General features: G+C 62.2%; 56 protein-coding genes (1 of these 56 only partly in view). 37 read left to right on the top strand and 19 right to left on the bottom strand.

The window, feature by feature from the left end; genetic code table 11:
* From RT582_RS14535 to RT582_RS14515, 5 genes are all read left to right on the top strand, one after another.
* On the top strand, positions 1 to 143 hold the 3' end of the coding sequence (locus RT582_RS14535) for an acyl-CoA dehydrogenase (protein WP_046618037.1). The gene continues 766 nt to the left of window position 1, outside the view; only the last 143 of its 909 coding nucleotides appear in the window; its start codon lies off the left edge, out of view; its stop codon occupies positions 141 to 143.
* 298 nt (positions 144 to 441) lie between these two features.
* A complete protein-coding gene (locus RT582_RS14530; RefSeq protein WP_046618045.1) occupies positions 442 to 1,599 on the top strand; it encodes a phospholipase D-like domain-containing protein in 1,158 nt (385 codons plus the stop codon).
* Between the two features lie 52 nt (positions 1,600 to 1,651).
* Positions 1,652 to 2,233: a DJ-1/PfpI family protein gene (locus RT582_RS14525; protein WP_046618038.1), complete on the top strand. Its 582-nt coding sequence runs from the start codon at positions 1,652 to 1,654 to the stop codon at positions 2,231 to 2,233.
* Positions 2,234 to 2,322: 89 nt separating this feature from the next.
* Positions 2,323 to 2,544 (top strand): VF530 family protein, encoded by a 222-nt coding sequence (locus tag RT582_RS14520; RefSeq protein ID WP_036992249.1) that lies wholly within the window; start codon positions 2,323 to 2,325, stop codon positions 2,542 to 2,544.
* 156 nt (positions 2,545 to 2,700) lie between these two features.
* Entirely contained in the window at positions 2,701 to 4,266 is a 1,566-nt protein-coding gene (locus tag RT582_RS14515; RefSeq protein ID WP_313478107.1) for a methyl-accepting chemotaxis protein, read from the top strand.
* A gap of 54 nt (positions 4,267 to 4,320) precedes the next feature.
* Here the strand turns inward: RT582_RS14515 and RT582_RS14510 are convergent, their stop codons facing one another.
* A complete protein-coding gene (locus RT582_RS14510; protein ID WP_044315535.1) occupies positions 4,321 to 5,844 on the bottom strand; it encodes a fumarate hydratase in 1,524 nt (507 codons plus the stop codon).
* A gap of 193 nt (positions 5,845 to 6,037) precedes the next feature.
* Between RT582_RS14510 and RT582_RS14505 the strand changes: the two genes are divergently transcribed.
* Together RT582_RS14505 and RT582_RS14500 are read left to right on the top strand one after the other, a co-directional pair.
* Positions 6,038 to 7,168: a GGDEF domain-containing protein gene (locus RT582_RS14505; protein ID WP_046622382.1), complete on the top strand. Its 1,131-nt coding sequence runs from the start codon at positions 6,038 to 6,040 to the stop codon at positions 7,166 to 7,168.
* Positions 7,161 to 8,102 carry an iron-sulfur-binding ferredoxin reductase gene (locus tag RT582_RS14500; RefSeq protein WP_313478104.1) on the top strand — a complete coding sequence of 314 codons (942 nt, stop codon included), beginning with the start codon at positions 7,161 to 7,163 and terminating at the stop codon, positions 8,100 to 8,102. The genes RT582_RS14505 and RT582_RS14500 overlap by 8 nt, the downstream gene beginning before the upstream one ends.
* 74 nt (positions 8,103 to 8,176) lie before the next feature.
* Here the strand turns inward: RT582_RS14500 and pyk are convergent, their stop codons facing one another.
* Complete coding sequence (gene pyk, locus RT582_RS14495; protein WP_101274362.1) at positions 8,177 to 9,625, bottom strand: pyruvate kinase; 1,449 nt, start codon at positions 9,623 to 9,625, stop codon at positions 8,177 to 8,179.
* Between the two features lie 148 nt (positions 9,626 to 9,773).
* Between pyk and RT582_RS14490 the strand changes: the two genes are divergently transcribed.
* The 3 genes from RT582_RS14490 to RT582_RS14480 are packed head-to-tail and all read left to right on the top strand — an operon-like array spanning position 9,774 to position 11,075.
* Complete coding sequence (locus tag RT582_RS14490; protein ID WP_041014774.1) at positions 9,774 to 10,151, top strand: tetratricopeptide repeat protein; 378 nt, start codon at positions 9,774 to 9,776, stop codon at positions 10,149 to 10,151.
* A gap of 25 nt (positions 10,152 to 10,176) precedes the next feature.
* Positions 10,177 to 10,599, top strand: coding sequence for a DUF4124 domain-containing protein (locus RT582_RS14485; protein ID WP_313478099.1), 423 nt, complete (start codon positions 10,177 to 10,179; stop codon positions 10,597 to 10,599).
* Between the two features lie 47 nt (positions 10,600 to 10,646).
* The gene (locus RT582_RS14480) at positions 10,647 to 11,075 is read left to right on the top strand and encodes a PilZ domain-containing protein (protein ID WP_313478097.1); all 429 of its coding nucleotides are present in this window, start codon (positions 10,647 to 10,649) and stop codon (positions 11,073 to 11,075) included.
* A 7-nt stretch (positions 11,076 to 11,082) separates the two neighbouring features.
* On the opposite strand, the gene RT582_RS14475 is transcribed toward RT582_RS14480, so the two are convergent.
* From RT582_RS14475 to RT582_RS14450, 6 genes are read right to left on the bottom strand one after another with little or no spacing between them, the layout of a single operon-like run.
* On the bottom strand, positions 11,083 to 12,411 hold the full coding sequence (locus RT582_RS14475; RefSeq protein WP_313478096.1) for a DUF58 domain-containing protein: 1,329 nt from the start codon (positions 12,409 to 12,411) through the stop codon (positions 11,083 to 11,085).
* Positions 12,408 to 13,421, bottom strand: coding sequence for an AAA family ATPase (locus tag RT582_RS14470; protein ID WP_014821274.1), 1,014 nt, complete (start codon positions 13,419 to 13,421; stop codon positions 12,408 to 12,410). Before RT582_RS14470 ends, RT582_RS14475 begins: the two co-directional genes overlap by 4 nt.
* Positions 13,418 to 14,590: a DUF4350 domain-containing protein gene (locus tag RT582_RS14465; protein ID WP_313478093.1), complete on the bottom strand. Its 1,173-nt coding sequence runs from the start codon at positions 14,588 to 14,590 to the stop codon at positions 13,418 to 13,420. Before RT582_RS14465 ends, RT582_RS14470 begins: the two co-directional genes overlap by 4 nt.
* Positions 14,587 to 16,137 carry a DUF4129 domain-containing protein gene (locus RT582_RS14460; protein ID WP_102831948.1) on the bottom strand — a complete coding sequence of 517 codons (1,551 nt, stop codon included), beginning with the start codon at positions 16,135 to 16,137 and terminating at the stop codon, positions 14,587 to 14,589. Before RT582_RS14460 ends, RT582_RS14465 begins: the two co-directional genes overlap by 4 nt.
* The gene (locus RT582_RS14455) at positions 16,124 to 17,104 is read right to left on the bottom strand and encodes a stage II sporulation protein M (protein WP_313478090.1); all 981 of its coding nucleotides are present in this window, start codon (positions 17,102 to 17,104) and stop codon (positions 16,124 to 16,126) included. Before RT582_RS14455 ends, RT582_RS14460 begins: the two co-directional genes overlap by 14 nt.
* Entirely contained in the window at positions 17,101 to 17,808 is a 708-nt protein-coding gene (locus RT582_RS14450) for an RDD family protein (RefSeq protein WP_313478089.1), read from the bottom strand. The genes RT582_RS14455 and RT582_RS14450 overlap by 4 nt, the downstream gene beginning before the upstream one ends.
* Positions 17,809 to 18,045: 237 nt before the next feature.
* On the opposite strand from RT582_RS14450, the gene sbcB reads away from it, so the two are divergent.
* Positions 18,046 to 19,482, top strand: coding sequence for an exodeoxyribonuclease I (gene sbcB, locus RT582_RS14445; protein WP_313478085.1), 1,437 nt, complete (start codon positions 18,046 to 18,048; stop codon positions 19,480 to 19,482).
* A 136-nt stretch (positions 19,483 to 19,618) separates the two neighbouring features.
* Here sbcB and mvaT read toward each other — a convergent pair whose 3' ends face one another.
* The gene (gene mvaT / locus RT582_RS14440; protein WP_003303488.1) at positions 19,619 to 19,999 is read right to left on the bottom strand and encodes a histone-like nucleoid-structuring protein MvaT; all 381 of its coding nucleotides are present in this window, start codon (positions 19,997 to 19,999) and stop codon (positions 19,619 to 19,621) included.
* 354 nt (positions 20,000 to 20,353) lie between these two features.
* Between mvaT and purU the strand changes: the two genes are divergently transcribed.
* Genes purU through RT582_RS14425 form a run of 3 tightly spaced genes read left to right on the top strand, consistent with a single transcriptional unit; the run spans position 20,354 to position 22,935 of the window.
* Entirely contained in the window at positions 20,354 to 21,205 is an 852-nt protein-coding gene (purU, locus tag RT582_RS14435) for a formyltetrahydrofolate deformylase (protein ID WP_023446811.1), read from the top strand.
* A gap of 15 nt (positions 21,206 to 21,220) precedes the next feature.
* Positions 21,221 to 21,460, top strand: a complete 240-nt coding sequence (locus tag RT582_RS14430; protein WP_278447430.1) for a hypothetical protein — start codon at positions 21,221 to 21,223, stop codon at positions 21,458 to 21,460.
* Positions 21,460 to 22,935, top strand: a complete 1,476-nt coding sequence (locus RT582_RS14425) for a helicase HerA-like domain-containing protein (protein ID WP_313478081.1) — start codon at positions 21,460 to 21,462, stop codon at positions 22,933 to 22,935. The genes RT582_RS14430 and RT582_RS14425 overlap by 1 nt, the downstream gene beginning before the upstream one ends.
* 80 nt (positions 22,936 to 23,015) lie before the next feature.
* Here RT582_RS14425 and RT582_RS14420 read toward each other — a convergent pair whose 3' ends face one another.
* From RT582_RS14420 to yaaA, 3 genes are all read right to left on the bottom strand, one after another.
* Positions 23,016 to 23,237 (bottom strand): hypothetical protein, encoded by a 222-nt coding sequence (locus tag RT582_RS14420; RefSeq protein WP_014821265.1) that lies wholly within the window; start codon positions 23,235 to 23,237, stop codon positions 23,016 to 23,018.
* A gap of 330 nt (positions 23,238 to 23,567) precedes the next feature.
* Positions 23,568 to 25,013, bottom strand: a complete 1,446-nt coding sequence (locus RT582_RS14415) for a mannose-1-phosphate guanylyltransferase/mannose-6-phosphate isomerase (protein WP_042928557.1) — start codon at positions 25,011 to 25,013, stop codon at positions 23,568 to 23,570.
* Positions 25,014 to 25,797: 784 nt separating this feature from the next.
* Positions 25,798 to 26,577 (bottom strand): peroxide stress protein YaaA, encoded by a 780-nt coding sequence (yaaA, locus tag RT582_RS14410; RefSeq protein WP_179484671.1) that lies wholly within the window; start codon positions 26,575 to 26,577, stop codon positions 25,798 to 25,800.
* Positions 26,578 to 26,711: 134 nt separating this feature from the next.
* On the opposite strand from yaaA, the gene dmeF reads away from it, so the two are divergent.
* The 5 genes from dmeF (at position 26,712) to moaE (ending at position 30,628) form a co-directional block, all read left to right on the top strand.
* On the top strand, positions 26,712 to 27,704 hold the full coding sequence (gene dmeF, locus RT582_RS14405) for a CDF family Co(II)/Ni(II) efflux transporter DmeF (protein ID WP_313478078.1): 993 nt from the start codon (positions 26,712 to 26,714) through the stop codon (positions 27,702 to 27,704).
* Between the two features lie 259 nt (positions 27,705 to 27,963).
* The gene (locus tag RT582_RS14400; protein WP_179484669.1) at positions 27,964 to 29,352 is read left to right on the top strand and encodes a PhoH family protein; all 1,389 of its coding nucleotides are present in this window, start codon (positions 27,964 to 27,966) and stop codon (positions 29,350 to 29,352) included.
* Between the two features lie 99 nt (positions 29,353 to 29,451).
* On the top strand, positions 29,452 to 29,922 hold the full coding sequence (moaC, locus tag RT582_RS14395) for a cyclic pyranopterin monophosphate synthase MoaC (protein ID WP_014821260.1): 471 nt from the start codon (positions 29,452 to 29,454) through the stop codon (positions 29,920 to 29,922).
* Positions 29,919 to 30,167 carry a MoaD/ThiS family protein gene (locus RT582_RS14390; RefSeq protein ID WP_014821259.1) on the top strand — a complete coding sequence of 83 codons (249 nt, stop codon included), beginning with the start codon at positions 29,919 to 29,921 and terminating at the stop codon, positions 30,165 to 30,167. Before moaC ends, RT582_RS14390 begins: the two co-directional genes overlap by 4 nt.
* A 2-nt stretch (positions 30,168 to 30,169) precedes the next feature.
* A complete protein-coding gene (gene moaE, locus RT582_RS14385; protein WP_014821258.1) occupies positions 30,170 to 30,628 on the top strand; it encodes a molybdopterin synthase catalytic subunit MoaE in 459 nt (152 codons plus the stop codon).
* Positions 30,629 to 30,632: 4 nt separating this feature from the next.
* On the opposite strand, the gene RT582_RS14380 is transcribed toward moaE, so the two are convergent.
* The 3 genes from RT582_RS14380 to RT582_RS14370 form a co-directional block, all read right to left on the bottom strand.
* On the bottom strand, positions 30,633 to 30,797 hold the full coding sequence (locus RT582_RS14380) for a hypothetical protein (protein ID WP_162836514.1): 165 nt from the start codon (positions 30,795 to 30,797) through the stop codon (positions 30,633 to 30,635).
* A 130-nt stretch (positions 30,798 to 30,927) separates the two neighbouring features.
* A complete protein-coding gene (gene rhlB, locus RT582_RS14375) occupies positions 30,928 to 32,355 on the bottom strand; it encodes an ATP-dependent RNA helicase RhlB (RefSeq protein WP_313478075.1) in 1,428 nt (475 codons plus the stop codon).
* Between the two features lie 286 nt (positions 32,356 to 32,641).
* Positions 32,642 to 33,313, bottom strand: coding sequence for an alpha/beta hydrolase (locus tag RT582_RS14370; protein WP_090519177.1), 672 nt, complete (start codon positions 33,311 to 33,313; stop codon positions 32,642 to 32,644).
* A 340-nt stretch (positions 33,314 to 33,653) separates the two neighbouring features.
* Between RT582_RS14370 and RT582_RS14365 the strand changes: the two genes are divergently transcribed.
* The 6 genes from RT582_RS14365 to RT582_RS14340 all read left to right on the top strand — a co-directional run bounded on the left by RT582_RS14365 (position 33,654) and on the right by RT582_RS14340 (position 42,382).
* Positions 33,654 to 34,682 (top strand): amino acid ABC transporter substrate-binding protein, encoded by a 1,029-nt coding sequence (locus tag RT582_RS14365; RefSeq protein WP_045666765.1) that lies wholly within the window; start codon positions 33,654 to 33,656, stop codon positions 34,680 to 34,682.
* Positions 34,683 to 34,775: 93 nt separating this feature from the next.
* Positions 34,776 to 35,960: an amino acid ABC transporter permease gene (locus RT582_RS14360; RefSeq protein ID WP_313478071.1), complete on the top strand. Its 1,185-nt coding sequence runs from the start codon at positions 34,776 to 34,778 to the stop codon at positions 35,958 to 35,960.
* A gap of 4 nt (positions 35,961 to 35,964) precedes the next feature.
* Positions 35,965 to 37,062: an amino acid ABC transporter permease gene (locus tag RT582_RS14355; RefSeq protein ID WP_278412444.1), complete on the top strand. Its 1,098-nt coding sequence runs from the start codon at positions 35,965 to 35,967 to the stop codon at positions 37,060 to 37,062.
* Between the two features lie 9 nt (positions 37,063 to 37,071).
* A complete protein-coding gene (locus RT582_RS14350; RefSeq protein ID WP_313478068.1) occupies positions 37,072 to 37,839 on the top strand; it encodes an amino acid ABC transporter ATP-binding protein in 768 nt (255 codons plus the stop codon).
* Positions 37,840 to 37,964: 125 nt separating this feature from the next.
* Positions 37,965 to 41,861: a phosphoribosylformylglycinamidine synthase gene (purL, locus tag RT582_RS14345; protein ID WP_313478066.1), complete on the top strand. Its 3,897-nt coding sequence runs from the start codon at positions 37,965 to 37,967 to the stop codon at positions 41,859 to 41,861.
* Between the two features lie 203 nt (positions 41,862 to 42,064).
* Entirely contained in the window at positions 42,065 to 42,382 is a 318-nt protein-coding gene (locus RT582_RS14340; RefSeq protein WP_014821250.1) for a Nif3-like dinuclear metal center hexameric protein, read from the top strand.
* Positions 42,383 to 42,438: 56 nt separating this feature from the next.
* On the opposite strand, the gene RT582_RS14335 is transcribed toward RT582_RS14340, so the two are convergent.
* Complete coding sequence (locus tag RT582_RS14335) at positions 42,439 to 42,942, bottom strand: L,D-transpeptidase family protein (RefSeq protein ID WP_045665999.1); 504 nt, start codon at positions 42,940 to 42,942, stop codon at positions 42,439 to 42,441.
* A gap of 58 nt (positions 42,943 to 43,000) precedes the next feature.
* Positions 43,001 to 43,567: an NUDIX hydrolase gene (locus tag RT582_RS14330; RefSeq protein WP_014821248.1), complete on the bottom strand. Its 567-nt coding sequence runs from the start codon at positions 43,565 to 43,567 to the stop codon at positions 43,001 to 43,003.
* Positions 43,568 to 43,785: 218 nt separating this feature from the next.
* Here RT582_RS14330 and RT582_RS14325 point away from each other — a divergent pair, with 218 nt between their 5' ends.
* The 4 genes from RT582_RS14325 to purT all read left to right on the top strand — a co-directional run bounded on the left by RT582_RS14325 (position 43,786) and on the right by purT (position 46,406).
* Complete coding sequence (locus RT582_RS14325) at positions 43,786 to 44,403, top strand: CoA pyrophosphatase (protein WP_014821247.1); 618 nt, start codon at positions 43,786 to 43,788, stop codon at positions 44,401 to 44,403.
* A gap of 67 nt (positions 44,404 to 44,470) precedes the next feature.
* Positions 44,471 to 44,992 carry a gamma carbonic anhydrase family protein gene (locus RT582_RS14320; protein ID WP_312944078.1) on the top strand — a complete coding sequence of 174 codons (522 nt, stop codon included), beginning with the start codon at positions 44,471 to 44,473 and terminating at the stop codon, positions 44,990 to 44,992.
* The gene (locus tag RT582_RS14315) at positions 44,989 to 45,180 is read left to right on the top strand and encodes a DUF1289 domain-containing protein (protein ID WP_312944076.1); all 192 of its coding nucleotides are present in this window, start codon (positions 44,989 to 44,991) and stop codon (positions 45,178 to 45,180) included. The genes RT582_RS14320 and RT582_RS14315 overlap by 4 nt, the downstream gene beginning before the upstream one ends.
* A gap of 44 nt (positions 45,181 to 45,224) precedes the next feature.
* Positions 45,225 to 46,406 carry a formate-dependent phosphoribosylglycinamide formyltransferase gene (purT, locus tag RT582_RS14310; RefSeq protein ID WP_313478060.1) on the top strand — a complete coding sequence of 394 codons (1,182 nt, stop codon included), beginning with the start codon at positions 45,225 to 45,227 and terminating at the stop codon, positions 46,404 to 46,406.
* A 30-nt stretch (positions 46,407 to 46,436) separates the two neighbouring features.
* Here the strand turns inward: purT and RT582_RS14305 are convergent, their stop codons facing one another.
* Positions 46,437 to 47,723, bottom strand: a complete 1,287-nt coding sequence (locus RT582_RS14305; protein ID WP_313478057.1) for an HlyC/CorC family transporter — start codon at positions 47,721 to 47,723, stop codon at positions 46,437 to 46,439.
* A 17-nt stretch (positions 47,724 to 47,740) separates the two neighbouring features.
* Positions 47,741 to 48,541 (bottom strand): cytochrome C assembly family protein, encoded by an 801-nt coding sequence (locus tag RT582_RS14300; RefSeq protein ID WP_014821242.1) that lies wholly within the window; start codon positions 48,539 to 48,541, stop codon positions 47,741 to 47,743.
* Between the two features lie 246 nt (positions 48,542 to 48,787).
* On the opposite strand from RT582_RS14300, the gene ffh reads away from it, so the two are divergent.
* The 8 genes from ffh (at position 48,788) to RT582_RS14260 (ending at position 54,870) form a co-directional block, all read left to right on the top strand.
* A complete protein-coding gene (gene ffh, locus RT582_RS14295) occupies positions 48,788 to 50,164 on the top strand; it encodes a signal recognition particle protein (protein WP_313478053.1) in 1,377 nt (458 codons plus the stop codon).
* Between the two features lie 202 nt (positions 50,165 to 50,366).
* Positions 50,367 to 50,618, top strand: a complete 252-nt coding sequence (rpsP, locus tag RT582_RS14290; RefSeq protein ID WP_003293628.1) for a 30S ribosomal protein S16 — start codon at positions 50,367 to 50,369, stop codon at positions 50,616 to 50,618.
* A 5-nt stretch (positions 50,619 to 50,623) separates the two neighbouring features.
* Positions 50,624 to 51,160, top strand: a complete 537-nt coding sequence (gene rimM / locus RT582_RS14285) for a ribosome maturation factor RimM (protein WP_014821240.1) — start codon at positions 50,624 to 50,626, stop codon at positions 51,158 to 51,160.
* A gap of 5 nt (positions 51,161 to 51,165) precedes the next feature.
* Positions 51,166 to 51,918: a tRNA (guanosine(37)-N1)-methyltransferase TrmD gene (gene trmD / locus RT582_RS14280; protein WP_014821239.1), complete on the top strand. Its 753-nt coding sequence runs from the start codon at positions 51,166 to 51,168 to the stop codon at positions 51,916 to 51,918.
* A 42-nt stretch (positions 51,919 to 51,960) separates the two neighbouring features.
* Positions 51,961 to 52,311, top strand: a complete 351-nt coding sequence (gene rplS / locus RT582_RS14275) for a 50S ribosomal protein L19 (RefSeq protein ID WP_003303444.1) — start codon at positions 51,961 to 51,963, stop codon at positions 52,309 to 52,311.
* A gap of 190 nt (positions 52,312 to 52,501) precedes the next feature.
* On the top strand, positions 52,502 to 53,398 hold the full coding sequence (gene xerD / locus RT582_RS14270) for a site-specific tyrosine recombinase XerD (protein ID WP_090519169.1): 897 nt from the start codon (positions 52,502 to 52,504) through the stop codon (positions 53,396 to 53,398).
* 123 nt (positions 53,399 to 53,521) lie between these two features.
* Positions 53,522 to 54,247: a thioredoxin fold domain-containing protein gene (locus RT582_RS14265; protein WP_041014746.1), complete on the top strand. Its 726-nt coding sequence runs from the start codon at positions 53,522 to 53,524 to the stop codon at positions 54,245 to 54,247.
* 104 nt (positions 54,248 to 54,351) lie between these two features.
* Positions 54,352 to 54,870, top strand: coding sequence for a GFA family protein (locus tag RT582_RS14260; protein ID WP_313478050.1), 519 nt, complete (start codon positions 54,352 to 54,354; stop codon positions 54,868 to 54,870).
* Positions 54,871 to 55,029 lie beyond the last annotated feature (159 nt).

The raw sequence follows: 55,029 nt of genomic DNA, 5'->3' as shown, positions 1-55,029 counted from the left end.
GGGCGTTGGCGGATTCGCAGGGGCCCCGGGGCGCATTGTGGCGGCGTGATCGCGCAGTGCTGGGCTTGGCGCGCGATGCCCAGGCGCGCCGTCTGGAACAGGCGCTTGCCGCGCTCGGGCTCGAATCTTCAGTAGGCAGTTGAAAGGCAGGGCGCGCGCCGGCGAACAGCTGGGAACTCTGCCCAGGCGAGTCGGGCCTATAGAGGATCGTATTTCACGGCGGCACTTCCGCTGCGGCGGTCTGACCTGCTGCCTTGCCTTGCTCGAACGCCCGGGTAAGCTAGCCAACTGCTCGTTCAGCACCGCCAGTGCAGAGGGGCGGTATCGAGGCCGCAGCCCCTGGATGCCGTCCGGAAAAAGGGATTTCATGTCATTTCGTTGCTCATCCGCTTCGTCGCTGTGCCTGACGTCATCTGGCTTTACGCGGGGTGCCGCCCTGTGATGCTGGCTGGAGCGGTGTTCCCCTGGCGCAGCGACAATCAGTTCCGCCTCCTGATAGACGGGCCGGGGTTCTTTCCGCCCATGCTCGACGCCATCGAGCGCGCCGAGCGCCGGGTCGATCTCGAACTCTATCTGGTGGAGGACGGCGCTTGTCTCGACCGCCTGCTGGAGCCGCTGCTGCGTGCGGCGGCACGCGGCGTTCGGGTGCGCTGCCTGTTCGATGGTTTCGGCTGCCTGAAGATGAGCCAGGCCAATCGTGACCGGATGACCGCCGCCGGCGTCGAGCTGCGTCTCTATAACCCGCTTTCGCTCCGCCTGAGGCTGCGCAATCTGCATCGTGACCACCGCAAGCTGCTGCTGGTCGACGGCTGCATCGGTTACGTCGGCGGCACCGGTGTCACCGACGAATTCTGGCGTCCTGATCAGCCCGACGTGCATTGGCATGAGGTGATGGTCGAGATGACCGGCCCGCTGCTGCAGGACTGGCAGGACCTGTTCGACACCCAGTGGGTGCATTGCCTGAAGCGGCGCATCTGGCAGCTGCCCCTGCCCAGCGGTGCGCCGCGCATTCCAGTGCTGCCCAGTGGCTCGGGGCTAGGGCGCGTCGCCTATGCGGCGGCGCGTCAGCACCGCGACATACTGCACAGCCTGTTGCGCAACCTGCGGCGCGCGCAGACGCGCATCTGGCTGGCGACACCGTATTTCCTGCCTACCGGCAAGGTGCGCCGGGCACTGATCCGGGCGGCGCGTCGCGGGGTGGACGTACGCCTGCTGCTGACCAGTCGCAATACCGATCACCCGCCGGTGCGCTACGCCGGGCAGCGTTTCTATCCACGGCTGCTGCGTGCCGGCGTGCGAATCCATGAATATCAGCCACACTTTTCCCACCTGAAAATGGTGCTGGTGGACGACTGGGTCAGCGTCGGCTCTTGCAACTTCGATCACTGGAACCTGCGCTGGAATCTGGAAGCCAATCTTGAGGCCATCGACGCTGCGTTGAGTGCCCAGGTGCAGGCATGCTTCGAGCGCGATTTTCAGGACAGTATCGAAATCGACATTAAAAGCTGGTACGCCAGACCGCTGCACCTGCGCCTCTACCAGCGCATGTGGGGCTGGATGGACCGGCTGCTGGTTAACATCTTCAACCGCGGTGGCTGAAGCCGCCGCGTCACGGAGCAATGCTCCAAACCCGCGCGAAGAGGACGATCCAATGGCGGCGAAGAACATTTTGATGCTGGTGGGTGATTACGCCGAAGACTACGAAACCATGGTGCCTTTCCAGGCCCTGCAGATGGTTGGTCATCGCGTGCATGCCGTGTGCCCGGACAAGAAGGCCGGCGACAGCGTGCGCACCGCGATTCACGATTTCGAGGGCGACCAGACCTATAGCGAGAAGCCGGGGCACAACTTTGCGCTGAACTTCGACTTCGCCGACGTGCGGGCCGAAGACTACGATGCCCTGGTCATTCCCGGTGGCCGGGCGCCGGAATATCTGCGCCTGAACGAGCAGGTGCTGGCGCTGGTGCGTGCGTTCGATGAGGCCAAGAAGCCAATCGCCGCCGTTTGTCACGGCGCCCAGCTGCTGGCCGCCGCGGGCGTGCTCAAGGGGCGTGCCTGCAGTGCCTATCCCGCCTGTGCACCCGAGGTGAAGCTGGCCGGTGGCGAGTACGTGGACATTGCCGTGGATCAGGCGCATACCGATGGCAACCTGGTCAGCGCTCCGGCATGGCCCGCCCATCCGGCGTGGCTGGCGGCATTCCTCGAGGTGCTCGGAACTCGCATCAGCCTGTAAGATGCAGACCGTCACCCAAGCCCGCCCCGCATACCGCGCGGCGGGTTTTTTCATCCGTGAGGCTATGCCCTCGTGTTCGTGAGTGCCCCATGACTCAAGCAAAAGACCCCCTTCATGGCGTGACGCTGGAGGCCATCCTGGTCCAGCTGCATGCTCGCTTCGGCTGGGACGGCCTTGCCGAGCGCGTCGATGTCCGCTGTTTCAGCAATGAGCCGAGCATCAAGTCCAGCCTGAAATTCCTGCGCAAGACGCCCTGGGCCAGGGCGAAAGTCGAAGCGCTGTACATCGAAGAACAGAGCGCCGGTCGCTAGTCCGCTCACGAGCGGCGCCACCTGGTCATGCCGTTCGGCAAATACTTACCGTCCCCGCTCAAGTTCGCTTTGCGCTGTCCGACTCTTGTAACAGATTGATTCGTCGTGACTGATGAGTCGCTTTTTTCAGCAGGTCGCTGGCAGGGAGTTCAGGCGATGAGAAACAACGGGCCGGTAAGCAACACCGAACGAACCTTTCCGGCGCATCAGCGGCTGATTTCGGCAACGGATACCCAGGGCAAGATCCTTTATTGCAACGACGAATTCGTCGCCATCAGTGGCTACTCACGAGCCGAGCTGATCGGCAGCGACCACAACCTGGTCCGCCACCCGGACATGCCGCCGGCCGTGTTCGAGGTGATGTGGCGCTACTTGAAGGCCGGCAAAAGCTGGATGGGGGTGGTCAAGAACCGCTGCAAGAACGGCGATTCCTACTGGGTCAGCGCCTACGTCACGCCTGTTTTCGACGATGGCAAGCTGACCGGCTTCGAGTCGGTGCGGGTCAAGCCGACAGCCGAGCAGGTCGCCCAGGCGACGGCGCTGTACGAGCGTCTGCGTACCGGCCGGCCGGCGGTTTCGTTGAGCCGGCGCGCGCAGGGTTGGGCGCGTGCACTGGCGATGCCGATGGGCGCCGCGGTGCTGGCGGCCGGTGGAATCTTCTGGCTGCCGCCGGCAGTGGAAGCGCTCGTCGTGCTCGGTCTGTTCTTCGTGCTCGGGCTCAGCTGTCACTTCGCTGCGGAACGCCAGTTGCTGAGCATCCTGCAGCGCGTACCCGAAGCCTTCACCGATCCGGTGGTCGCCCTGACCTACACCCGGCGGCATGGCAATGCGGCGCGGCTGGAGATGGCCCTGGTCAGTGAAGACGCGCGATTGCGTACGGCGTTGACGCGTCTGTCCGATCTGGCCGTGCAGCTCGCCGGTGCATCGGCGGAAACCTATTCGCTGGCCAGCCAGACCGAAAACGAGCTGCGCCAGCAGCGCGGCGAGACGGACATGACGGCCACCGCGGTGACGCAGATGACCGCATCGATCAGTGAGGTCGCCGGGCACGTGCAGCACACGGCAGAGGAGGCGAGGACGGCGAACGCGCTGGCAGACGACGGTGATCGGGTCGCAGCGAGTTCCCGCGAGGCGATGGAAATGCTGGCGGCGACCGTCACCAACATCGGCAACGTGGTCAACGAGCTGGCTGTCGAAACCCAGCAGATCGTATCCGCTGCCGGCATGATCCAGAGCATCGCCGACCAGACCAACCTGCTGGCGCTGAATGCTGCCATCGAGGCCGCACGTGCTGGCGAGCAGGGCAGGGGCTTTGCCGTGGTCGCCGACGAGGTGCGTGCGTTGGCGAGCAAGACGCGGGAGTCGACGCAGCAGATCCAGGCCATCATCCAGTCGCTCACCAGCAAGGCGGATGAGGCCGTGACAATCGCACAGCTGGGTGACAAGGAGGCGGCCCAGGGGTTGGCCCAGGTCGTCGAGGCGCAGCAGGCGTTGCAGGGCATTCGCGATGCGGTCGGGCGTATTGCCGGGATGAGCCAGCAGATGGCTGCCGCTGCCGAGGAGCAGGCGCATGTGGCCGAAGACATTGCTCGTCAGGTCACCCGTATTGCCGTCACGACTGACAGCAATGTCAGCAAGGCCGACCTGACCATGCAGCGCGGTCGCGACCTGGAATGCGCAGCGCACGGGCTGCGGGCACTGGTCGAACGCTTCAACCGCTGATTGCCGGGCAATAAAAAGCCCGGCATCGAGCTGGGCTTTTTATTGGCGTGTCGCTTATTGCACCTCGACCGCCAGGCTGTCGGCGATCTTCTGCTGCCAGATCGCCGGGCCGGTGATGTGCACCGACTCGCCGTTGGTGTCGACGGCGACGGTGACCGGCATGTCCTTCACTTCGAACTCGTAGATCGCTTCCATGCCCAGCTCGGCGAAGGCCAGCACCTTGGACTTCTTGATCGCCTGGGCGACCAGGTAAGCCGCGCCGCCAACCGCCATCAGGTAGACGGCCTTGTTGTCCTTGATCGCTTCGATGGCGATCGGGCCACGCTCGGACTTGCCGATCATGCCCAGCAGACCAGTGCTCTCGAGAATCTGACGGGTGAACTTGTCCATGCGCGTCGCGGTGGTCGGGCCAGCCGGGCCAACCACTTCGTCACCGACTGGATCGACGGGGCCTACGTAGTAGATGAAACGGCCCTTGAGGTCGACCGGCAGCTCTTCGCCCTTGTTCAGCATGTCGACCATGCGCTTGTGCGCGGCGTCGCGGCCGGTGAGCATCTTGCCGTTGAGCAGGACGGTCTCGCCCGGCTTCCAGCTCTGCACTTCTTCAGGGGTGATGGTGTCGAGGTTGACGCGGCGCGCGCTCGGGCCGGCTTCCCAGACGATTTCCGGGTAGGCATCCAGCGGCGGCGGGGTCAGTTCGGCCGGGCCGGAGCCGTCGAGCACGAAGTGTGCGTGGCGGGTGGCGGCGCAGTTGGGGATCATGCAAACCGGCAGCGAGGCGGCGTGGGTCGGGTAATCCATGATCTTCACGTCGAGCACGGTGGTCAGGCCGCCGAGGCCCTGGGCGCCGATGCCCAGCTGGTTGACCTTCTCGAACAGCTCAAGACGCAGCTCTTCGATGCGGTTCTGCGGGCCACGGGCCTTCAGCTCATGGATGTCGATGGATTCCATCAGGACTTCCTTGGCCATCACCGCGGCTTTCTCGGCGGTGCCGCCGATGCCGATGCCGAGCATGCCCGGCGGGCACCAGCCGGCGCCCATGGTCGGCACGGTCTTCAGTACCCAGTCGACGATCGAGTCGGAGGGGTTGAGCATGGCCATCTTCGACTTGTTTTCCGAGCCACCGCCTTTGGCGGCCACATCCACCTCGACTTTGTCACCTGGGACGATGGAGTAATGAATGACAGCTGGCGTATTGTCCTTAGTGTTCTTGCGGGAACCTGCCGGGTCGGCCAGGATCGAAGCACGCAGGACGTTTTCCGGCAGGTTGTAGGCGCGGCGCACACCCTCATTGATCATGTCGTCCAGGCTCATGGTCGCGCCGTCCCAGCGCACGTCCATACCGACGCGGATGAACACGGTGACGATACCGGTGTCCTGACAGATCGGGCGATGACCGGTGGCGCACATGCGCGAGTTGATCAGGATCTGCGCCATGGAGTCGCGGGCAGCCGGAGATTCTTCACGCAGGTAGGCTTCGTGCATCGCCTGGATGAAATCCACGGGGTGGTAGTAAGAAATGAACTGCAAAGCGTCAGCGACGCTTTGAATCAGGTCGTCTTGCTTGATCACGGTCATGCAGCGCGTCCTCATACGGGGCGATAAGAGGCGCGTCGGGGTGGCAGTCGACGCGCCGCGAAAAAATGCGGCGCAGTATAACGCGTCAGGCTGCGCGGTACACGGATGGACCAGGAGCGATGGGAATGCTGGCTAGGATTTTGTTTTCGGTAAGCGTAGAGTGCGGCAAATTGCCACAGCGGGAAGGATCCCTATGAGTGCGATGCGTGACGAGACCGATCTGCGTACATTGCAGCAATTGGTTACGCGGCGATTCGCACTGGCCTCCGTGACCTACGGTCTGGGCCTGGTGCTGACCTGGGTGGCGGTGGCGGGGGGCTTCTATCAGGCCTCGGTGGCCAGCGCCGTGGCGCAGTCAGCATTGATTGTGGTGAGTCAGCTGCTGTTCTTCTGGCTGTTTCACCGAGGCGTCAACCTGCGCTCGAAGGATCCCAGCCTGACTGAGCCGCAGGTCCTGGTGGGGCTGCTGTGGCTGACGACCTTTCTGTTCAACCTCGGCAGCGCTCGTGGCTCGCTGCTGGTGCTCTATCTGCTGGTGCTGATGTTTGCTGTCTTCCTGCCGCCGAAGGTGTTCATTCGCTACGCCGCACTGGCCTTCGTCAGCTTCGTCAGCATGGCTGCGCTGGATTACTACCTGCAGCGGCCGATCGAGACCGATGTGTTCCTGCTGCAGGCCAGCGTGCTGCTGGTGACGTTGATCTGGATGTGTCTGTTCGCCGGCCACGTGTATCGCTTGCGCCAGCGCATGCGCCAGCGGCGTTTCGCGTTGCAGGCACATCAGGACACCCTGCGCGGAATGATGCGTCAACTGGAGGATCTGGCTTCTACCGACGAGTTGACGGGCCTATACAACCGGCGGCGCTTCCTGCGCATCGCCGAGGGCGACCTGAACCGCCTGCGCAAGGGGCATCAATCGGGGCTGGCGCTCATCGATCTGGACCACTTCAAACGCATCAACGATATCCACGGCCATGCCACCGGAGACCGCGTGCTGCAGGCCTTTGCCAGCGTGGCGCGGTCCTGTCTGCGTGATGACGACGTGCTGGCCCGTTATGGCGGCGAGGAGTTCGTGTTACTGCTGCCCAATACCGACGCCGAGCAGTTCACCGCGTGCTGTGAGCGCCTGCGAGAGGCTTTCGCCAACGCCGAGCCGGAAGACGCCAATATCGAAGCCGGACATCTCAGCCTGTCGATCGGCCTGACCCTGCTGAACGCCGGAGATGATCTGGATGCAGCGCTACAGCGTGCCGACGAAGCGCTTTATCGAGCCAAGCGCGGTGGTCGCAATCGTTGCGAACCCGCCTGGGTCACCGCCGATGCCTGAGTTGCATTGCGCCGGCAAGCGCTGGTCGGTCGCGCCCGCTACCAACCTGCTCGATGCCCTGATCGCTGCCGGCTTGCCCGTACCCTACAGTTGCCGCGCCGGCAGCTGCCACGCCTGCCTGGTGCGCTGTGTCGACGGAGCACCGCGCGATCTGCAACCCGACTTGCTGCGGCCCGAGCAGCATGCGGCCGGCTGGCGACTGGCCTGTCAGTGCCGTGTCGAGGAGGATTTCGGTGTAGAAGTCTTCGATCCCCGCCGCGACGGACTGCCCGCTCAGCTGCAAAGCGCCGAGTGGCTGAGCGGCAGCGTGCTGCGCCTGCGTCTGCTGCCGGAGCGGCCGCTGCGCTATCGTGCAGGTCAGCACCTGTTGCTGTGGACCGGTGCCGGCATCGCTAGGCCGTATTCGCTGGCCAGCCTTCCCGGCGACGATTCCTGGCTGGAGTTTCATCTCGATTGCTCCAGGCCGGGGGCGTTCTGCGATGCCGCGCGGCAGCTGCGCGCGGGCGACACGCTGCGGCTGGGCGACCTGCACGGTGGTGCATTGCATTACGAGCCGGAGTGGTCCGAGCGCTCTTTATTGCTGCTGGCTTCGGGAACCGGGTTGGCCCCTTTGTTCAGCCTGTTGCGCGAGAGCCTGCGCCAGGGCCATGCCGGGACGATCAGGCTGGTGCACTTTTGCCGTGACGAGCACTACCTGCGCGGGCCGTTGCAGGAGTTGGCGGACAGGCACGAGAACCTGGAGCTGCAATGGGTCGATGCGCAACAGCGTGACAGCATGCTTTCGACGCTACGACCAACGTCGCGGCGGGACATCGCGCTGCTCTGCGGCGGTTCGGCGTTCGTCGACGCCTGCGCCAGGCGCCTGTTTCTCGCGGGCCTGCCGCGTGGACAGATATTCAGCGACGCTTTCGTCAGCGCGCCTCAGCCGCGGTAGTTGGCTCCCCGTTCGATCTCGCAGACAGCACGAGGCCGGCTAAAGAGCCGGCCTCGTGTGATTCCCTGCCAGCCTTACTGATCGCCGACGCGCAGGATCTTCATCGTGTTGGTACCGCCTGTGCTGTCGTGGTAGCTGTCGCCCTTGGTCAGGATCACCCAGTCGCCGGGCTGCACGATGTTGCGCTTGAGCAGCTCCTCGACTGCCATCTGGCTGACCTTTTCTGCAGGTAGCGCAGCCGGATCGAACGGGATGGTCTGCACGCCGCGGAACAGCGCGACCCGTGCCTGGGTTTCGCGGTGCGGCGAGAAGGCGAAGATCGGTACCGAAGACCGGATGCGCGACATGATCAGCGGTGTGTAGCCGCTTTCGGTCAGGGCGATGATGGCCTTGACCCCCGGGAAGTGGTTGGCGGTGTACATCGCAGCCAGCGCGGCACTCTCGTCGCAGCGCTCGAACTGCTGGCCGAGGCGGTGTCCGGACTTGGTGCTGGTCGGGTGCTTCTCCGCGCCGCAGCACACACGGGCCATGGCCTTGATCGCTTCGATCGGGTATTCGCCGGCGGCGCTTTCGGCCGAGAGCATCACCGCATCGGTGTAGTCCAGCACGGCGTTGGCTACATCGGATACCTCGGCGCGGGTCGGCATCGGGCTGTGGATCATCGACTCCATCATCTGCGTCGCGGTGATTACCACCTTGTTGTGGCGACGTGCGTGCAGAATGATCTTCTTCTGGATGCCGACCAGCTCGGCATCGCCAACTTCCACCCCGAGGTCGCCGCGCGCCACCATCACGCCGTCGCTGGCGCGGATCAGGCCGTCCAGTGCCTCATCGTCGGCGACCGCTTCGGCCCGCTCGATCTTGGCGATCAGCCAGGCGTCGGAGCCGGCTTCGTCGCGCAGGCGGCGGGCCAGGTCCATGTCAGCGGCATCACGCGGGAAGGAGACTGCCAGGTAGTCCAGCTCGAGATCCGCGGCCAGCTTGATGTCGGCCTTGTCCTTGTTGGTCAGCGCCGGCGCCGTCAGGCCGCCGCCACGGCGGTTGATGCCCTTGTTGTCCGACAGCGGGCCACCGATCAGCACGGTGCAGTGCAGTTCGTCCGCGGTGGCGTTGTCGACGCGCATCACCACGCGGCCGTCGTCGAGCAGAAGCTCATCGCCGATGCCGCAATCCTTGACCAGGTCCGGGTAATCGATGCCGACCACTTCCTGATTACCGGCGTCGCGCGGATGGGTCACGGAGAAGCGGAACTGGTCTCCTTCCTTCAGCTCAATGCGCTTGTCGGTGAACTTGGCAATCCGGATCTTCGGTCCCTGCAGGTCTCCGAGCAGCGCGACGAAGCGGCCGTGGCGCGCGGCGATTTCACGCACCAGCTCGGCCCGGGCACGATGCTCGTCGGGGCTGCCGTGGGAGAAATTCAGGCGGGCTACATCCAGCCCGGCGACGATCATCTTTTCCAACACCTCCGGCGAGCTGCTTGCTGGGCCCAGGGTGGCGACGATCTTGGTGCGACGCGGAATCATTCAATTGCTCCTTTTTCTGGCTGGCCCCGAGGCTACTATGCTCGCCGGTTGTAGTCATCGCTCGGCGACCACTACTCTTTGCGTCCGGCTGACGGGCTGTCTGCAGCTTTTTCCAGCTCGGTCGATACAGGGGCATACGGAGGAACCCATGCGCACCCTGATCATCGTTTTCCTGAGTCTTCTGACCGTCGGCTGCAGCAGTCGCCATGCTTTCGATCGCCACCTGGATGCGGCTTACCAGTACTACGAGGCCGACAACTGCGAGCGGGTGATGCAATCACTGTCGCAGGCAGAACGCCGCAGCAAGCCGCGTAGCCAGGTCCAGCCGGAGATTTCACTGTTGCGCGGCCAGTGTCTTGAGCGCCAGGGCCTGTTCGTCGACGCTGGCGAAACCTATCGTTTCATCGTCGAGCGATACCCTGCCAGCGAGTACGCCTATCGCGCTCGTGCGCGCCTGGAGACGCTGAGGCAGCTGGGCCACTATCATGTCGAGGCACCGCCGGTGGTTCAGCCGGCCAAACGTTGATTTCATGAAAGCCATGTGAGGGATCATGCGAGCTTTGCTGATGACCGCCATGCTGCTGCCTGCACTGGCAACCGCGCAGATCTACCGCTGGACCGATGCCAACGGACAGGTTCACTTCGGCCAGCGCCCGGCAGCCGGAGCCGAGCAGGTCGAGGTTCGGCCCCAGGTCGTCGAACGCGACGACCAGACCCGTGAGCGTGAGGCGCGCAGCGAACGATTCTTCGATGCGCGGCGGCAGGAGCAGCAGGCAGCGAGGGAGCAGGCCAGCAAGGCGCGGGCTGCACGAGAGCAGGAATGCCAGGGCTTGCGCAGCCAGTTGTCGCGACTGCAGCTTGGCGGACGTTTTTTTCGTAACGATGCAGCCGGAGAGCGCGTCTACTACAGTGAAAGTGAAGTAGAGGCGGCTCGACAGCGCCTGGTGATGCGTATCAGCCAGGAATGCAGTTGAGCCGACAGGACTCGAATTGCAGGGTTAAGGCTGAAGGCTCCGACGACATGAACATGGCGAACCAGCGTCGTATCCAGCGGCATCAGTTGCCGTACTACCTCAACGTATTCAATCGGTTCACCGAGAAGCCGCTGGGCTTCATCGGCAACCTGTCCGAGGGCGGGCTGATGCTGATCAGCCCCTATCCGATGATGCTTGGTGTTCGCTTCGAGATGCGCCTGAAGATTCCGGGCCAGAGCGGTCAACTGCGGCAAGTGGATTTCAGCGCGTTTAGTCTGTGGTCAAGCGAGGATGTGACACCGGGCAGCTACGATACCGGCTTTTCCCTGATCGACCCGCCCGGCGAAATCCGCGAGATGATCGCCGCCCTGCATCACTACTTCAGCTTCCAGCCGATGCTGCACATTCCTCTGGCGCATCATGCCAGCCCGGCATCGGATCGATTCACTGACAAGGACTGCTGCCACGGTCTGTGAGCCGCGCTCACAACGTCCCGGTTTTCTTCCACGCCAGATAACGCCCGATAAGTTCCGGCCCCAGATCGCAAGGCTGGACGTCGAGTACCGGCATGCCATGGGCCGCCAGGCGCTTGTGCAGCGCCTGGCGGGCGTTCAGGTAGTCCTGGGCGCCGCAGTAGTCGAGCGCGTCGTCCAGGCTCTGCACCGGCCGCAGGCGCAGCTGGTCCAGTACTTCTTCGCGCAGGCTCACCAACAACACCCGATGTTTGCGTGAGAGCCGCTTCAGCGCCCCGTGCAGCTCGGCATCGTCCTCATCGCGCAGGTTGCTCAGAACGATAACCAGTGCCTGGCGCTGTTGCCGGGCCAGCAACCGATCGACCGCTGCGCCGTAGTCTGCGGGCTGTTGGGTGGGCTGCAGGTCGTAAAGACCGTTCAGTAACACGTGAAGTTGCTGTTGGCCCTTGGCTGGGGTGACGTGACGCGGCTGTTCGCCGGCGAAGGTGCAGGCGCCCACGGCATCGCCCTGGCGCAACGCGGCATAGGCCAGCAGCAGGGCAGCGTTGAGGGCATGGTCGAAGTGCGTGAGTTCGGCGTCCTGGCTGCGCATACGCCGACCGCAGTCGAGCATCAGCACGATCTGCTGGTCGCGTTCGTCCTGATATTCGCGGGCAATCGGCATGCGTGCCCGCGCCGTGGCTTTCCAGTCGATCTGCCGCAGGGTGTCGCCCTCGCGGAACTCGCGTAGCTGGTGAAATTCCAGCCCCAGCCCGCGGCGCGGTTGCTGGCGGACGCCGAGGCGATTCAACCAGACGTCGATCGCCTGCAGGCTGGCTCCGTGCAACCGAGCGAAGTCGGGATACACCCGGGTTTCGTCGACAAGCTCAAGCAGGCGTCTGCTGCGCCAGAGGCCCAACGGGCTGGCCAGGCGAAGATCGCAGTGCTGGAAGACGAACTGGCCGCGGCGGGTCGGGCGCAGGCGGTAGTCAAGCTTGCAATGCTCGGCGGGTTGCAGGCGCATGCGTTGCGGGAGCTGTTCGAAGCTCATGCCCTCAGGCACGTGGTCAAACAGCTCCAACTCGATAGCGCGGGAATGTTCGTTGCGCACCAGCAGCTGCACGTTGCTCCAGTGGCCCAGCGATAGATTTCCCGACAGGCTGCGTTGCAGCGCAGGCGACGGCAGTCGCCTCAGGGCGAAGGCGTCGAGCGATGTCACCGTACCCAGCGCCAGCAACAGACCCCACCAGGCGGACTGCCAGTGCCCGGCTTCGACGCCGAACGCGGCGAGAACGCCGAGAGGAATGGCCGCGAGCACCAGCGCGGCCAGCGCAACGAGCAGGCGACGGGATGGCGTCATGCGCGTGGCGCCGCGACCTGATCGAGTAGCTGCTGCAGCACCTGGTCCACCGACAGTCCTTCGATGTCCAGCTCTGCCGACAGGCGCACCCGGTGACGCAGTACCGCCAGCGCGCAACCCTTAATGTCATCAGGCGTGACGAACTCGCCGCCGCGCAGCAGCGCTCTGGCGCGACCACCACGAACCAGCGCGATCGATGCGCGGGGGCCGGCACCTAGCGCCAGCCCCGGCCAGCTGCGAGTGGTGCGGGCAAGGCGCACGGCATAGTCCAGTACCTGATCGTCCAGCGGCAGTTCGCTGGCGATCTTCTGCAGGGCCAGCACATCCCGGGCCTGTACCAGCTGGCGCAGAGCGCTGACGTCGAGCATGTCGGCGCGTGCCGAGCGGGTGACCTGGCGTACCAGCTCCAGCTCTTCGTTCGCCTGCGGGTAGTCCATGCGCAACATCAGCATGAAGCGGTCGAGCTCGGCTTCCGGCAGTGGGTAGGTGCCTTCCTGTTCGATGGGGTTCTGCGTGGCCATGACCAGAAAAGGTTGCGGAACCGCCAGGGCCTTGCCTTCCAGGGTGACCTGGCGTTCCTGCATCACCTCGAGCAGCGCGGCCTGAGTCTTGGCTGGCGCACGGTTGATTTCATCGGCCAGTAGAAGGTTGGTGAACACCGGCCCCTTGCGCAGCTTGAACTGCTCGCTCTGCATGTCGTAGACGGCATGGCCGGTGACGTCGCTGGGCATCAGGTCGGGGGTGAACTGGATGCGCGAGAACTCGCCGCCGAAGCAGCGCGCCAGCGCCCGTACGAGCAGTGTTTTGCCCAGCCCCGGCACGCCTTCGATGAGCACGTGGCCGCCGGCGATCAGCGCGGTCAGAACGCCATCGATGACGTCGTCCTGGCCGATCACCGCCTTGTGCAGCTCGTCGCGCAGTGCCTGGGCGAGCTGGCTGGCTCGCAGGCGCTGGCTCACCGGGTTGGAGGCCGGAGCAGGGTTGCCGGGTTCTGGGATGTGTTCGCTCATAGCGCGTTCCTGAGGGTTTGCAGGTGGGCGACCTGTCGGGTGAATTCGGTAGCCGACAGACGTTGCTGCGGCAGTGGGCGCATGGCCAGCTCGATGCTGGCGATCGGCAGGCTGGAGAGACGGGCGAGCAGTGGCAGCTGGGCATTCGGCGGAAGCTGTTCGAAGCCCGGATGACGTTGCCCTGCTCGGCGCTGGATGTCCTGTTGCAGCGGCTGCAGCAGACTGTGCTGGCGACCATGGCGCAGCAGGAACTCCGCCGACCCACGCAGGTGTTCCTGCAGCTGGCGACGCGCCGGGTTGAGCGGAGCCTGCAGTGGGCCGAAGCGTTGGCCGGCATGCCAGAGCGCGAACGCCACAAGTAGGCCCAGCACGGTGAGAAGTTCGGGGAAATGGCGGCGCAGCTGTGCGAGCAAGCCGTCGTGTTCGCTGCGGTGCACCAGAGTCACCGCGCTGTCCTGAGTCAGATACCAGAGCAGCCAGGCATGGTCGTACTGATCGATGTTGCGGTTCTGCCAGATCCAGCTATCGGTCAGGGCGGTGATCAGCCCGTCACCGTGCTGCAGTTGCAGCATGTGCGTGGCGCCTGCGCTGTTGGCCCAGGCGTGGGCGCGGTTGTTGGCATCGTAGAGGTGAAAGTCGGTATCGAAGGCCAGATAGGCCGGCGCGCTTTCATTCTCCAGATACAGCTTGGTCAGCTGCGGATGCTGTTCGGCTGTGGATGACTGCGGTGTCTGCGCATCATCGTCCAGATCGTCAGCTGCGTACTGCTGCAGATTGAGCCGGTCGAACAGCAGGTCGCCACTTTTGCCGGTCTCTTCATCCCACAGTCGCTCTGCAACCACGACCAGATGGCCGCCGGCGTTTGCCCAGTCCAGCAGGCGCTCGGTCTGCCGCGGGGTCAGGTTGCCGCGGTCCCCGAGCAGGAGCAGCGTCTGGCCAGAGGTGGGCAGGGTCTCAAGTCCGGCGATGCCTTCCTGATGCACGACCTGCAGGCCGAGGCCGCGCAGGAACAGTTCGGCGGCCAGGTAAGCGTTGCTGCGCGCTTCCGGGGTCGGGCCGTGCTCGACGACGTCTTCATAGGATTGCAGCTTGCCGGCCAACCAGATGACCAGCAGACCGATCAGCAGGACCGCGGCCGCGGCGAGCAGGCGAGGGCGGAGTCGGTTCATGGCCTCGACTCCTCGGCAAACAGCGCGCGCCAGCCGGCACACAGTTCGTCGCGGACCACGTCTTCGGCGTTCCGGTGCCCGTAGGCCTGGTGCTGCCAATGCTGCGTAAGTTGCTCGGCAAAGCGCGACAGCGGTTCGCGCTGAAGCTGTCGCACGCGCGCCAGCACCTCGCCCTCGGTATGCGCCGCCTTCAGCGGCAGCTGGAAATCATGCAGCAGGCGGCTGAGCAAGCCGCGATAGAGAAGTGCCAGAGACGCGCGCGGATCCTGCTGCCAGAGTCGTTCGGCCTCGCTGGCAACGTCGTTTGGCAGGCTTTCGGGCGCGACGTCGAGGCCGAACAGCTGCGCGGGTGCAGGTTGGCGGCGCCTGGCCGGCAGCTGTATGCGGCTGCCGAAAGTCTGCAGCCAGTCGCGGTAGCGCCACAGCAGAAGCGCGACCAGCAAGGCCAGTGCGGTCCAGAGTAGAACTTCGAGTGCCTGCGCCAGACTTTCCAGGCTTTCCCACAGCGAGCCACCCTGCAGCAGGCGTTCGAGCAGGCGCGCCAGAGCGCCGGGCTCCTGCGGGCTGTCTTGCGCACCAAAGCGCCAACGGGTGACCGTCTCCCGGTGCTGAAAGGGCGGTTGGTCGAGCAGCGCGTCGATTCGTTCGCGGGCCGTCTCGCTGGTCAGTGGCTGATTCAGCAGACGCTCGCTTTCCGGGCCCTGTTGCGCTGTGTCGGCCGTTGGCGCCGCTGCCCAGGCATCGTGCGCTGCCGGCCAGAACAACAGGCCACAGGCAAGCAGCACCGCTGGTGCAGCGCTGAGCAGGCGCTGGCGCAGTCGACGGAAGGCCAGCTCTATGTCCCAGGCCTCCAGATGAGTGCGTCGATTGAGATAGAGGCTGAAGCCACAGGCGACATAGATAGGCTCCCAGACGATGAGCACCAGCGCATAGAGCAGATTGGACAGGTGTTCCAGCCAGAGCCATTCGGCGCTCAGCCCGAGCAAATCCTCCCAGTTCCAGCGCTGTACCAGCTGCGCCGGCAGCAGGAAATACAGCACGCCGAGCAGGCCGAGCCAGAGCGCTCCTTCCAGATGCACGCCGACCACGGTCAGCCAGCTGGGCGCGCGGCCGCTGCGCAGACTGAGCGTGAGCAGGCGTTGCTTGCGTGCCTTGCCGTCGAGCCCCTCGAGCTGCTGCACTGGCAGATCGAAGCTGCGCGTCGTGCTCAGGCGACGCCAGGTGAGACTGGCCAACAGCTGTGGCCGCAGCAGGCCGGGGAAGGCTCGCAGGCTTTCTCGAAAGTCTGGTGTTTCACCGAACAGTGCTTTGGACAGGATGTGCAGCGGCAAGCGCTCGTACAGGGGTTTGAGCCACCAGAACAGCAGCAGCGCCAGACTTGGGTGCTGCCACAGCAGCAGACTGATCAGGCCGAAAAGCGGCAGCGTCACGGCCGCCCAGGTCGTCATCAGCAGCTTCGCGTGGCGCCTGGCGAGCAGGGTGCCGAGGTCCAGCGCCTCCCATGGACTGCGCGGGCGGATCGAGACGCTGGCATCACTCAGCTGCATGCTGCGCCCTCCCGGCAAACGCGAAGTAAGCGGCCACGATCAGCCAGAGCAGCGCGCCGACGATGTACTTGATCATGGGCGAGGTCAGGGTCATGGATGACCAGTAGGCCTCGACAAAGGCAGCGATCAGCAAGAACAGGGTGGCCCCGCAGACCAGCTGGATGCCTCGCTTGGCAGCCTGACGCAGCGCCTCTGCGCGGGTCAGGCGCCCCGGCGCCACCAGCGCTACGCCGAGCTGCAGCCCCGCGGCGCCGGCAAGGGTGATGGCGGTCAGCTCGAACGCGCCATGGCCGATGACGAACGACCAGAACGGCTGGTGGTAGCCGATGGCGCTCAGGTGGCCCGCGACGGCGCCGATCGTCAGGCCATTGAACAGCAGGAAGAACAGCGTACCCAGGCCGAACAGCAGCCCGCTGGCGAACGTCTGGAATGCGATGCCGATATTGTTCATCACGTAATAGCCGAACATCAGCCAGTCGTCGCCCGAGCCCCGCTCGGCGAAGCGACCCAGGCGGCTGGCGTCCGGGTCGTACATCTGCTCCATCTGTGTGACCTGGTCCGGCGGCATGATGCTGAACACCAGCTCCGGGAAGGTGAAGACCAAAGCGGCCATGCCGAGCAGGCTGCCGTAGAAGAGCAGGCTTGCTGCCAGTACGTAACGCCACTGCTCACGGACCGAGCGGGCGAAGCCACCGGTGATGAACCCGAGCAGTCGCCCCAGCAATGGACTGCGGTGGCGATAGAACTGCTGATGGCCGCGCAGGGCGAGCTGGCGCAACTGATCGATCAGCTGGCTGCTGTAGCCGCGCGATTCGGCCAGCGCCAGGTGTTGGCAAAGACGGCGGTAGGCGGCGGGGAAGTCGCTGGCCTGGCTGGGACTTGGCTTGCCACGCTCCAGCGCGTCCAGCTGACTGATGAAGTCATGCCAGTCGGCGTGATGCTGGCGTTCGAAGGCGGCCTGCTTCATGGCGCGCCTACCAGTGAGCGGGCGATGCCATGGATCTTTGCCTCGGCGTTCTCACCGGTAACCGCCAGCGGTTCGGCAAGGATCGAAGCCAGCTCCAGACGCCGCTCGGCAGAAAGACTGGCATGACGCTCGGAGAAGGCAATAAGAGCGCGTTGCTCATCGAGACTTAACGCAAAAGGCAGTTTGGCAGCTTCCACCTCCGGCAGCGTCGGGCGCGCTTGTGGTCTTTCCCGGTAGACCACCAGCGTCCCTGCGGCGAGATCGCCGAGACGCTTGAAGGCAGGGTGGCCCAGGCAGCTCAGTGCGCCGAGAAAATAGCCGAACGGCAGCATATCGACGAAGCGCAGCAGGTTGCGCGTCAGCGAGGAGGTCCAGCCGACCGGCGTGCCATCGTCATGCACCACTCGCAAACCCAGCCAGTACTTGCCAGGCGTACGTCCCTGGTTCAGTACTTCGAAGAGCACCATGTACCACCATTGCACGAGGAACAGCAGCAGCGTCCCAAGACCGATACCAAAATTGCCCAGCATCCCCAGGATGATGAAGAGGGCCACCAGGATGGCGGCACGGATCGCCAGGTCGATGGCAAAGGCCAGCGCGCGCGGTACGAGCCCGGCCGGACGCAGGAGTAGATCGATGCCTTCGGGCGTCTCCACGCGATGGCTATTGTCGAGCAGCGATGGTCGGTCGAGAGCTGAAGGCAAGGGTAAAGTCGTCTGAGGCAGGCAAAGGTCGATGCTATGCGGCAAGTGCCGCTGCGGCAATGCGCCTGAGTCGTCTGAGCGGAGGGCAAGCCGGAGGGGTGTGATTATGGCGAAGTGCCTGCTCCTTTGCAGGATGTCGTTCGCATACCCAATGCTGAGCGGACAGATCGGTTGACGCACGCGGCGATGTGCCGCCCTGGCTGATAGACTGCCGCGCTGATCGAGAAGGACTCTCCCGTGAATTCAAGCATCTTCTGGTACGACTTCGAAACCACAGGAATCTCGCCCAGCCGCGACCGTCCGTTGCAGGTGGCGGGTATCCGCACCAACGAGGCGCTCGAGGAAATCGGCGAGCCGCTGAACATCTATTGCCGTCCCTCCGACGACATCCTTCCGCATCCGGCGGCCTGCCTGGTCACTGGGATCACCCCCGCGACCCTCGAACAGAAGGGCTTGTGCGAGGCCGAATTCATTCATCGTCTGCATCAACAGCTGTCGTTGCCTGGCACCTGCGGCGCCGGTTACAACAGCCTGCGGTTCGACGACGAGGTGACGCGCTACAGCCTGTACCGCAACTTCTACGATCCCTATGCCCGTGAATGGCAGGGCGGCAACAGCCGCTGGGATCTGATCGATCTGGTACGCACGGCTTACGCTCTGCGCCCGGAAGGCCTGGTCTGGCCTGAAGAGGAGGGGCGGGTGACGCTCAAACTCGAACGACTGAGCGTGGCCAACGGGCTGGAACATCTGAATGCGCACGACGCGCTATCCGATGTGCGCGCGACCATTGCCCTGGCCAGACTCGTTCGCGATCGGCAGCCGCGGCTGTACGACTATCTCTACAACCTGCGCCGCAAGCAGGCGGTACTTGAGCAGATCCGGTTGCTGGAACCCATGGTGCACGTGTCCGGCCGCTTCTCCGCTGCACGGCATTTTCTCTCGGTGGTCCTGCCGCTGGGCTGGCACCCGCGCAATCGCAATGCGCTGATCGTCTGCGATCTGCAGGCCGGACCGGAGCCGCTCTTGCAGGAAACGGCTGAAACGCTGCGTCAGCGCCTGTATACCCGACGTGACCAGCTCGCCGATGGCGAGTTGCCGGTGCCCTTGAAGCTGGTGCACGTCAACAAGTGTCCCGTGGTGGCGCCGCTCAAGGTTTTGCGCACGCAAGACATCCAGCGCCTTGGTCTGGATATGTCGGTCTGCCATAAGCGTGCAGCGATGCTTCGAGAGCAGCGGCAGATCTGGAGCACCAAGCTCGAAGACATCTATCGTGAAGACTGCTTCGCTGGCACTGATGATCCGGAGCAGCAGCTGTATGACGGTTTTCTCGGGGACCGCGACCGGCGGCTGTGCGACCAGGTCCGTAGCCTGTCACCTGCGGAGCTGGCGAAACAGCCATTCCGATTCGATGATGCGCGCCTCGACGAGCTGTTGTTTCGTTACCGCGCACGTAACTTTCCTGAAGCGTTATCCGTCGACGAGCAAGCGCAATGGCGTCAGTTCTGCCAACAGCGGCTGAGTGATGGGGCATGTGGCGCGCCCAATACCCTCGTGCAGTTCGAGTCGGATATCGAGCAATTCATGATCGGCGCCACGCCGGCACAACGGCAACTGTTGCAGCAATGGCGCGAGTACGGTGAGGGGTTGCGTGAGCGTTACCGCTTGAGCAATTAACTCTTGGGGAGGGCGTATGTTTGTGCGCCACGCCTGAATCGAGCGGGGAAGGAAGAGTGCAGCACAAATAAAAACGCCGTTTCCCGACATCAATGATTAATGTCGAGAAACGGCGTTCGTTATAAACCGTAGCCGCTTAGCCGAGAAGGGTGGCCCAGCTTTCCACGGTGTCGGAGCCCCACTGGGCTTTCCATTCTTTCAGGGTCTTGTGATTGCCGCCTTTGGTTTCAATCACTTCACCGCTGTGTGGGTTTTTATATTGCTTCACGCGGCGGGCGCGCTTGCTGGTCGCGGGAGCTTTTGCAGCGCGAGGGCTCTTGCTGTTGCGAGAGGCTTCAGGATCGAGCAGGGCAATGATGTCGCGCAGGGACTTTTGGTATTCACCCATGAGTTCGCGCAGCTTGCCTTCGAATTCCAGTTCCTTTTTCAGCTTGTCGTCTTCGGACAGCGACTTCAGGCGCTCTTGAAGTTCCTTGATGGCTTCTTCAGTAGCGCGATACTCATTGATAAGTGACATATGACTTCCTTGGGATAGGTTTGAACGCAAGTGGCAGCAATCATAGTCCTGCGTAATCCGCAAGTAAATATAGCCTTGTAAAAAAGCCGCACTACTATTTGAAAGGATATGTGACGCAGGCTAAGAACTGCTATTGCAGCCGTGCGCAGGCTTAAATCAAGCGGAAAGCCTGTTTTATCGGACAAGTTTTTTCGATTGGTTTTTATGCTTTGCATAACAATCCGATGACTGCGAGCCGCGCCGTTTGCGTCATCGCGCATAGTTGGCGCTGCGCCTCGATCTTAATGGCGATGGCTGTGCTTTTGTCTGCTGGGCTAGAATGCCGCATTTCCCATTGAGTCGGAGTAACCGTTGATGCGCACTTTCAGGCTGGTCATTGCCTGTCCCGATGGCGTTGGCATTGTTGCCAAGGTCAGTAACTTTCTTGCCACTTACAACGGCTGGATCACTGAAGCCAACCATCATTCGGATCACCAGAGCGGTTGGTTCTTCATGCGTCACGAGATTCGCGCGGACTCACTGCCTTTCGATCTGGACGGTTTCCGTCAGGCGTTCGCTCCGATCGCTCGTGAGTTTTCAATGGAGTGGCGAGTCACCGACTCCGAGCAACGCAAACGCGTGGTGCTGATGGCCAGTCGCGAATCCCACTGCCTGGCCGATCTGCTGCACCGTTGGCACAGCGGCGAGCTGGACTGCGACATTCCCTGCGTGATTTCCAACCATGACGACCTGCGCAGCATGGTCGAATGGCATGGCATTCCCTACATTCACGTGCCGGTCGACCCCGCCAATAAGCAGGAGGCGTTCGCCGAAGTCACCCGCCTGGTCCGCGAGCAGCGCGCCGATGTAATTGTGCTCGCGCGGTACATGCAGATCTTGCCGTCCGAGCTGTGCGACGAGTTCGCCCAGCGCGTGATCAACATCCATCACAGCTTTCTGCCGTCCTTCGTCGGCGCCAAGCCCTATCACCAGGCCTCGCTGCGCGGCGTGAAGCTGATCGGCGCCACCTGTCACTATGTCACCGAGGAGCTCGACGCCGGCCCGATCATCGAGCAGGACGTGGTGCGCGTTAGCCATCGCGACAGCATCGAGGACATGGTCCGGCTCGGCAAGGACGTAGAGAAGATGGTGCTTTCTCGCGGCTTGCGCTATCACTTGGAGGACCGTGTGCTGGTACACAGCAACAAGACGATGGTGTTCAACTGACATTCGGGAGCATCTGTGACCGATCCCCTCGAGCGTGCCGCAGCCAAGGCGCCGCCCATCATCGGCAGTGGTTGTACACAGCGATACGATCCTGAGGCGCTGTCGCCCGAGCAGGGCGCCGAGTTCGCCGATGCCGCAGCGCTATGGGCCGAGCTTCAGGCTGAGCAGGGCAATGCAGGTCGGCAATCGAGGGCATCGACGGCCGACGAGAGCGCCCCATCCGGGGCGCGCGAGCACGACAAGGAGGCGGGTTGATGAAGGCTGCAATTGATCGTCTGGTACTCGGCGCTGATGCGACGGGTGAACCGAACAGCCAGTCCCTGCGCTTGGCCAATCGGCACGGGTTGATTGCCGGAGCCACCGGCACCGGCAAGACAGTGACCTTGCAACGTCTGGCCGAGCAGTTCAGCGATGCCGGAGTTGCCGTGTTCGCTGCCGACATCAAGGGCGATCTCTGTGGCCTGGGTGCTGCCGGTGCACCGCAAGGCAAGATCGCCGAGCGGATCGCCAGCATGCCCTGGCTGAACCATCAGCCGCAGGCGTACCCGGTAACCCTGTGGGACGTGCATGGTCGTAGCGGCCATCCGCTGCGTACTACGTTGAGCGAGATGGGGCCGCTGCTGCTGGGAAGCCTGCTGCAGCTCACCGACAGCCAGCAGGCCGCTTTGTACGCGGCGTTCAAGGTGGCAGACCGCGAAGGCCTGCTGTTACTCGATCTGAAGGACCTCAAGGCGCTGTTGGCTCACCTCAAGGCTGAGCCGCAGTTGCTCGGCGAGGACGGTGCATTGTTTACCGGTGCATCGTCACAGGCCCTGCTGCGACGCCTGGCAACGCTCGAACAGCAGGGCGCCGAGGCGCTGTTCGGTGAGCCAGCCCTGCAACTCGAGGATCTGTTGCACCCCGCGGCGGACGGCCGAGGTCCCATCCATCTGCTCGATGCCAGCGTACTGGTGCATGAGGCGCCCAAGGTTTATGCGACCTTCCTGCTATGGCTGCTTGCCGAACTCTTCGAGCAGCTTCCGGAGCGGGGCGATGCCGACAGGCCTTTGCTGGTCCTGTTCTTCGATGAGGCGCACCTTCTGTTTGGCGATACGCCCAAGGCGTTGCAGGAGCGGCTGGTGCAGGTGGTGCGGCTGATTCGTTCGAAAGGTGTTGGCGTCTATTTCGTCACTCAGTCCCCAGCCGATCTGCCTGACCAGGTACTGGCGCAGCTGGGGCTGCGAATCCAGCATGGTTTGCGGGCATACACCGTCAAGGAGCAGAAAGCACTGCGCTCGGTGGCTGACGGATTTCGTGCGAACCCGAACTTTGCGACGCTGGATGTGCTGACCCAGTTGGGCATCGGCGAGGCCCTGGTCGGTGGGCTCGAGGCGAAAGGCACGCCGGCGATGGTGCAGCGAGTCTCGATCGCGCCGCCACAGTCGCGAGTGGGGCCGCTGAGTGAAGCTGAGCGCATGCAGCTTATCGCGAGGTCCAGCTTGCGTGGCCGTTATGACAAGCCCGTCGACCGTGAGTCGGCCTACGAAATACTGAGTGCTCGGGCCATGCAGGCAGTCGAGGAGGCTGAGCGTCCGGTCGAGAAGCCTGCGCGAGGCAAGAGCAGTGCAGGCAGCGATCTGGGGGATCTGGCCGGACGAGTCGTCAAAAGTGCGTTGAGCCAGGCTGCCAGTCAGTTGGGGCGTCAGTTGGCCAGAGGGTTGCTCGGCTCGTTACTCGGCGGTAAGCGCTGACTTATCGGCGCTCTTCAGTTCACTACTGCTGTTTGTATTGGCTGCGCTAGTTGACTTCCTGACCTGCACGGAGGTCAGGATCAGGCTTGCCCAGTTGCCGCGCTTTCACAATCGGCATGTTTTTCCTGTTCGAGCTTCTGCAGTTCCCGCTGAAACACTTGATCAAGCACAGTGGGTTTCTTGCGCCACGGCTTGCGCTCGGGTTCGCGTTCAGCCGCGTAAGTCGTAATTTCACCACCATAGACATTGGTAAAGCGCTGCGCCTGGCGCTCAAGTTCGGCGCGCAGTTCGTCTTTCGTCACGTAAGGATCCTGTTTTTCTAGTTTGAATTAAGACGCCTCTGAAAATGAATGACGCGTCTTTGGTTGTAACCGAAGTTTTCAGTTGCAACAGAGTCGAGCTTATGTGCGTGAGACTGGAGGTCAACTGAAAAGGTTTAAGCAATTACGTGGCAGGCGGCAGATTCGAGCAGTAGTTCAAAAAAACCAGGTTATCTGCGGCATTGACACTACGTTTGCGGCAAGGCGCTACACGGATTTCCGCAAGTATGCGCTTTCAGGTACGCACAGAGCCAGAAATCGAGCAAAGAAAAACCCGCCGAAGCGGGCTTTCCTCTCGTTACTTGGCGAACATTAACGGGCAACTTTGGCTTCGTTGCTCTGTTCGGCGCGGCCGTAAACGTCATCAAAGCGCTCGATGTCGTCTTCACCCAGATAGCTGCCGGACTGGACTTCGATGATCTCCAGCGGAATTTTCCCGGGGTTGGCCAGGCGATGCACTGACGTGATCGGGATATAAGTCGACTGATTTTCGGTGAGCAGGAAAGTCTTGTCGTTGCAGGTGACCTGAGCGGTACCGGAAACAACGATCCAATGCTCGGCGCGATGGTGGTGCATCTGCAGGGAGAGGCTGGCCCCTGGGTTCACGCAGATACGCTTGACCTGGAAGCGGCCACCCATGTCCACCGAGTCATACCAGCCCCAAGGGCGGTACACGGCGCAGTGGTTCTTGGTTTCGCTGCGGTCCTGAGCGTCGAGCTTGCTGACCAGCTTCTTGACGTCCTGCACCTTGTCCTTGTGGGCAACCATCATGGCGTCCTTGGTCTCCACCACCACGATGTTTTCCAGGCCGAGCACGGTGACCAGTTTGCCGTTGCCGTGTACCAGGCAGTTGCGAGAGTCTTCGGCGATCACGTCGCCCTTGAGGACGTTGCCGTTCTCGTCCTTCTCGTGCACATCCCAGATCGAAGACCAGGAGCCGACATCGCTCCAGCCAGCCGACATGGGCACTACGCAAGCCAGTTGAGTCTTTTCCATCACTGCATAGTCGATGGAATTGTCCGGGCAGCAGGCGAAGGTGGCGGGGTCGATCAGCACTTCTTCGCCGTTCTTCACGCTGCGCTCCAGAGCGAGCGAGCAGGTATCGTAGATGTCCGGATCGTGCTTCTTCAGTTCTTCCAAGAACACGCTGGCGCGGAACAGGAACATGCCGCTGTTCCAGAAATAGTCACCTGACTCCAGATAGCTCTGGGCGCGAGCCTCATCCGGCTTCTCGACGAACTGCGCCACGCGCTTGATGCCATCGGGCAGACCATGATTGGCGTCCTGGCTGGCCTTGATATAACCGAAACCGGTTTCAGGACGGGTCGGCGGAACACCGAAAAGGACCATCTCGCCGTTTTCCGCGGCATTGGTCGCCAGTGCCAGGGAGCGCTGGAAGGCCTTCTGGTCTTCGATGACGTGGTCGGCCGGCAGGACCAGCAGCAGCTCGTCGCGTCCCTCTTCAACCAGCTTCATCGCCGCGATCCCAATGGCCGGTGCGGTGTTACGACCGAAAGGCTCGAGCAGAAGGCCTTGAACGCCGAGTTTGCGCGCGGCCAGCTGCTCCTTGACGATGAAACGGTGGTCCTTGTTGCAGACCAGCAGCGGTTGCTGCATGCCATCGAACGCCAGGCGTTCGACGGTTTGCTGGAACAACGTCTGCTCGCCGGTCAGGGCAAGAAACTGCTTGGGGAACGACTTGCGGGAAAGGGGCCACAGTCGGGAGCCGCTACCGCCTGAAAGAATAACCGGGATCATATTGCTTCTCCTGAATCGTTTCGAAGGTCGTTCTACTTGTCCGGTGACGCCGGCCTCTTGGCCGCGCCTGGGTTGTTGCTGTTCTTTGTCGGGGGAATCGCCAGTTGGCTAGACGAAATCCGCTGTCCCGAGGCATGCCTCGAGATTGAAATCTGCTGTCTGGTTAATCGCCTGTATGTCGCACCATGGCCGTTAGGCCGCATGTGTCTCGGGCGAGATGTCGATCATGGTCATCTGCACCGGGCACTCGTGGTCGGCGTTTGGCGCGCTACTGAGGAGCGCCATCGTCGCGCGCGGTGTGTGGCACCTGTCGGTCGAACGGGAGTGATGCGCTTGCATGGCCGTAACCCTCTGTTCGTGCCTTGCTCGGCGTTTGCCGTGTCAGATGCCGCGTAGGCTCTGCTCGACGCCGCGGCTGTGGGCTGGATAATCAGCCGTATCGCCGTCTGAAGTTGCGCTACCGCCAAGATCGACTGACGATCTCGAACGGAGCGATCTGCGAAATTGATGACCCAATGCACGTTCATGTGCGACTTCCCTTTCCACCTGGAATTGTCGGTACGCGCTTATGATTGCGAGCCACGCTGGATAGTTCCCGCCTCAGCAACCGTTGATCGGCCAGTTTTTGCGAACAGATTCAAGGTGCGCTCATCTGCGCAGGGCAATGCGGACGGTTGATCGGGAGGTCTTGGTAGAGGCAGTGGGACGTGCTGGGCGGACCCGCTAATGGAGTCGCTGAGGGCAGCGGTAGAGCCCGTACGGGCTCTGCCGCCGGCATTGCGTTTTACTGGTCGGCGGCGTCGCGCAGGAATACCAAGCGGTCGCGGGTCGAGTCATCCCGGCTGTAGCGGTAGCCCTGGTAGTCGAACTCTGGCAGCTGATCGGGGTTGCCGATACGCTCCTTGATCACCCAGCGTGCCATGAGGCCCCGAGCCTTCTTGGCGTAGAACGAGATGATCTTGTACTGGCCGCTCTTCATGTCCTTGAAGTCGACGTTGATGACCCGTGCGTTCAACGCCTTGGGTTTGACCGCGCCGAAGTACTCGTTGGAGGCCAGATTCAGCAGGACATCGTCACCCTGCTCGACAAGTGCCTCGTTCAGCCAGCCAGTGATGCGCTCGCCCCAGAATGCGTACAGATCCTTGCCGCGCGGATTGGCCAGTTTGGTGCCCATTTCCAGCCGATACGGCTGCATCAGGTCCAGCGGCCGTAACAGGCCGTAGAGCCCCGACAGCATGCGCAGATGCTCCTGTGCGAACAGCAGGTCGCTCTCGGTGAAATCTTCGACGCTCAGGCCGGTGTAGACATCGCCCTTGAAGGCGAGCAGTGCCTGTTTGGCATTCTCCGGCGTGAATTCAGCCGACCAACTCCCGTAGCGCGCGACGTTCAGGGCGGCCAGCTTGTCGGAAAGGTGCATGAGTTCGCTGATCTGCGCTGGGGAGTAATCGCGCAACAGGTCGATCAGCAGTTGCGAGTGCTCCAGGTACTGAGGCTGAGTGAAGCGTTCGGTTATCGGGGGTGTTTCATAGTCGAGCGTCTTGGCGGGGGAAATCACCATCAGCATGTACGGGTCTCCTGTCTGATGGCGCGATTGTAGGGGTACGAGCGGAGCGGCTCCAGCTATGGCGGCCATAGGCAACGGTTGACCTTCCCCGCGTGGCAAGGCACAAGCTGGAAGGCGTCAATCAAGGAGTTCGTATGTCTGGCTGCAATCATGCGCAATGGCAACCACCTCACGACTACCGTCCGCTGGAGCGCAGCTCCGAGCGTCAGACCTGGGCGGTGGTCATTCTGACCGGCTTGACCATGTTGGTGGAGATCATCGCCGGTTACTGGTTCAACTCCATGGCGTTGCTGGCGGACGGCTGGCATATGGCCTCGCACATGGTAGCCATCGGCCTGGCGGCGTTGGCGTATCTGCTGGCTCGGCGCTACGCGGCGGACCAGCGTTTCGCGTTCGGAACTTGGAAGATCGAGGTGCTGGCCGGTTTCACCAGCGCCTTGCTGCTGGTCGTAGTGGCGCTGTTCATGATCGGCGAATCGCTGTCGCGGCTCTGGTCGCCGGTCGCGATCGGTTTCGATGCAGCGTTGATGGTCGCCGTGATCGGCTTGCTGGTGAATCTGCTGTCCGCCTGGTTGCTGCGGGATCAGCATGACCACGGTCACGGTCACGGTCACGGTCACGGTCACGACGAGCATGCGCATGACCATTCGCGTGAGCATGAACACGCTTCGGGTGGCAAGGACCTGAATCGGCACGCCGCCTTCATCCATGTGCTGACCGATGCGCTGACGTCGGTGGCTGCGATCATCGCGCTGCTGGGCGGCAAGTTCTTCGGCTGGAGCTGGCTGGACCCGGTGATGGGTATCGTCGGCGCGCTGGTGATCCTTGTATGGGCGCGCGGCCTGTTGCGCGATACCGCCAAGGCGCTGCTAGATCGGGAGATGGACGATCCGCTGGTGCACAGGGTTCGGGAAGCGCTGCAGGAGGTGCCGGATACCGAGGTCGCCGATCTGCATCTGTGGCGGGTAGGGCGGTCGCAATACAGCTGTATCCTGAGCCTGGTGACGCATCAGGCGCACACCGCCGACCACTACAAGGCTGCGTTGCAGGGCTTCCCACAGCTGGTACACATCACCGTGGAAGTGAATCGCTGCGACGAAAGCGCGCACCTTGATCATCGACAATAGCGCGCCTGAAATACGCGCGCCAAGGCCGTTTGGTCGATTCGTGAAAAAAAGCCGAGTTCAACGGAAAAGTCTTTTGTCTGTCATAACTTTTACGGTATTACCGAATTCAGACCGCCGAACCCTGCGACACAGGTGGCGGCTCCTGGGCAGCCCCGAATCCACCGGCTACCCTCGTCCGCTCACCTGAATCGCATGGCGGTTACTGTGCAGCGAAGCGCTTTTGGCTCTTCGTTTCTGGCCCCAGAAGAAGGTGATCGGTATGGATGACTACGGCAGACCTCGCGCGACCCAGCCCACGCTCTACGTCCTCGACACGAATGTACTGATCCACGATCCCAACGCTTTGCTGAACTTCCAGGAACATCAGGTCGCCATCCCGATGACCGTGCTGGAGGAACTCGACCAACTCAAGGCTGGCAAGCACAGCGTCGCAGCCGAGTGTCGTCAGGCAATCCGCTTGATCGACAAGCTGCTCGGTGACGCCACGCCGGAAGAGGTCGAACTCGGCGTGCCGATCCAGCGCGGCAAGAGCGGGCCTTCCGGCAGTCTTTCGATCCTCATGAGCAAGCGTGGCGAGTCCAACGCGTTGCCGGAGGATCTGAACGACAACAAGATCATCAATCAGGTGGTCGAGCTGAGCCGGCATCGTCCTGGCTTGCCTGTGGTGCTGGTGACCAAGGACATCAACATGCGCCTGAAGGCGCGTGCCTGTGGCGTAGCGGCGGAGGATTACCATACCGATCAGCTGGTCGATGACGTCGGCCAGCTTTCCCCCGGCTATCACAGCGTCAGCGGCTCGTTCTGGGATCGCGTGAGCAAGGTCGAGACCCATCAGGGGCATGGGCGCACCTGGCACCGCGTGCAGCTGACCGACAACCTTCCCGCGGTACACATCAACGAGTTCATCATCGACGAACAGGGCTTTGTCGGCTGGATCAAGGGCATCAAGGCCGATGAGCTGCTGCTCCTCGACCTGCATCAGGAGCCGCTGCTGCATCAGGAGGCCTGGGGCCTGCGCCCGCGGGACATCCATCAGGCATTGGCGCTGTTCGCCTTGCTCGACCCGGATATCCATCTGGTCAACCTGTCCGGCGCCGCAGGTTCGGGCAAGACCATTCTCGCGCTAGCTGCGGCCATCGAGCAGACCGTGGTCAGCAAGCGCTACCGGCGCATCATCGCCACCCGCAGCGTACAGGGGCTGGACGAGGACATCGGCTTTCTGCCCGGCACCGAGGCCGAGAAGATGGAGCCGTGGCTGGGTGCAATCACCGATAACCTCGAAGCGCTGCACATGGAGGACGAGAACACCCACGGCAGCATCGACTACATCCTGCAAAAGGTGCCGCTGCAGTTTAAATCGCTTAACTACATCCGCGGTCGCAGCTTCCAGCAGAGCCTGATCCTGATCGACGAATGCCAGAACCTCACGCCGCACCAGATGAAGACCATCATCACCCGTGCGGGCAACGGTTCGAAGGTGGTCTGTCTGGGCAATCTGGCGCAGATCGACACGCCGTATCTGTCGGCGACCAGTTCGGGGCTTACCTACCTGACCGAGCGCTTCAAGGATTTCTCCCACGGCGTGCACATCACCTTGCAGGGTGTACCGCGTTCGGTGCTGGCCGAATACGCCGAAGCGCACATGTAGCGGAGGCGCGTGCGGCGATGCCCGGTAGTACCTCTTACGGGGGCGGGTTCATCGCCGGCGGCTGCGGTAGACTCGTGATTTTCCGATCAGGAGCGCCGAATGCTCACCCATCTCGATTCCCAAGGCCGGGCCAGCATGGTCGACGTCACCGACAAGGCCGTGACCGCGCGTGAAGCGGTGGCCGAGGCCCGCGTGCGCATGCTCCCGCAGACCCTGCAAATGATCCAGCAGGGTGGTCATCCCAAGGGCGATGTCTTCGCCGTGGCGCGCATCGCCGGCATCCAGGCGGCAAAGAAGACCTACGAACTGATTCCGCTGTGTCATCCGCTGCTGCTCACCAGCATCAAGGTCGAGCTGCAGGCGGATGGTGAAGACTGCGTACTGATTCGCGCTGCCTGCAAGCTGGCCGGGCAGACAGGTGTCGAGATGGAAGCGTTGACCGCTGCCAGTGTCGCTGCGCTGACCATCTACGACATGTGCAAGGCCGTGGATCGCGGCATGGTCATCGAAGGCGTGCGCCTGCTGGAAAAACTCGGCGGCAAGAGCGGTCACTGGCAGGTGCCGGCATGATTACCGTCCAGTTCTTTGCCCGTTATCGCGAAACCCTCGGCACTGATGGCGAGCGCCTGCAGTGGGATGCTTCGCTCGCCAACGTGGATGACGTGCGCCAGCAGCTGCTTGCGCGGGGCGGTGTCTGGGAGGTGCTTGCCGAGCAGAACCTGATGTGTGCCCGTAATCAGGAACTCTGTGGTCTCGATGAGCCGATCACCGATGACGATGAAGTCGCTTTCTTTCCCACCGTGACCGGAGGCTGAGCATGGCGGTTCGTGTACAGACGGCAGCGTTCGATCCGGGGGCCGAACTCAATGCGCTGCATGCGGCCAACCTGGGGATTGGCGCGGTCGCCGGGTTCGTCGGTTACGTAAGGGATTTCAATGATGGGCAGGATGTCGCCGGAATGTTCCTCGAACATGCGCCGGGGATGACCGAAAAGGCACTGGAGAAAATCATTATCGAGGCGGAGCAGCGCTGGCCATTATTGCGGCTCGACGTGCTGCATCGCGTCGGGCCCCTAGAGCCAGGTGAGCCGATCGTCTTCGTCGGCGCGGCGAGCGCCCATCGCGACGCTGCCTTCGATGCCTGTCGCTTCGTGATGGATTACCTGAAGACGCGGGCGCCGTTCTGGAAGAAGGAAACCACGCCGTCCGGGCCACGCTGGGTGGAGGGCCGCGCGAGTGATCAGGTCGCGGCTGGGCGTTGGAGCGAGAACGGCTGAGCCGTCAGTAGAAGGTGATGTACATCTTGAAGGCCAGCGTCGAGAACATGGTGAGCACGCCCAGGCCAAGAAGGCCCACGCCCCAGTCCCGGTCCCGGTAGTTGAAACCTACGCAGAGCAGGATGAAGCCGGTGACGATTAGCGACAGTAGCCAGTGCATGCTGTCCATCAATGTCTCCTCGATTTCCGATCTAGCTACCACTCTAGCCGCTTGACCTCTGTTGAGGCCTGATTCAGGTCATTGATGGAGGAGGTGATTGACGGTCGCAGGGGCGCGGCGAGTGCCGCGCCCAATAGGCTCAGCGCGAGTGAGGGACCGGGGCGAGCAGTTCCGCCGGCGGCATTTCGCACTGAATCTTGCGGCCAATCAGCGCTTCGATCGGCGGCAAGGCGAAGGAGTCGTCCTCGCCGGCGAAGCTGATCGACGTGCCGCTGGTGCCGGCACGGCCGGTGCGGCCGATGCGGTGCACGTAGTCATCCGGATCTTCCGGCAGCGTAAAGTTGATCACGTGGCTGATGCCGTCGACATGGATGCCTCGACCGGCGACATCGGTCGCCACCAGTACCCGAATCTTGCCCTCGCGGAAACCTTCCAGCGTGCGGATGCGCTTGTGCTGCGGCACGTCGCCGGACATCTGCGCGGCGCTGATGCCGTCCCGGGTCAGGCGTTCCTCGATGCGCCGCACTTCATCCTTGCGGTTGGCGAAGACCATCACCCGCGTCCAGTCATTCTGGGTGATCAGGTTGTACAGCAGCTTGTACTTGTCGCTGCCAGCCACGGCGAATACGTGTTGCTCGACGGTGTCGCTGGCGACGTTTTCCGGTTCGATCTCGACCACGGCGGGGTTGGTCGTCCACTGCTGCGCCAGGTTCATCACGTCATCGGTGAACGTGGCTGAGAACAGCAGGGTCTGGCGCTCGCTCTTGGGCGGCGTCTGCCGGATGATCTGGCGGACCTGCGGAATGAAGCCCATGTCGAGCATGCGATCGGCTTCATCCAGCACCATCACCTCGACCATGTCCAGATGCACCTCGCCGCGCTGGTTGAAATCCAGCAAGCGCCCGGGCGTGGCAACCAGGATGTCGCAGAATTTCGATTCCAGCAGCTTGAGCTGCTTGTCGAAGTCCATGCCGCCGACGAAGCTCATCACGTTCAGGTTGGTGTACTTGGTCAGGTCCAGCGCGTCATTGGCGATCTGCACCACGAGTTCACGGGTCGGTGCGATGATCAGTGCGCGCGGTTCGCCCATATAGCGGTCCCGCGGCGGTGGAGTGTCGAGCAGCTGTGTGATGGTGGAGATGAGAAACGCAGCCGTCTTGCCGGTGCCGGTCTGGGCGCGGCCAATGGCGTCTCTGCCGGCGAGGGTATAGCCGAGTACCTGGGCCTGGATCGGCGTGCAGTAGGGAAAACCCAGGTCATGAATTGCGTGCATCAGCTCGGGTGCGAGCTTGAAGTCGTGGAAGCGGGTCTTGCCTTCGGCCGCTTCGACCTCGAAGTCCTCCAGCTTCCACGCCGGAGCGGCGGGTTTTGGCGGCTTGCTGCTGCGTTGACGGCGCGGCTTTTCGGCGGCGCGCTCAGCGGGCTGCGGCTTGGGTTGAGTCTCAGGCGTCGTTGCTTGCTGCGGGGCGCTGTATTGGCCCTCGTGGTCGGCGGCGCGCACGTCATCGGCTGCGCTGGCTCGTACATCCGGGGCCTTGCCAAAGATTTTCTTGAGTGCTTTGAGCACGGTCTTCTCGTCATTTATTAGGAAAGTGTCGCGCGCCAGTGTAATGCAAGACGCATGCATGGCGAAGCCTCGCGCACGGGAAGGCTTGACTTCCAGCGGGCGCACTCGCGCCTGGAGTATTGTTGTGCGATACCGCGCGGGCCCGGTCAGGGCCTTGGGGCATGGCCGTGCCTGATGCCAGGTTCAAGCGTGGCAGGATGCTGGCCGCGCTTGAGCCTGCCAGGTGGCGGACGGTCAAGCGCGCCGCCCATCCTTCCTTTGATGAACAGGCAACCGGAGCTGGTGCTCAGGAGGCGGCATCTTCGCCAAGCAAAGGTGCGAGCCAGTTGCCGATGTCGCGGATTTCCTCCGGGAGCACCTCGTGGCTCATCGGGTACTCGCGCCAAGTGACATTGACGCCGGCGTCGTGCAGGCACTGATAGGCGGCACGGCCCATCGCAGGCGGCACTACATCATCGCGGCTGCCATGCAGGCATAGCGCCGGATAGCGCCGGACATCATCGGAAAGCTCGAGGCGCTCGGCAAATGTCGGGGCATAGGTGGACAGTGCGATGACGCCGCCCAGCGGGCCCTGCCAGCGCAGAAATGCCGTATGCAGCACCACCGCGCCGCCTTGGGAGAAGCCGGCGAGAAAGATGCGTGCCGGATCGATGCCCGCGTCACGCTGTGCTTCGATCAGACCGATGACCTGTTGCGCTGATGCCTCGAGTTGCTCGCGATCGATCGCGCGGGCTGGGCTCATGGCCAGGATGTCGTACCAGCTGGGCATGCTCCAGCCACCGTTGATGGTTACCGGACGCGTCGGTGCCTGCGGCAGAACGAAGCGAGTGCTATGAAGCTTCTGCTGCAGCGCTTCGGCCACAGGTAGGAAGTCATAGCGATCAGCGCCCAGGCCATGCAGCCAGATGATGCACGCATCGGCAATGCCATTGGGTTCGAGGATCAACGGTTCGCTCATAGATCGGCTCCAGTTGGGGGCAAGTTGCCTCGTCTTGGGGCATTACGTGCCACCAGCGAGGGAGTGGCGCGAGGTTACCCGCTCGCGCACTTCGATAGAACCCGCAACCTGGCGTATCCAGCTCATTGCCCGGATGAGCTGGTACGCGCCTTGCTAAGTTCAGTTCGACTCAGAAGGGAACGGCTCGCATGAGCGAGTCGAGGTAATGGCACAAAGAACATTGCCGATCATCCACGGACGACTAGACTCAGGTCAGGCTGCGCCGCTTCGCTGCTGCCGGTTACGCATCGAGGGGCAACAGGCCCGAACCCGAGAATAAGAAAGCAAACTGGAGGTTTCGATGATTAGGGTGAAATCCACACTGGCTGCGCTGGGTGCAGCGTCACTGCTGGGAATCAGCGGGCTGGCGCAAGCGGGGGCGACCCTCGATGCAGTGCAGAAGAAAGGATTCGTGCAGTGCGGCATCAGTGATGGCCTTCCGGGCTTTTCCTACGCCGATGCAAAGGGGCAATACCTGGGGATCGACGTGGATGTCTGTCGCGCGGTGGCCGCGGCCGTGTTCGGTGACGCCAGTAAGGTCAAGTACAGTCCGTTGACCGCCAAGGAGCGCTTCACCGCGCTGCAATCCGGTGAAGTGGACATGCTGTCGCGCAACACCACCTGGACCAGCTCGCGTGATGCGGCGATGGGCCTGAATTTCACCGGCGTGACCTATTACGACGGTCAAGGCTTTCTGGTGAACAAGGAGCTGGGTGTCAAAAGTGCCAAGGAGCTGGATGGCGCGACTGTCTGCATTCAGGCAGGCACGACTACCGAACTCAATCTCTCCGATTATTTCCGCGCCAACAACCTGAAGTACACCCCCATTACCTACGACACCTCGGACGAAAGCGCCAAGTCACTGGAGTCGGGCCGTTGCGACGTGCTCACTTCCGACCAGTCGCAGCTCTACGCCCAGCGTATCAAGCTGGCAAAGCCTGATGACTACGTAGTGCTACCCGAAGTGATATCCAAGGAGCCCCTCGGCCCGGCGGTCCGCCAAGGCGATGAGGAATGGTTCGATATCGTGCGTTGGACCTTGTTCGCCATGCTCAACGCCGAGGAATTGGGAATCACTTCGGCAAACGTCGAAGAAAAGGCCAAGAGCACCAAGAACCCTGACGTCGCCCGCCTGCTGGGTGTGGAGGGGGAATATGGCAAGGATCTGAAGCTGCCGAAGGACTGGGCGGTGCAGATCGTCAAGCAGGTCGGTAACTATGGCGAGATCTTCGATCGAAACGTCGGCGCCGGCAGCGAGCTGAAGATCGAACGTGGCCTCAATGCCCTGTGGAACAACGGCGGCGTGCAGTACGCCCCGCCGGTACGTTGACCAAGCGGGGCCGGCTACACCGGCCCCGTTTTCCAAAGGGAGAAGTGCCGCCGGCGCGCACAACGCGCCGGCGATGCGGTATGAGGACATTCGATGCGAACCATCGACAATCCTAGGCCGGCTGGCGGGTCGTTATTGACCGACCCTCGGGCACGCGCCTGGCTGTTTCAGATTCTGGCTGTAATCACCGTCGTAGCATTCGGCTGGTACCTTTTTCACAATACTCAGACCAATCTTGCCCATCGCGGCATTACCTCCGGCTTCGGCTTCCTCGAGAATGCCGCCGGCTTCGGCATATCCCAGCACCTGATCGACTACAGCGAGAGCGACACTTACGGTCGCGTCTTCTGGGTCGGGCTGCTCAATACGCTGTTGGTCAGCGTCATCGGGATATTTCTAGCAACGGTGATGGGGTTCATCCTCGGCGTGGGACGCCTCTCAAACAACTGGCTGATCCGCCAGCTGGCGACGCTCTACATCGAGATATTTCGCAATATCCCGCCGTTGCTGCTGATCTTCTTCGTCTACTTCGCTGTGATCAGCCCGTTGCCTGGGCCGCGTGACAGCCTGAGCCTATGGGATGCGGTGTTCGTCAACAACCGCGGCGTGCAGATGCCGGCACCCAGCGCCGCCGATGGCTTCTGGTCATTCTGGCTGGCGTTGCTCGTGGCGCTGGTCGCGGTAGTCCTGCTCAACCGCTGGGCTCGGGCGCGGCGGCATGCCACCGGGCAGATGTTTCCGGTGCTCTGGACCAGCCTTGGGGTGTTTCTTGCCATCCCCTGGCTGATGACCTTCATTGCAGGCGTACCTTTCACCTGGGAAGTGCCGGAGTTGCAGCGCTTCAATATCCGCGGCGGCTGGGTGGTGATCCCTGAACTGGTTTCGATCGTCGTGGCGTTGTCGGTGTATACCGCGGCGTTCATCGGCGAAACCGTGCGTTCAGGCATTCAGTCGGTCAGCCATGGCCAGACCGAAGCCGCCGCTTCGCTTGGGTTACGACCTGGCCAGGTATTGCGGCTGGTCATCGTGCCGCAAGCGTTGCGGGTGATCGTGCCGCCGCTGACCAGCCAATACCTGAACCTCGCAAAGAACTCGTCGCTCGCTGCTGCTATCGGTTATCCGGACATGGTGTCGCTGTTCGCCGGCACGGTGCTCAATCAGACCGGGCAGGCCATCGAAACCATGGCCATCACCATGAGTGTCTATCTGGCCATCAGCATCAGCATCTCGCTGCTGATGAACTGGTACAACAAGCGCATTGCGCTGATCGAGCGGTGAGCGCATGACTATCCATACCTTCAAGCCCGACCTGCCGCCGCCAACGATCAGCATCGGTGCGCTCGGCTGGCTACGGGCCAATCTGTTTTCCAGCTGGATCAATACCCTGCTGACGCTGGTAGGCCTATACCTGCTCTGGCTGATTGTGCCGCCGGTACTCGAATGGGCCATCTTCAAGGCCGACTGGACCGGTGAATCCCGCGCCGACTGCAGCCGCGAAGGCGCCTGCTGGGTGTTCATTCAGACCCGGTTCGGCCAGTTCATGTACGGCTTCTATCCGACGGAGCTGCGCTGGCGAGTCGATGCGGCAGCCTGGCTGGCGATCATCGGTGCGGCGCCGCTGTTCCTGCGGCAGATGCCACACAAGTTGCGCTACGGGCTGGGCTATCTGCTGGTTTACCCGCTGCTAGCCTACTGGCTGCTGCATGGTGGCTTTCTCGGCCTGCAGACGGTGCCTACCAGTCAGTGGGGCGGGCTCATGCTGACCGTAGTGATCGCTGCCGTGGGCATTGCCGGTGCTTTGCCGCTGGGCATTCTGCTGGCATTGGGACGGCGCTCGGACATGCCGGCTATTCGCGTGCTCTGCGTGACCTTCATCGAGTTCTGGCGCGGCGTGCCGTTGATCACCGTGCTGTTCATGTCCTCGGTGATGCTGCCGCTGTTCCTGCCCGAAGGCATGAGCCTCGACAAGCTGCTGCGGGCAATGCTGATGGTGGTGTTCTTCGAGGCCGCCTACATCGCCGAGGTGGTACGTGGCGGTCTGCAGGCGATCCCGAAGGGGCAGTACGAGGCGGCGGCGGCCATGGGGCTGGGCTACTGGCGCAGCACGCTGCTGGTGATCCTGCCGCAGGCGCTGAAGCTGGTAATCCCAGGCATCGTCAACACCTTCATTGCCCTGTTCAAGGACACCAGCCTGGTGATCATCATCGGCCTGTTCGACTTCCTCAACAGCATCAAGCGCGCCACCGCGGACCCGGCCTGGCTAGGCATGTCCACCGAGGGCTACGTGTTCGCCGCGCTGGTGTACTGGATGTTCTGTTTCGGCATGTCCCGCTATTCGATGCGCCTGGAGCGCAAGCTGGACACCGGCCACAAGCATTAGGAGTGATATATGAGTGATTCAAACGTGCAGGCCGAGCAGAGCAGCGAGCCGGTCATCCGCATGCAGGGCGTGCACAAATGGTTCAGCCAGTTCCATGTACTCAAGGACATCAACCTCTCCGTGCGCCAAGGTGAGCGCATCGTGCTGTGCGGGCCTTCCGGCTCCGGCAAGTCCACCACCATTCGCTGCCTCAATCGCCTGGAGGAACACCAGCAGGGGCGCATCGTCATCAACGGCGTGGAGCTGACCAGCGACCTCAAGCAGATCGAGGCGATCCGCAGCGAAGTCGGCATGGTGTTCCAGCACTTCAACCTGTTCCCGCATCTGACCGTGTTGCAGAACTGCACCCTGGCGCCGATGTGGGTGCGCAAGCTGCCGCGACGGCAGGCGGAGGAAATCGCCATGCATTATCTGGAGCGCGTGCGCATCCCGGAGCAGGCCAACAAGTTTCCCGGCCAGCTCTCCGGCGGTCAGCAGCAGCGCGTGGCGATCGCCCGTGCGCTGTGCATGAAGCCGAAGATCATGCTGTTCGACGAGCCGACCTCGGCCCTTGACCCGGAAATGGTGAAGGAGGTGCTCGACACCATGGTCAGCCTCGCCGAAAGCGGCATGACCATGCTCTGCGTGACCCATGAGATGGGCTTCGCCCGCACCGTGGCGGATCGGGTGATCTTCATGGACAAGGGCGAGATCGTCGAACAGGCCGAGCCAGAGGTGTTCTTCACCAACCCGGTCAACGACAGGACCAAGCTGTTCCTAAGCCAGATCCTGCACTGATCCAGGCCGGGCCAGGCGCGCCGTCGGAGCACGCGGCGCCTGGCAGTGTTCAGCCTTAGCCTCGGCCGCCGTCATGGGCTAGAATACGCGCCCCGACTGCTCCCCCCTCCGAGGCTGTTCCGACGATGTTGATCCTGCGCGGCGCTCCCGCTCTTTCCGCCTTCCGTCATGGCAAGCTCCTGGTACAACTGACCGACAAGGTCCCCGCCATCAGCGGGCTGTATGCCGAGTTCGCCCATTTCGCCGAGGTTTCCGGCACGCTTGGCGCGGATGAGCAGAACGTACTGACTCGCCTTCTGAAGTACGGTCCCAGTGTGCCGGTGCAGGAACCTGCCGGGCGGCTGTTCCTCGTGGTGCCTCGCTTCGGCACCATTTCGCCCTGGTCGAGCAAGGCCAGCGATATCGCCCATAACTGCGGCCTGGAGAAGGTCCAGCGGCTGGAGCGGGGCATCGCCTATTACGTGCAGGGCGAGTTTTCCGATAGCGATGCACAGCTGATTGCCGCAGCGCTTCACGATCGCATGACACAAATGGTGCTCGATCGTTTCGAAGCAGCCGCCAACCTGTTCAGCCATGCCGAGCCCAAGCCTCTGACTGCCGTGGACATCCTCGGTGGCGGTCGCGCCGCGCTGGAAAAGGCCAACACCGACCTGGGCCTGGCCCTGGCCGAAGACGAAATTGATTATCTGGTCAGTGCCTTCCAGGGCCTCAAGCGCAACCCGCACGACATCGAACTGATGATGTTCGCGCAGGCCAACTCCGAGCACTGCCGCCACAAGATCTTCAACGCCAGCTGGGACATCGACGGCGAGAGCCAGGACAAGTCGCTGTTCGGCATGATCAAGAACACCTACCAGATGCACAGCGAGAACGTGCTGTCCGCTTACAAGGACAACGCGTCGGTCATCGTCGGCCACACCGCAGGGCGTTTCTTCCCCAATCCTGAAACCCGCCAGTACGGCGCGGTGCAGGAGCCGGTGCACATCCTGATGAAGGTGGAAACGCATAACCACCCGACCGCAATTTCGCCGTTCTCGGGTGCTTCCACCGGTTCCGGTGGTGAGATTCGCGACGAGGGCGCCACCGGTCGTGGTGCCAAACCGAAAGCGGGCCTGACCGGTTTCACTGTCTCCAACCTGAACATCCCCGGCTTCGAACAGCCGTGGGAACAGGCCTATGGCAAGCCGGAACGCATCGTCACGCCGTTGGACATCATGATTGAAGGCCCTCTGGGTGGCGCCGCGTTCAACAACGAATTCGGTCGCCCGGCGCTGACCGGTTACTTCCGTACCTTCGAGCAGTCGATCAGCACGCCGCGCGGCGACGAGGTGCGTGGTTATCACAAGCCGATCATGCTCGCCGGTGGCCTGGGCAATATCCGTGAAGATCATGTGCAGAAAGCCGAAATCACCGTTGGCGCCAAGCTGATCGTGCTCGGCGGCCCGGCCATGCTGATCGGCCTGGGCGGCGGCGCCGCCTCTTCGGTCGCGACCGGTGCCAGCTCGGCCGATCTGGATTTCGCCTCGGTACAGCGCGAGAACCCGGAAATGGAACGCCGCTGCCAGGAAGTCATCGACCGCTGCTGGCAGCTGGGCGACGAGAACCCCATCGCCTTCATCCATGACGTCGGTGCCGGTGGCATTTCCAATGCCTTCCCGGAGCTGGTCAACGACGGTGGCCGCGGTGGCCGCTTCGAACTGCGCAACGTGCCCAACGACGAGCCGGGCATGGCCCCGCATGAGATCTGGAGCAACGAGTCCCAGGAGCGTTACGTGCTGGCCGTCAGTGCCGCCGATTTCGAGCGTTTCCAGGCTATCTGCGAACGTGAGCGCTGCCCGTTCGCGGTCGTCGGCGAGGCGACCGAAGAGCCACAGCTGACCGTCACCGACAGCCATTTCGGCAACACTCCGGTGGACATGCCGCTGGAAGTGCTGCTCGGCAAGCCGCCGCGCATGCACCGCAGCGCCAGCCGTGAAGCTGAGCTGGGTGATGACTTCGATGCGGCTGCGGTCGATCTGAGCGAAGCCGTCACCCGCGTGCTGCGTCACCCGGCTGTCGCCAGCAAGAGCTTCTTGATCACCATCGGTGACCGCAGCATTACCGGCCAGGTAGCTCGCGATCAGATGGTCGGCCCTTGGCAGGTGCCGGTCGCCGACTGCGCCGTCACGGCTACCAGCTACGACGTTTACACCGGCGAAGCCATGGCGATGGGCGAGCGTACGCCGCTGGCACTGCTGGATGCCCCGGCGTCGGGCCGCATGGCCATTGGCGAAACGCTGACCAACCTGGCAGCGGCGCGCATCGAGAAGATTTCCGACATCAAGTTGTCCGCCAACTGGATGGCCGCTGCCGGCCATCCGGGTGAAGACGCACGCTTGTACGACACCGTTCGCGCCGTCGGCATGGAGCTGTGCCCGCAGCTGGGCCTGACCATTCCGGTGGGCAAGGACTCGATGTCAATGAAGACCCGTTGGTCGGAGGAGGGCGCCGAGAAAAGCGTGACCTCGCCGATGTCGCTGATCGTTTCCGGCTTCGCCCCGGTCACTGATATCCGCCAGACCCTGACCCCGCAGTTGCGCCTGGACAAGGGCGCAACGGACCTGATCCTGATCGATCTGGGGCGCGGCCAGAACCGCATGGGTGCTTCGATTCTTGCGCAGGTGTACGGTCAGCTTGGTCGCCAGGCACCCGACGTCGATGATGCCGAAGACCTGCAGGCGTTCTTCGCCGTGGTTCAGGGGCTGAGCGCCGACGGTCTGCTACTGGCCTACCACGACCGTTCCGACGGTGGTCTGCTGACCACTGTGCTGGAAATGGCGTTTGCCGGTCACTGTGGCCTGAGTCTGAATCTCGATGGCCTGCTGGAGAGTGCCGCAGATGTCGCACCGATGCTCTTCAACGAGGAGCTTGGTGCGGTGATTCAGGTGCGTCAGGACGACACCGAGATCGTGCTGGCACAGTTCAGCGCAGCCGGTCTGGGTGACTGTGTCGCGGTCATCGGTCAGCCGGTCAACAATGGCCATGTGTCGATCAAGCACGGCGAGAACGAAGTCTTCGCCGGTGAGCGCCGCCTGCTGCAGCGCCAGTGGGCAGAAACCAGCTATCAGATCCAGCGTCTGCGCGATAACGCCGAGTGTGCCGATCAGGAGTTCGACGCGCTGCTCGAGGAGGACAACCCTGGTCTGAGCGCCAAGCTCAGCTTCGACGTGAACGAGGACATCGCGGCGCCCTACATCAAGCGTGGCGTTCGTCCACAGATTGCGGTGCTGCGCGAGCAGGGCGTCAATGGCCAGGTGGAGATGGCGGCGGCGTTCGACCGCGCCGGTTTCGCCGCGGTCGACGTGCACATGAGCGATATCCTTTCCGGGCGTGTCAGCCTTGAGCAGTTCAAGGGCCTGGTGGCCTGCGGTGGCTTCTCCTACGGCGACGTGCTCGGCGCCGGTGAAGGCTGGGCCAAGTCGATCCTGTTCAATGCGCGTGCACGGGATGGCTTCCAGGCCTTCTTCGAGCGCAAGGACAGCTTCGCTCTCGGCGTGTGCAATGGTTGCCAGATGATGAGCAACCTGCACGAGCTGATCCCGGGCACCGAGAATTGGCCGCACTTCGTGCGTAACCGCTCGGAGCAGTTTGAAGCGCGGGTGGCGATGGTTCAGATTCAGGATTCGCCATCGATCTTCCTGCAGGGCATGGCCGGCTCCCGTCTGCCGATCGCCATCGCCCACGGCGAAGGCCATGCGGAGTTCGAGAGCGAAGAGGCCATGCTGCAGGCAGATCTTTCCGGCACCGTGGCGCTGCGTTTCGTGGATAACCACGGCAAGGTCACCGAGCGTTACCCGGCCAACCCGAACGGCTCGCCGCGCGGTATCACCGGTCTCAGCAGTCGCGATGGCCGCGTGACCATCATGATGCCGCACCCGGAGCGGGTGTTCCGCGCCGTGACCAACTCCTGGCGCCCTGACGAGTGGCAGGAAGACGGCGGCTGGATGCGCATGTTCCGCAACGCGCGGGTCTGGGTCGACTGACCGACCGGGTCAATCTGGCCATTCCCGAGGAGCCCGTCGATAGCATATCGGCGGGCTTTTTCATTTGTGACAAAGGTCTATGAACCGGCAGCGCAAAGCGTCGTCTGAGCTATGACGCGCCGCACTATTCGGTGCGCACACGGGTGGCAGAATGCCAGTTCGCTCGGCCGGTGGAGGTCGGGCTCATCTGCACGGAGAGGTCGATGTACAAGCTGTGTTTCTATGTTCCAGACAGTCATCTGGAAGCGGTCAAGAAAGCAGTGTTCGCCGCCGGCGCTGGCCGCATAGGCGCATATGACAGTTGCTGCTGGCAGGTGCTGGGGCAGGGGCAGTACCGCCCGTTGGACGGTAGCCAGCCTTTTATCGGGCAAACCGGGCAGGTGCAGCACGTTCCCGAGTGGAAGGTCGAATTGGTTGTGGCGGACGAGCTGATTCACGACAGCGTGAAGGCATTGAAGAAGGCCCATCCGTATGAAACGCCTGCGTTCGACGTCTGGCGTTTGTCCGACATGCAGTTCTAGCCTAACGGGTCGGGGCAGTCCTGGCGGTTGCGGCGCCCCGGCATTAATTCCTGGCGTTACGGGCGAATCTCGATCAGCGTGCCATCCTTCACCAGCGCCCAGATCTCGCGCATGTCGCTGTTGCTCAGCGCGATGCAGCCCTCGGTCCAGTCCAGGGTGTGGAAGAACCACTCCGGATACTCCTCATCCAGTGGTGTGCCGTGCAGCATGATCATGCTTCCAGGCGCTACGCCTTCCTGCTGTGCGCGGGCCAGGTCACGCGCGTTGGGGTAGGAGATGTGCATCGACAGGTTGTATTTGTCGCTGGTCTTGCGCCAGTCGATCCAGTAGAAGCCTTCCGGCGTGCGCTTGTCGCCTTCGCGCAACTTTGCGCCGTCGGGTTGTTTGCCCAGCGAAACGCGATAGCTCTTGAGTGTCTGGCCAGCGCTGACCAGATGGAGTTTGCGTTCCGACTTGATTACCAGCACTTTGTCGATGGGTGAACCGCCCAGGCTGGGCGTCGCATTGGCGTGGCAGAACGCGGTAAAGGTGAGGCAGAGCAGGGCGAGCAGCCAGCGCATCGAGGCTTTCCTTCGAACTTCATCAGACCTGTATGTGCCAGCCGGTCCGGCAGACACTTCAGTCTGCGCGGGCGTGGCCCTGCTGGCGGTTGCGATAGCTTGTCACGGCCTCGTTGCGCACCGGGAAGGTCTGCTGCACCCGGTCGGCGAAGAAGCATTCTAGGGTACGGCCGATGGTCGGAAAAGCCAGCTCGGACCAAGGGATGTCTTGCTGATGAAAGAGCTTCACTTCCAGGCTTTCGTCTCCGGCACAGAAGTCCAGATCGACGAGCTCAGCGCGGAAGAACATGTAGACCTGATTGATATGTGGCAGGTCGAACAGGGTATACAGCTGCAGGTCACGCACTCTGGCGCAGGCCTCTTCGAGTGTTTCGCGCTCTGCGGCCTGCTGCATGGTTTCGCCGTTCTCCATGAAGCCGGCCGGCAGGGTCCAATAGCCCCGGCGCGGTTCGATCGCACGCCGACAGAGCAGCACGCGATCATCCCAGACGGGTACGCAGCCGGCGACGATTCTCGGGTTCTGATAGTGCACCGTTTGGCAGCTGTCGCAGACAAAGCGCGGCCGGTTGTCGCCGTCCGGTACGCGGACCAGCACCGGGTCGCCGCACTGGTTGCAGTATTTCATGGGTGCCTTCCTGATTGCTCCGGGAAATAGTGGGCTGTTCACACGGATTCGGCAAGGCAGCCTCTGCGCCGTTCGGGGTAGCTCTGACCCGCCTGGTTCGCAGTTGTAACATCGATATCGCTTCGAGGCGTTGGAGCTTCTCGTTTGGCGCTCTCCGGGCCTTGGGCGGCTCCGCCTTTCATGCCATGATGCCGGTCAAAGACGAAACGAGAAAATACATGCTGGACACAATACTCCACCGGGTGCGCGCTCATTCCCCGCATCTTCTGGAGCCGGAAGGCCGGCTGCCCGAGGCGGCCGTGTTGATGCCAATCACCCGCAGCGAGTCTCCGGAGCTGGTGCTGACGCTCCGCGCCGCCGGTCTTTCCACCCATGGTGGAGAAGTGGCGTTCCCCGGCGGTCGACGCGATCCGGAAGACCGCGATCTACTGCACACCGCGCTGCGTGAGGCCGAGGAAGAGGTAGGCCTGGCGCCAGGCATGGTCGAGGTCGTCGGCCCGCTCAGCAGCCTGGTGTCGGTGCATGGAATCCACGTCACGCCTTATGTCGGTCTGGTTCCGGACTATGTCGAGTACCGCGCCAACGATGCCGAAATCGCCTCCGTGTTCTCTGTGCCGCTGGAATTCTTCTGCGAGGATCCGCGCGAGGTCACGCACCGCATCGATTACCAGGGACAGAGCTGGTACATCCCGTCCTACCGCTATGGCGAATACCAGATTTGGGGCCTGACCGCGATCATGATCGTCGAGCTGGTCAATGTCATATACGACGCCGGCATCGAAATGCGCCGCGCGCCTGCCGCATTCATCGATCTGTCCGGGCGGCGCGAGCCCTGAGCTGCACCGTCGCAGGGTCGAGCGGCATTCCTGTGGCCTGAGTACAACTGACAAGAAGAGGTGTGTCGTGAAATACCGTCTGGGAGAGTCGCGGGTCGAAGCGCATCCGCAAAGCTGGGTAGCCCCCAATGCCACGCTGGTCGGCAAGATCAGGCTGGATGCTGGTGCAAGCGTCTGGTTTGGCGCCGTTCTGCGTGGTGACAACGAGTTGATCCACATCGGTGAGAACAGCAACGTGCAAGACGGCAGCGTGATGCACACCGATATGGGGCATCCGTTGACCCTGGGTACCGGCGTCACGGTTGGCCACAACGCCATGTTGCACGGTTGCACGGTCGGTGATTACAGCCTGATCGGCATCAACGCGGTGGTGCTTAACGGCGCGAAGATCGGCAAGCACTGCATCATTGGCGCCAACACCCTGATCGCCGAGGGCAAGGAAATTCCCGATGGCTCACTAGTTTTCGGCTCGCCGGGCAAAGTGGTGCGTGAGCTGAGCGATGAGCAGAAGAAGATGCTCGAAGCCAGCGCCGCTCACTATGTGCATAACGCTCAGCGCTACGCGCGTGAGCTGGAGCGCGATGAGTGAACACCCAGGAAAAGCCGGTCGCATCGCCCTGCGTCAGTCTCTGCGCTCTGGATGAGGGCGACCTGTGCGTCGGTTGCCAGCGCAGCGCGGATGAGATCCGGCGCTGGGGGTTGATGGACAACGAGGAGCGGCGCGAGGTGCTTCAACGCTGCAGCGAGCGACTTCGCCTCAGTGGCCAGCTGATGTAGGCGCGTGCCGGGTTCGTTTGTATTTCCAGAGTCGCGAGGATTCCATGCCAAGAATAGGTACACCATTGTCTTCCAGCGCTACGCGCGTCCTGCTCTGTGGCTGCGGCGAGCTTGGCAAGGAGCTGGTTATTGAGCTGCAGCGGCTCGGCGTGGAAGTCATAGCGGTCGACCGCTACGCCAATGCACCAGCCATGCAGGTTGCGCACCGCAGCCACGTGGTCGACATGCTCGACGGTGCTGCGCTGCGAGCGGTGATCGAGCAGGAGCGACCGCATTACATCGTGCCGGAGATCGAGGCCATCGCCACCGCTACCCTGGTCGAGCTGGAGGGCGAAGGCTACACCGTGATACCCACGGCCCGGGCCGCGCAGCTGACGATGAATCGCGAAGGCATTCGCCGTCTGGCCGCAGAGGAGTTGGGCTTGCCGACTTCACCCTATCGCTTCGCGGATTCGCTGGAAGAGTGTCGCTCGGCGGCGATGGCGCTGGGCTTTCCCTGTCTGGTCAAGCCGGTGATGAGCTCGTCCGGCAAGGGGCAGTCGGTGTTGCGCAGCGAAGCCGATATCGATGTCGCCTGGGATTATGCGCAGGCCGGTGGTCGCGCAGGTCGCGGGCGAGTCATCGTCGAAGGCTTTATCGGCTTCGATTACGAAATCACCTTGCTGACGGTGCGCCACACGGGTGGCACGAGCTTCTGCGAGCCGGTCGGCCATCGCCAGGAGAAGGGCGACTATCAGGAGTCGTGGCAGCCGCAGCCGATGGCGCCGGCGGCGATGGCCGAGGCGAAGCGCATCGCACTGGCGGTCACTGAGGCGCTTGGTGGGCGGGGCGTCTTTGGCGTCGAGTTGTTCGTCAAGGGCGATCAGGTCTGGTTCTGCGAAATCTCCCCGCGTCCTCACGATACTGGCCTTGTGACACTGGTTTCGCAGGACCTGTCCGAGTTCGCGCTGCATGCGCGGGCCATTCTTGGCCTGCCGATTCCGAGCATCCGCGAGATGGGCGCGGCGGCTTCAGCGGTGATTCTGGTAGAAGGTGAATCCACCGAAGTGAGCTTCGGCAATCTCGCTGCTGCGCTTGCAGAGCCGGATACCGCGCTGCGTCTGTTCGGCAAGCCCGGTGTAAGCGGCCAACGGCGCATGGGGGTCGCGCTGGCGCGGGACGTATCCATCGATGCGGCGAGAGAAAAGGCGTTGCGTGCAGCTGCTGCGGTGAAAGTGGAGCTGTGAGGCTGGCGGGCCGGCTTGCTGCCGCCCCGATTACTCGGGTTGCTGCTCGTCTGAGGATGTGTCGTCGATGGTCCAGGCTCGTACGCTTTTCACGCGGTTATCGGCCGCTTGCAGGATTTCCAGCCGGTAGTTGCCGATCTGCAAACAGATGCCGCTATCCGGCATGTGCTCAAGGGCCTCGGTGATGAGGCCGTTGAGCGTCTTGGGGCCGTCGCAAGGCAACTTCCAGCCGAGGGCCCGGTTTACCTCGCGAATGTAGGCGGCGCCATCGATCACCAGCGTGCCGTCGTCCTGCGGGTGAATATCCGGGCTGCGCAATACGTCCTGATTGCTGAACTCGCCGACGATCTCTTCGAGGATGTCCTCGAGCGTGACGATGCCGCGGACGTCGCCGTATTCGTCGACCACGATGCCGATCCGTCGCTTCTGCTTCTGGAAGTTCAGCAGCTGGGTGGACAGCGGAGTATTTTCCGGTACGAAATAGGGTTCGTTACAGGCTTCGAGCAGGCTTTCCTTGGTTAGCTGGTCATGACTGAGCAGGCGGGCAATCTGTCGCATATGGACGATGCCCTCGATCTGGTTGATGTCGTTGCGAAACACCGGCAGGCGAGTATGTGGCGTGGTGCGCAGCTGAACGATGATCGATTCCAGATCGTCATCGAGATCGATCCCGGTAACCTCGTTGCGCGGAATCATGATGTCGTCGACAGTGACCCGCTCCAGGTCGAGAATGCCGAGCAGCATGCTCTGGCGATTCAGCGGCAGGTCGGTGCCGGATTCGCGTACGACGCTGCGCAGCTCCTCGGTGGACAGGCTGTCGTTGCCCTTGTTGGACAGGTCGACGCCAAGCAGCTTGAGCAGTCCGTTGCTTACCCAGCCGAGCATGGCAACCAGAGGATAAAGCACCTTCTGCAGCAGCTTCAGCGGCAGGCTGACCGGGTAGGCGACAATCTCCGGGCGTAGTGCGGCCAGGGTTTTCGGCGTGATTTCGCCGAAGATCAGCAAGATGATGGTCAGGCCGATGGTGGCAATCGCGATCCCTGCCTCGCCCCATAGCTGCATCGCGAGCACGGTAGCGATGGATGAGGCCAGGATGTTGACGAAGTTGTTGCCAACCAGAATGGTGCCCAGCAGGCGGTCAGGATGGGCCAGCAGTTCGCTGGCGCGCTGCGCGCCTCGATGCCCTTCCTTGGCCTGATGCCTGAGGCGGTAGCGGTTGAGGCTGAGCATGCCGGTTTCGGAGCTGGAGAAGAACGCCGAGCACAGCAGCAGAAAGACCAGCAGTCCGACCAGAAAGCCGGGGTGTAGATTTTCCACGGGTTAGCCTGTTTGCGTCAGATGTGCAGGATGAATTCGCGGACGAGCTTGCTGCCGAAATACGCCAGCATCAGCAGGCAGAAACCGACCAGTGTCCAGCGGATGGCCTTGTAGCCACGCCAGCCAAGCTGGTGGCGCCCCCACAGCAGCAGGCCGAAGACGATCCAGGCAACCACCGAAAGGAGTGTCTTGTGGACCAGGTGCTGCGCAAAAAGGTCATCAAGAAACAGCCAGCCGGAAAGCAGTGAGGCGGACAGAAGCAGCCAACCTGCCCAGAGAAAGCCGAACAACAGGCTTTCCATCGTCTGCAGAGGCGGGAAGTTGCGGATCAGGCCCGAGGGATGCTTGTGCTTGAGGTGGTGATCCTGCAGCAGCAGCAACAAGGCCTGGAAGACCGCAATGGTCAGCATGCCGTAGGCCAGGATCGACAGCAGGATATGCGCGAGTATGCCCGGCTCCTCGGCAATCGCAGGTGCAGTGCCGGATGGGGCGAACTGGGCGAAGAGTACCGTCAGGCAGCCCAGTGGAAAGAGCAGCAGCAGCAGGTTTTCCACTGGCATCCGATGCAGCGCCAGTAGTATCAGCAGGATGACAGCAGCGGCAATCAGGCTTGAGGCGGTGAAGAAGTCCAAGTGCAGGCCGCTTGGTGATATCAGCTGGATGAAAAGGCTGATCCCATGGGCAAGCAGAGCGAGCAGTCCGACTGTCAGCAGCAGACGTCTGTCCGGCACGGCGCGTTGTGCCAGACGCAAACTGTGATAACCCGTGGCGCCGGCATACAGAGCCGCGGCGGCAAGGCTGGGTAGCAGAGGGTGCATAAGTTCCGGTAACGGGCTCGAAAGGTCGTGAGTGTGGCACAAAGACCCGAGGCGCAAAAGCGGTGGCCGGGTTACGGATCGTCACGGCGTGCGATGCGCCGCATGCTGCGCCATCCATCCCTGGCTTTGGGTCGCGCGGCGGCTGGCGCGGCCAGGTAAATACGAAAAGCCGTGCAGTCGGGGTACCGGCCGGACGCCCGCACCTTCTATAATCTCGCCCTTCAGCACCCCAGCGTGGAATGGCTCATGTTCGAAAACCTAACCGACCGCCTCTCACAAACGCTTCGCCACGTCACCGGCAAGGCGAAGCTGACCGAGGACAACATCAAGGACACGCTGCGTGAAGTGCGGATGGCGCTGCTCGAGGCCGATGTCGCACTGCCGGTGGTCAAGGAGTTCGTCAATCGGGTCAAGGAGCGCGCTGTTGGCACCGAGGTCTCGAAGAGCCTGACTCCGGGTCAGGCGTTCGTGAAGATCGTTCGCGCAGAGCTGGAAGAGTTGATGGGCGCGGCCAACGAGGACCTGGCGCTTCAGGTCACTCCGCCGGCCGTGGTGCTGATGGCTGGCCTGCAGGGGGCGGGAAAGACCACCACCGTGGGGAAGCTGGCGCGCTTCCTCAAGGAGCGCAAGAAGAAGAGCGTGCTGGTGGTTTCGGCTGACGTCTATCGTCCGGCTGCGATCAAGCAGCTCGAAACCCTGGCCGGCGAAGTGGGTGTGACCTTCTTCCCTTCCGATATCAGCCAGAAGCCGGTGGAGATCGCCCAGGCGGCCATCCGTGAAGCCAAGCTCAAGTTCATTGACGTGGTGCTGGTGGATACTGCCGGTCGTCTGGCCGTTGATTCCGAGATGATGGCCGAGATCCAGGCTGTACACGCCGCGATCAATCCTGCCGAAACGCTGTTCGTGGTCGATGCCATGACGGGCCAGGACGCGGCAAACACCGCCAAGGCGTTCGGCGAAGCACTGCCGCTGACCGGTGTGGTGTTGACCAAGGTGGATGGCGATGCGCGTGGTGGTGCCGCGCTTTCGGTGCGGCACGTGACCGGGAAGCCGATCAAGTTCCTCGGCATGGGCGAGAAGAGTGATGCCCTTGAACCTTTCCATCCGGATCGTATCGCCTCGCGCATCCTCGGCATGGGCGATGTGCTCAGCCTTATCGAGCAGGCCGAGCAGACCCTTGATCGCGAGAAGGCCGAGAAGCTCACCAAGAAGCTCAAGAAGGGCAAAGGGTTCGATCTCGAGGACTTCCGCGATCAGCTGCAGCAGATGAAGAACATGGGCGGCCTCGGTGGCTTGATGGACAAGCTGCCATCGATCGGTGGCGTCAACCTGTCGCAGATGGGGCATGCTCAGGGCGCAGCGGAGAAGCAGTTCATGCAGATGGAGGCGATCATCAACTCGATGACGCCTGCCGAGCGACGCAATCCTGACATCATCAGTGGATCGCGCAAGCGCCGTATCGCCATGGGGTCAGGTACCCAGGTGCAGGATATCGGCCGGCTGATCAAGCAGCACAAGCAGATGCAGAAGATGATGAAAAAAGTCACCGGCAAGGGTGGCATGACCAAGATGATGCGCGGCATGGGCGGCATGTTCCCAGGCGGCGGCATGCCGAAGTTCTAGAGAGTGTCTTGTCGCGGCGCTGAGCCGCGACGTAATGCGGTTGCAGCCTGATGCCGGGTATCGCCTAGCTCCGGCTGAGACCTTTAGTAAAAGAGTTTGCAAAATCCCCGGCATTCCTTAAAATGTGCGGCCTTTCGGGCCTAGGCCCATTTTAAGTGTGTGCCTTAAGTAAGTTAGCACCGACTACAGGAACGATGTTCACATGGTAACTATTCGTCTCGCCCGTGGCGGCTCCAAGAAGCGCCCTTTCTACCACCTGACCGTGACCAACAGCCGCAACCCGCGTGATGGTCGCTTCGTCGAGCGCATCGGTTTCTTCAACCCGATCGCCACTGGTGCGGAAGTGAAGCTTTCTGTAAACCAGGAGCGCGCTACTTACTGGCTGAGCCAGGGCGCACAGCCGTCTGAGCGCGTTGCTCAGCTGCTGAAGGAAGCTGCCAAGGCCGCTGCCTGAATCTCATGAACGCAACGTCTGCTCCGGTCGATGACCTGGTTGTCATCGGCAAGATCGTTTCGGTGCATGGCGTACGCGGTGATGTAAAGGTCTATTCCTTTACTGATCCGATCGACAACCTGCTGGGCTATCGACGCTGGACGCTGAGGCGAGGCGACGAGGTGAAGCAGGTCGAGTTGGTCAAGGGGCGCCTCCAGGGGAAGATCCTGGTGGCAACGCTGAGTGGGTTGGATGATCGCGAAGTTGCGCGTACCTACGCCGATTTCGAGATATGCATCCCGCGTAGCGAACTGCCCGCCTTGGACGACGGTGAGTACTACTGGTATCAGCTTCAGGGCTTGAAGGTCATCAATCAGGCTGGGCAGTTGCTTGGTCAGATCGATCACCTGCTTGAAACCGGAGCCAACGACGTGATGGTCGTGAAGCCTTGTGCTGAAAGCCTGGACGATCGCGAGCGTCTGCTGCCTTACACCGATCAATGCGTGTTGAAGATCGATCTGGTAGCGGGCGAGATGCAGGTCGATTGGGACGCGGATTTCTGAACGGCATGTCCGCTTTGCGCGTCGAGGTCATCAGCCTTTTCCCGGATATGTTCGCAGCGATATGTGACTACGGGATTACCAGTCGTGCCGTGAAGCAGGGGTTGTTGCAGTTGAGCTGCTGGAACCCCAGAAGCTACACCGAAGACCGCCACCAAACAGTGGACGACCGCCCATTCGGCGGTGGCCCCGGCATGGTGATGAAGATCAAGCCGCTCGAGCTTGCCTTGGCTGACGCCAAACAGGCTGCGGGTGAGGCGGCGAAGGTGATCTACCTCTCGCCGCAGGGGCGCCAGCTGAAACAGGCTGATGTCCGCGAGATGGCAAAAGAGGATGCGCTTATCCTGATTGCCGGTCGCTACGAAGGTATTGATGAGCGCTTCATCGAAGCGCATGTCGATGAGGAATGGTCGATTGGTGATTACGTGTTGTCCGGTGGCGAGTTGCCGGCAATGGTGCTGATCGACGCCGTGACGAGGCTGCTTCCGGGCGCCCTTGGTCATGCTGGTTCCGCCGAGGAGGATTCGTTCACCGACGGCCTGCTCGACTGTCCGCACTACACGCGTCCTGAGGTGTATGCGGGTAAATGTGTTCCTGATGTGCTGCTCAGCGGCAACCACGAACACATCCGACGCTGGCGCTTGCAGCAGTCCCTTGGAAGGACCTGGGAGCGACGCGCCGATCTTCTGGATAGCCGCTCGCTTTCTGGAGAAGAACAGAAGCTGCTGGCGGAATACATCCGCCAGCGGGACGATAGTTAACGTATCGATGGCAACCCACAGGGTTGACCTTAGGAGCACAGCATGACCAACAAGATCATTCAGCAGCTCGAAGCCGAGCAGATGAACAAAGAAATCCCGCCGTTCGCACCGGGCGACACCGTTATCGTTCAGGTGAAGGTGAAGGAAGGCGAGCGTCAGCGTCTGCAGGCCTTCGAAGGCGTCGTGATTGGCAAGCGCAACCGCGGTCTGAACAGTGCTTTCACCGTTCGCAAGATCTCCAACGGTGTAGGCGTCGAGCGTACTTTCCAGAGCTACAGCCCGATGGTCGACAGCATCAGCGTCAAGCGTCGCGGTGACGTGCGCAAGGCCAAGCTGTACTACCTCCGCGCGCTGTCCGGCAAGGCCGCCCGCATCAAGGAAAAGCTGGTCTAAGACCGCGGTTCCGCAAAAAAGCAGCCCTCGGGCTGCTTTTTTCGTTTCTAGGGCCTGCTGATTCCGGCGGAGCGAGACTGGTGCCTGCGATTGGGGCGGCGATCGGATGAAGAGATTCCGATTCGTTTGCGCTCTGGCCGCATCGGGACGCCTGTGGAAAACTGTTGTACCCCTTCTGATTGAAGCTGTCATGCCTGCACTCGACGACCCCGTCATCGACCGTTACCTCGATGCGCTCTGGCTGGAAAAAGGGCTGGCGGACAATAGCCGCGAGGCCTACCGCAGCGACCTCGCATTGTTCAACGGCTGGCTGGAGGAGCGAGGCGTTCGACTTGCCACCGCCGGGCGCGAGATCATTCTCGATCACCTCGCATGGCGTCTGAACAATGGTTACAAGGCGCGCTCCACGGCGCGCTTTCTGTCAGGCTTACGGGGCTTTTATCGCTACCTGTTACGCGAGGGCGAGATCGCCGTCGATCCGACCTTGCGCGTGGATCTGCCACGGCTTGGACGTCCCTTGCCGAAAGCGCTGTCCGAAGCCGATGTAGAGGCATTGCTGACGGCGCCAGATATTGGAGAGCCGTTAGGTCTGCGTGATCGCGCCATGCTCGAGGTGCTTTATGCCTGCGGGTTGCGGGTTACCGAGTTGATCAGCCTGACGCTCGAGCAGGTCAGCATGCGCCAGGGCGTCGTGCGAACGTTCGGCAAAGGCAATAAAGAGCGTCTTGTGCCGCTTGGCGATGAAGCTTTGCACTGGCTGGAGCGTTATCAGCGCGATGGTCGTGAACTCTTGCTCTCGGGCAAGGCCAGTGATGTGCTGTTTCCCAGTCAGCGCGGTGGCCAGATGACACGCCAGACCTTCTGGCACCGGATCAAGCTGCACGCGAAGGTCGCCGGTGTCGCCGCATCGATTTCACCGCATACCTTGCGCCACGCTTTCGCCACGCACTTGCTCAACCATGGCGCGGATCTGCGCACCGTGCAGATGTTGCTTGGTCACAGCGACCTGTCGACCACTCAGATCTACACCCACATTGCGCGAGCGCGGTTGCAGGAGTTGCATGCGGCGCACCATCCGCGCGGCTAGGGCAGAACGCCGGCGCTGGTAGGCCGTGGTCTCGGCGGCGGCCCAGAGAAGCAGCTAGCAGTTTGTACGGCATGGCTATGATAGGCTTTGCGCCTTTCCCGATTGTCGCTGCCAGGAGTTTCCATGGGCGTGATTCGTATGTTCGCTGCCGCCGTTGCAGGTCTGGCCAGCGTTGTTGTAATGGCCGCCGATCCGGATCAGGCGATTCGCCAGTCTTTGCAGAAGATCCAGCCGGACATGCCCATCGAGGCTATTGCCGAGAGCCCGATGCCCGGGGTTTATCAGGTTCAGCTGGAGGGCGGGCGGCAGCTGTATGCCAGCGCTGATGGGCAGTTCGTCATCCAGGGCTATCTCTACCAGTTCAAGGATGGTCAGGCCGTCAACCTGACCGAGCAAGCTCAAAGCAAGTCGGTGGCCAAGCAGATCAACTCGATCCCGGCCAGCGAGATGGTGGTGTTCGCGCCCAAGGAACCCAAGACCCATATCACCGTATTTACCGATACTGACTGTGGCTACTGCCAGAAGCTGCACAGCGAGGTTTCGCAGTTGAACCGCCTCGGCGTTGAGGTTCGCTATGTCGCGTTTCCGCGGCAGGGCATGGGTAGTCATGGGGCCAATACCCTGACCAGCGTGTGGTGCGCCAAGGATCGCCAGGACGCCATGAACAAGGCCAAGGCGCGTGAAGATCTGCCCACAGCCAGCTGCGAGACGCCTATCGAAAAGCAGTATCAGCTTGGCCAGATGATCGGCGTACAGGGCACGCCTGCCATCATTCTCGCCAACGGTCAGATGATTCCCGGCTATCAGCCGGCCGCCCAATTAGCAGAAGTTGCGCTCGCTGCCGAGTAATGCGTTGAGGCCATTGGTCCGATTCATTCGGGCTGATTGCCGATAGTGGAACTGGCTGGCCTGATGCGTTCAAAACCCTAAGGGTCTGAATGAGGAGGGTCGTGATGAAGCTCGAAGGTTCCTGTCACTGTCAGGCTGTGCGGTTCAGCCTAGAATCCGCGCAGCCGTATCCTTTCATGCGCTGCTACTGCTCGATCTGTCGCAAGACAGCGGGTGGCGGCGGCTACGCGATCAATCTTGGTGGTGACTATCGAAGCCTGCAGGTCGAGGGGCGGGAGCAGCTTGGCGTCTACCAGGCACATATCACCGATGCCGAGACTGGCGAGGTGAAGATCAGTGATGGTCGCCGCCACTTCTGTCGACACTGCGCCAGTGCGTTGTGGTTGTGGGATCCGAACTGGCCCGAACTGGTGCATCCCTTTGCATCGGCGATCGACACCGATCTGCCCATCCCGCCGGAGCACACGCATCTGATGCTCGACTCCAAGGCCAGTTGGGTAGAGCCGCAAGTACAGGGACATGATCGCTGTTTTGCCGAATACCCGGATGAGTCGCTCGCGCAATGGCATCAGCGGTTGAAACTTGACGATGGGGCGCGCCCGCCGCAAGGCGAGGCTGATTGACTAAAAGCTGCTCCCTTCGTAATGTGCGACTCTTTGTGCGACACGTTGAACGTGTCGTGCTTGGTTTGGTTAACTGCACCATGGCTCCAAACCCTTTGTTTCAGGGGGTTAATGCTTAAAACAGCAGCTAATGTACCCGGCTCAGCCTGGTAATCCTAC

The sequence above is a fragment of the Stutzerimonas kunmingensis genome (genome assembly GCF_032106285.1).
Classification (GTDB): domain Bacteria; phylum Pseudomonadota; class Gammaproteobacteria; order Pseudomonadales; family Pseudomonadaceae; genus Stutzerimonas; species Stutzerimonas kunmingensis_B.
This window is presented reverse-complemented; position numbering and strand designations above follow the sequence as displayed.

What these genes read in the sequence shown, in the direction of transcription:
- RT582_RS14465 (WP_313478093.1), bottom strand. Translation starts at nt 14,590, where the DNA reads ATGAACCGACTCCGCCCTCGCCTGCTCGCCGCGGCCGCGGTCCTGCTG.
- moaC (WP_014821260.1), top strand. Translation starts at nt 29,452, where the DNA reads ATGCTCACCCATCTCGATTCCCAAGGCCGGGCCAGCATGGTCGACGTC.
- pyk (WP_101274362.1), bottom strand. Translation starts at nt 9,625, where the DNA reads ATGATTCCGCGTCGCACCAAGATCGTCGCCACCCTGGGCCCAGCAAGC.
- purT (WP_313478060.1), top strand. Translation starts at nt 45,225, where the DNA reads ATGCCAAGAATAGGTACACCATTGTCTTCCAGCGCTACGCGCGTCCTG.
- dmeF (WP_313478078.1), top strand. Translation starts at nt 26,712, where the DNA reads ATGTCTGGCTGCAATCATGCGCAATGGCAACCACCTCACGACTACCGT.
- RT582_RS14500 (WP_313478104.1), top strand. Translation starts at nt 7,161, where the DNA reads ATGCCTGAGTTGCATTGCGCCGGCAAGCGCTGGTCGGTCGCGCCCGCT.
- RT582_RS14390 (WP_014821259.1), top strand. Translation starts at nt 29,919, where the DNA reads ATGATTACCGTCCAGTTCTTTGCCCGTTATCGCGAAACCCTCGGCACT.
- RT582_RS14360 (WP_313478071.1), top strand. Translation starts at nt 34,776, where the DNA reads ATGCGAACCATCGACAATCCTAGGCCGGCTGGCGGGTCGTTATTGACC.
- RT582_RS14455 (WP_313478090.1), bottom strand. Translation starts at nt 17,104, where the DNA reads ATGAAGCAGGCCGCCTTCGAACGCCAGCATCACGCCGACTGGCATGAC.
- RT582_RS14425 (WP_313478081.1), top strand. Translation starts at nt 21,460, where the DNA reads ATGAAGGCTGCAATTGATCGTCTGGTACTCGGCGCTGATGCGACGGGT.
- ffh (WP_313478053.1), top strand. Translation starts at nt 48,788, where the DNA reads ATGTTCGAAAACCTAACCGACCGCCTCTCACAAACGCTTCGCCACGTC.
- RT582_RS14300 (WP_014821242.1), bottom strand. Translation starts at nt 48,541, where the DNA reads ATGCACCCTCTGCTACCCAGCCTTGCCGCCGCGGCTCTGTATGCCGGC.
- RT582_RS14505 (WP_046622382.1), top strand. Translation starts at nt 6,038, where the DNA reads ATGAGTGCGATGCGTGACGAGACCGATCTGCGTACATTGCAGCAATTG.
- RT582_RS14415 (WP_042928557.1), bottom strand. Translation starts at nt 25,013, where the DNA reads ATGATCCCGGTTATTCTTTCAGGCGGTAGCGGCTCCCGACTGTGGCCC.
- rpsP (WP_003293628.1), top strand. Translation starts at nt 50,367, where the DNA reads ATGGTAACTATTCGTCTCGCCCGTGGCGGCTCCAAGAAGCGCCCTTTC.
- trmD (WP_014821239.1), top strand. Translation starts at nt 51,166, where the DNA reads ATGTCCGCTTTGCGCGTCGAGGTCATCAGCCTTTTCCCGGATATGTTC.
- RT582_RS14460 (WP_102831948.1), bottom strand. Translation starts at nt 16,137, where the DNA reads ATGCAGCTGAGTGATGCCAGCGTCTCGATCCGCCCGCGCAGTCCATGG.
- RT582_RS14380 (WP_162836514.1), bottom strand. Translation starts at nt 30,797, where the DNA reads ATGGACAGCATGCACTGGCTACTGTCGCTAATCGTCACCGGCTTCATC.
- RT582_RS14520 (WP_036992249.1), top strand. Translation starts at nt 2,323, where the DNA reads ATGACTCAAGCAAAAGACCCCCTTCATGGCGTGACGCTGGAGGCCATC.
- RT582_RS14530 (WP_046618045.1), top strand. Translation starts at nt 442, where the DNA reads ATGCTGGCTGGAGCGGTGTTCCCCTGGCGCAGCGACAATCAGTTCCGC.
- RT582_RS14480 (WP_313478097.1), top strand. Translation starts at nt 10,647, where the DNA reads ATGAACATGGCGAACCAGCGTCGTATCCAGCGGCATCAGTTGCCGTAC.
- mvaT (WP_003303488.1), bottom strand. Translation starts at nt 19,999, where the DNA reads ATGTCACTTATCAATGAGTATCGCGCTACTGAAGAAGCCATCAAGGAA.
- moaE (WP_014821258.1), top strand. Translation starts at nt 30,170, where the DNA reads ATGGCGGTTCGTGTACAGACGGCAGCGTTCGATCCGGGGGCCGAACTC.
- xerD (WP_090519169.1), top strand. Translation starts at nt 52,502, where the DNA reads ATGCCTGCACTCGACGACCCCGTCATCGACCGTTACCTCGATGCGCTC.
- RT582_RS14350 (WP_313478068.1), top strand. Translation starts at nt 37,072, where the DNA reads ATGAGTGATTCAAACGTGCAGGCCGAGCAGAGCAGCGAGCCGGTCATC.
- RT582_RS14490 (WP_041014774.1), top strand. Translation starts at nt 9,774, where the DNA reads ATGCGCACCCTGATCATCGTTTTCCTGAGTCTTCTGACCGTCGGCTGC.
- RT582_RS14340 (WP_014821250.1), top strand. Translation starts at nt 42,065, where the DNA reads ATGTACAAGCTGTGTTTCTATGTTCCAGACAGTCATCTGGAAGCGGTC.
- RT582_RS14335 (WP_045665999.1), bottom strand. Translation starts at nt 42,942, where the DNA reads ATGCGCTGGCTGCTCGCCCTGCTCTGCCTCACCTTTACCGCGTTCTGC.
- rplS (WP_003303444.1), top strand. Translation starts at nt 51,961, where the DNA reads ATGACCAACAAGATCATTCAGCAGCTCGAAGCCGAGCAGATGAACAAA.
- rimM (WP_014821240.1), top strand. Translation starts at nt 50,624, where the DNA reads ATGAACGCAACGTCTGCTCCGGTCGATGACCTGGTTGTCATCGGCAAG.
- RT582_RS14475 (WP_313478096.1), bottom strand. Translation starts at nt 12,411, where the DNA reads ATGACGCCATCCCGTCGCCTGCTCGTTGCGCTGGCCGCGCTGGTGCTC.
- yaaA (WP_179484671.1), bottom strand. Translation starts at nt 26,577, where the DNA reads ATGCTGATGGTGATTTCCCCCGCCAAGACGCTCGACTATGAAACACCC.
- RT582_RS14370 (WP_090519177.1), bottom strand. Translation starts at nt 33,313, where the DNA reads ATGAGCGAACCGTTGATCCTCGAACCCAATGGCATTGCCGATGCGTGC.
- RT582_RS14525 (WP_046618038.1), top strand. Translation starts at nt 1,652, where the DNA reads ATGGCGGCGAAGAACATTTTGATGCTGGTGGGTGATTACGCCGAAGAC.
- RT582_RS14400 (WP_179484669.1), top strand. Translation starts at nt 27,964, where the DNA reads ATGGATGACTACGGCAGACCTCGCGCGACCCAGCCCACGCTCTACGTC.
- RT582_RS14515 (WP_313478107.1), top strand. Translation starts at nt 2,701, where the DNA reads ATGAGAAACAACGGGCCGGTAAGCAACACCGAACGAACCTTTCCGGCG.
- RT582_RS14485 (WP_313478099.1), top strand. Translation starts at nt 10,177, where the DNA reads ATGCGAGCTTTGCTGATGACCGCCATGCTGCTGCCTGCACTGGCAACC.
- RT582_RS14325 (WP_014821247.1), top strand. Translation starts at nt 43,786, where the DNA reads ATGCTGGACACAATACTCCACCGGGTGCGCGCTCATTCCCCGCATCTT.
- RT582_RS14355 (WP_278412444.1), top strand. Translation starts at nt 35,965, where the DNA reads ATGACTATCCATACCTTCAAGCCCGACCTGCCGCCGCCAACGATCAGC.
- RT582_RS14260 (WP_313478050.1), top strand. Translation starts at nt 54,352, where the DNA reads ATGAAGCTCGAAGGTTCCTGTCACTGTCAGGCTGTGCGGTTCAGCCTA.
- purL (WP_313478066.1), top strand. Translation starts at nt 37,965, where the DNA reads ATGTTGATCCTGCGCGGCGCTCCCGCTCTTTCCGCCTTCCGTCATGGC.
- RT582_RS14365 (WP_045666765.1), top strand. Translation starts at nt 33,654, where the DNA reads ATGATTAGGGTGAAATCCACACTGGCTGCGCTGGGTGCAGCGTCACTG.
- RT582_RS14510 (WP_044315535.1), bottom strand. Translation starts at nt 5,844, where the DNA reads ATGACCGTGATCAAGCAAGACGACCTGATTCAAAGCGTCGCTGACGCT.
- RT582_RS14330 (WP_014821248.1), bottom strand. Translation starts at nt 43,567, where the DNA reads ATGAAATACTGCAACCAGTGCGGCGACCCGGTGCTGGTCCGCGTACCG.
- RT582_RS14470 (WP_014821274.1), bottom strand. Translation starts at nt 13,421, where the DNA reads ATGAGCGAACACATCCCAGAACCCGGCAACCCTGCTCCGGCCTCCAAC.
- RT582_RS14265 (WP_041014746.1), top strand. Translation starts at nt 53,522, where the DNA reads ATGGGCGTGATTCGTATGTTCGCTGCCGCCGTTGCAGGTCTGGCCAGC.
- purU (WP_023446811.1), top strand. Translation starts at nt 20,354, where the DNA reads ATGCGCACTTTCAGGCTGGTCATTGCCTGTCCCGATGGCGTTGGCATT.